At 70.0% G+C, this 56,286-nt stretch carries 57 protein-coding genes and 1 pseudogene (1 of these 58 only partly in view); 26 read left to right on the forward strand and 32 right to left on the reverse strand.

Features of this window, described 5'->3' with window-relative positions:
* Positions 1-397 precede the first annotated feature (397 nt).
* The 3 genes from ACFWV3_RS41975 to ACFWV3_RS41985 form a co-directional block, all read right to left on the reverse strand.
* Positions 398-1,525 carry a sensor histidine kinase gene (locus tag ACFWV3_RS41975; RefSeq protein WP_382419541.1) on the reverse strand — a complete coding sequence of 376 codons (1,128 nt, stop codon included), beginning with the start codon at positions 1,523-1,525 and terminating at the stop codon, positions 398-400.
* Position 1,526: 1 nt separating this feature from the next.
* A complete protein-coding gene (locus ACFWV3_RS41980) occupies positions 1,527-2,210 on the reverse strand; it encodes a response regulator transcription factor (RefSeq protein WP_330854039.1) in 684 nt (227 codons plus the stop codon).
* 64 nt (positions 2,211-2,274) lie between these two features.
* Entirely contained in the window at positions 2,275-2,724 is a 450-nt protein-coding gene (locus ACFWV3_RS41985; RefSeq protein ID WP_382419542.1) for a MarR family winged helix-turn-helix transcriptional regulator, read from the reverse strand.
* 81 nt (positions 2,725-2,805) lie between these two features.
* On the opposite strand from ACFWV3_RS41985, the gene ACFWV3_RS41990 reads away from it, so the two are divergent.
* On the forward strand, positions 2,806-3,207 hold the full coding sequence (locus ACFWV3_RS41990) for a nuclear transport factor 2 family protein (RefSeq protein WP_382419543.1): 402 nt from the start codon (positions 2,806-2,808) through the stop codon (positions 3,205-3,207).
* Here ACFWV3_RS41990 and ACFWV3_RS41995 read toward each other — a convergent pair whose 3' ends face one another.
* The 4 genes from ACFWV3_RS41995 to ACFWV3_RS42010 form a co-directional block, all read right to left on the reverse strand.
* Complete coding sequence (locus ACFWV3_RS41995) at positions 3,208-3,849, reverse strand: slipin family protein (RefSeq protein WP_382419544.1); 642 nt, start codon at positions 3,847-3,849, stop codon at positions 3,208-3,210.
* 228 nt (positions 3,850-4,077) lie between these two features.
* Positions 4,078-5,982, reverse strand: coding sequence for a 1-deoxy-D-xylulose-5-phosphate synthase (dxs, locus tag ACFWV3_RS42000; protein WP_382419545.1), 1,905 nt, complete (start codon positions 5,980-5,982; stop codon positions 4,078-4,080).
* A 62-nt stretch (positions 5,983-6,044) separates the two neighbouring features.
* Complete coding sequence (locus ACFWV3_RS42005; protein WP_382419546.1) at positions 6,045-7,250, reverse strand: class I SAM-dependent RNA methyltransferase; 1,206 nt, start codon at positions 7,248-7,250, stop codon at positions 6,045-6,047.
* Positions 7,247-9,232, reverse strand: coding sequence for an APC family permease (locus ACFWV3_RS42010; RefSeq protein WP_382419547.1), 1,986 nt, complete (start codon positions 9,230-9,232; stop codon positions 7,247-7,249). Before ACFWV3_RS42010 ends, ACFWV3_RS42005 begins: the two co-directional genes overlap by 4 nt.
* A gap of 82 nt (positions 9,233-9,314) precedes the next feature.
* Here ACFWV3_RS42010 and ACFWV3_RS42015 point away from each other — a divergent pair, with 82 nt between their 5' ends.
* The 3 genes from ACFWV3_RS42015 to ACFWV3_RS42025 are packed head-to-tail and all read left to right on the forward strand — an operon-like array spanning position 9,315 to position 13,103.
* Positions 9,315-9,977 (forward strand): potassium channel family protein, encoded by a 663-nt coding sequence (locus tag ACFWV3_RS42015; protein WP_382419548.1) that lies wholly within the window; start codon positions 9,315-9,317, stop codon positions 9,975-9,977.
* Positions 9,977-10,633, forward strand: coding sequence for a potassium channel family protein (locus tag ACFWV3_RS42020; RefSeq protein WP_382419549.1), 657 nt, complete (start codon positions 9,977-9,979; stop codon positions 10,631-10,633). Before ACFWV3_RS42015 ends, ACFWV3_RS42020 begins: the two co-directional genes overlap by 1 nt.
* A gap of 55 nt (positions 10,634-10,688) precedes the next feature.
* Positions 10,689-13,103, forward strand: a complete 2,415-nt coding sequence (locus ACFWV3_RS42025; RefSeq protein ID WP_382419550.1) for a LuxR C-terminal-related transcriptional regulator — start codon at positions 10,689-10,691, stop codon at positions 13,101-13,103.
* Between the two features lie 69 nt (positions 13,104-13,172).
* On the opposite strand, the gene ACFWV3_RS42030 is transcribed toward ACFWV3_RS42025, so the two are convergent.
* Both ACFWV3_RS42030 and ACFWV3_RS42035 read right to left on the reverse strand, forming a co-directional pair.
* Entirely contained in the window at positions 13,173-13,958 is a 786-nt protein-coding gene (locus tag ACFWV3_RS42030) for a DUF3159 domain-containing protein (RefSeq protein ID WP_382419551.1), read from the reverse strand.
* Positions 13,955-14,320, reverse strand: coding sequence for an OB-fold nucleic acid binding domain-containing protein (locus tag ACFWV3_RS42035; protein WP_090056807.1), 366 nt, complete (start codon positions 14,318-14,320; stop codon positions 13,955-13,957). Before ACFWV3_RS42035 ends, ACFWV3_RS42030 begins: the two co-directional genes overlap by 4 nt.
* Positions 14,321-14,404: 84 nt before the next feature.
* Here ACFWV3_RS42035 and ACFWV3_RS42040 point away from each other — a divergent pair, with 84 nt between their 5' ends.
* Complete coding sequence (locus tag ACFWV3_RS42040; RefSeq protein ID WP_382419552.1) at positions 14,405-15,064, forward strand: alpha/beta fold hydrolase; 660 nt, start codon at positions 14,405-14,407, stop codon at positions 15,062-15,064.
* Here ACFWV3_RS42040 and ACFWV3_RS42045 read toward each other — a convergent pair.
* Together ACFWV3_RS42045 and dut are read right to left on the reverse strand one after the other, a co-directional pair.
* Complete coding sequence (locus ACFWV3_RS42045) at positions 15,061-15,675, reverse strand: DUF3710 domain-containing protein (protein WP_382419553.1); 615 nt, start codon at positions 15,673-15,675, stop codon at positions 15,061-15,063. The genes ACFWV3_RS42040 and ACFWV3_RS42045 overlap by 4 nt on opposite strands.
* 3 nt (positions 15,676-15,678) lie before the next feature.
* A complete protein-coding gene (gene dut / locus ACFWV3_RS42050) occupies positions 15,679-16,152 on the reverse strand; it encodes a dUTP diphosphatase (RefSeq protein WP_382419554.1) in 474 nt (157 codons plus the stop codon).
* A gap of 24 nt (positions 16,153-16,176) precedes the next feature.
* On the opposite strand from dut, the gene ACFWV3_RS42055 reads away from it, so the two are divergent.
* Positions 16,177-16,668: a DUF3093 domain-containing protein gene (locus tag ACFWV3_RS42055; RefSeq protein WP_382419555.1), complete on the forward strand. Its 492-nt coding sequence runs from the start codon at positions 16,177-16,179 to the stop codon at positions 16,666-16,668.
* A gap of 63 nt (positions 16,669-16,731) precedes the next feature.
* On the opposite strand, the gene ACFWV3_RS42060 is transcribed toward ACFWV3_RS42055, so the two are convergent.
* The gene (locus ACFWV3_RS42060; RefSeq protein ID WP_086667480.1) at positions 16,732-17,031 is read right to left on the reverse strand and encodes a DUF4193 domain-containing protein; all 300 of its coding nucleotides are present in this window, start codon (positions 17,029-17,031) and stop codon (positions 16,732-16,734) included.
* Positions 17,032-17,452: 421 nt separating this feature from the next.
* Between ACFWV3_RS42060 and cei the strand changes: the two genes are divergently transcribed.
* Positions 17,453-18,169 (forward strand): envelope integrity protein Cei, encoded by a 717-nt coding sequence (cei, locus tag ACFWV3_RS42065; protein WP_382419556.1) that lies wholly within the window; start codon positions 17,453-17,455, stop codon positions 18,167-18,169.
* 431 nt (positions 18,170-18,600) lie between these two features.
* Here the strand turns inward: cei and ACFWV3_RS42070 are convergent, their stop codons facing one another.
* Complete coding sequence (locus ACFWV3_RS42070; RefSeq protein ID WP_382419557.1) at positions 18,601-19,395, reverse strand: inositol monophosphatase family protein; 795 nt, start codon at positions 19,393-19,395, stop codon at positions 18,601-18,603.
* A gap of 116 nt (positions 19,396-19,511) precedes the next feature.
* Here ACFWV3_RS42070 and ppgK point away from each other — a divergent pair, with 116 nt between their 5' ends.
* From ppgK to ACFWV3_RS42090, 4 genes are all read left to right on the forward strand, one after another.
* Complete coding sequence (gene ppgK, locus ACFWV3_RS42075; protein ID WP_382419558.1) at positions 19,512-20,273, forward strand: polyphosphate--glucose phosphotransferase; 762 nt, start codon at positions 19,512-19,514, stop codon at positions 20,271-20,273.
* 239 nt (positions 20,274-20,512) lie between these two features.
* Entirely contained in the window at positions 20,513-21,844 is a 1,332-nt protein-coding gene (locus tag ACFWV3_RS42080) for an RNA polymerase sigma factor (protein ID WP_382419559.1), read from the forward strand.
* A gap of 80 nt (positions 21,845-21,924) precedes the next feature.
* Positions 21,925-22,494, forward strand: coding sequence for a nucleotidyltransferase family protein (locus tag ACFWV3_RS42085; RefSeq protein ID WP_382419560.1), 570 nt, complete (start codon positions 21,925-21,927; stop codon positions 22,492-22,494).
* 379 nt (positions 22,495-22,873) lie between these two features.
* The gene (locus ACFWV3_RS42090) at positions 22,874-23,053 is read left to right on the forward strand and encodes a hypothetical protein (protein ID WP_231642793.1); all 180 of its coding nucleotides are present in this window, start codon (positions 22,874-22,876) and stop codon (positions 23,051-23,053) included.
* A gap of 72 nt (positions 23,054-23,125) precedes the next feature.
* Here ACFWV3_RS42090 and ACFWV3_RS42095 read toward each other — a convergent pair whose 3' ends face one another.
* From ACFWV3_RS42095 to ACFWV3_RS42120, 6 genes are all read right to left on the reverse strand, one after another.
* Entirely contained in the window at positions 23,126-24,280 is a 1,155-nt protein-coding gene (locus ACFWV3_RS42095) for an ROK family protein (protein WP_382419561.1), read from the reverse strand.
* A gap of 4 nt (positions 24,281-24,284) precedes the next feature.
* The gene (locus ACFWV3_RS42100) at positions 24,285-25,715 is read right to left on the reverse strand and encodes a sugar ABC transporter permease (RefSeq protein WP_382419562.1); all 1,431 of its coding nucleotides are present in this window, start codon (positions 25,713-25,715) and stop codon (positions 24,285-24,287) included.
* Between the two features lie 20 nt (positions 25,716-25,735).
* Positions 25,736-26,509 carry an ATP-binding cassette domain-containing protein gene (locus ACFWV3_RS42105; protein ID WP_382419563.1) on the reverse strand — a complete coding sequence of 258 codons (774 nt, stop codon included), beginning with the start codon at positions 26,507-26,509 and terminating at the stop codon, positions 25,736-25,738.
* 73 nt (positions 26,510-26,582) lie between these two features.
* Positions 26,583-27,707: a sugar ABC transporter substrate-binding protein gene (locus ACFWV3_RS42110; protein WP_382419564.1), complete on the reverse strand. Its 1,125-nt coding sequence runs from the start codon at positions 27,705-27,707 to the stop codon at positions 26,583-26,585.
* 329 nt (positions 27,708-28,036) lie between these two features.
* Complete coding sequence (locus tag ACFWV3_RS42115) at positions 28,037-28,210, reverse strand: hypothetical protein (protein ID WP_382419565.1); 174 nt, start codon at positions 28,208-28,210, stop codon at positions 28,037-28,039.
* 108 nt (positions 28,211-28,318) lie between these two features.
* On the reverse strand, positions 28,319-30,004 hold the full coding sequence (locus ACFWV3_RS42120) for a DEAD/DEAH box helicase (RefSeq protein ID WP_382419566.1): 1,686 nt from the start codon (positions 30,002-30,004) through the stop codon (positions 28,319-28,321).
* 156 nt (positions 30,005-30,160) lie between these two features.
* On the opposite strand from ACFWV3_RS42120, the gene ACFWV3_RS42125 reads away from it, so the two are divergent.
* Positions 30,161-31,249, forward strand: coding sequence for a YihY/virulence factor BrkB family protein (locus tag ACFWV3_RS42125; RefSeq protein WP_382419567.1), 1,089 nt, complete (start codon positions 30,161-30,163; stop codon positions 31,247-31,249).
* 64 nt (positions 31,250-31,313) lie between these two features.
* On the opposite strand, the gene ACFWV3_RS42130 is transcribed toward ACFWV3_RS42125, so the two are convergent.
* Positions 31,314-31,565, reverse strand: a complete 252-nt coding sequence (locus tag ACFWV3_RS42130; RefSeq protein WP_330854064.1) for a DUF3039 domain-containing protein — start codon at positions 31,563-31,565, stop codon at positions 31,314-31,316.
* Between the two features lie 31 nt (positions 31,566-31,596).
* Here ACFWV3_RS42130 and ACFWV3_RS42135 point away from each other — a divergent pair, with 31 nt between their 5' ends.
* Positions 31,597-32,487, forward strand: a complete 891-nt coding sequence (locus tag ACFWV3_RS42135) for a pseudouridine-5'-phosphate glycosidase (RefSeq protein WP_382419568.1) — start codon at positions 31,597-31,599, stop codon at positions 32,485-32,487.
* A complete protein-coding gene (locus ACFWV3_RS42140; protein WP_382419569.1) occupies positions 32,484-33,362 on the forward strand; it encodes a carbohydrate kinase family protein in 879 nt (292 codons plus the stop codon). The genes ACFWV3_RS42135 and ACFWV3_RS42140 overlap by 4 nt, the downstream gene beginning before the upstream one ends.
* 11 nt (positions 33,363-33,373) lie before the next feature.
* Here the strand turns inward: ACFWV3_RS42140 and ACFWV3_RS42145 are convergent, their stop codons facing one another.
* A complete protein-coding gene (locus ACFWV3_RS42145) occupies positions 33,374-33,709 on the reverse strand; it encodes a DUF3099 domain-containing protein (RefSeq protein WP_382419570.1) in 336 nt (111 codons plus the stop codon).
* A 54-nt stretch (positions 33,710-33,763) separates the two neighbouring features.
* On the opposite strand from ACFWV3_RS42145, the gene ACFWV3_RS42150 reads away from it, so the two are divergent.
* From ACFWV3_RS42150 to ACFWV3_RS42175, 6 genes are all read left to right on the forward strand, one after another.
* On the forward strand, positions 33,764-35,248 hold the full coding sequence (locus ACFWV3_RS42150) for a PucR family transcriptional regulator (protein WP_382419571.1): 1,485 nt from the start codon (positions 33,764-33,766) through the stop codon (positions 35,246-35,248).
* Positions 35,249-35,273: 25 nt separating this feature from the next.
* Positions 35,274-36,746: a methyltransferase gene (locus ACFWV3_RS42155; RefSeq protein WP_382419572.1), complete on the forward strand. Its 1,473-nt coding sequence runs from the start codon at positions 35,274-35,276 to the stop codon at positions 36,744-36,746.
* Complete coding sequence (dtd, locus tag ACFWV3_RS42160; protein WP_382419573.1) at positions 36,743-37,168, forward strand: D-aminoacyl-tRNA deacylase; 426 nt, start codon at positions 36,743-36,745, stop codon at positions 37,166-37,168. The genes ACFWV3_RS42155 and dtd overlap by 4 nt, the downstream gene beginning before the upstream one ends.
* 234 nt (positions 37,169-37,402) lie before the next feature.
* Positions 37,403-38,395 carry a sigma-70 family RNA polymerase sigma factor gene (locus ACFWV3_RS42165; protein WP_382419574.1) on the forward strand — a complete coding sequence of 331 codons (993 nt, stop codon included), beginning with the start codon at positions 37,403-37,405 and terminating at the stop codon, positions 38,393-38,395.
* 283 nt (positions 38,396-38,678) lie between these two features.
* Complete coding sequence (locus ACFWV3_RS42170) at positions 38,679-40,334, forward strand: fumarate hydratase (RefSeq protein ID WP_382419575.1); 1,656 nt, start codon at positions 38,679-38,681, stop codon at positions 40,332-40,334.
* 68 nt (positions 40,335-40,402) lie between these two features.
* The gene (locus tag ACFWV3_RS42175) at positions 40,403-40,756 is read left to right on the forward strand and encodes a glyoxalase (RefSeq protein ID WP_382419576.1); all 354 of its coding nucleotides are present in this window, start codon (positions 40,403-40,405) and stop codon (positions 40,754-40,756) included.
* A 28-nt stretch (positions 40,757-40,784) separates the two neighbouring features.
* On the opposite strand, the gene ACFWV3_RS42180 is transcribed toward ACFWV3_RS42175, so the two are convergent.
* The 9 genes from ACFWV3_RS42180 to ACFWV3_RS42220 all read right to left on the reverse strand — a co-directional run bounded on the left by ACFWV3_RS42180 (position 40,785) and on the right by ACFWV3_RS42220 (position 49,279).
* Positions 40,785-41,582: an alpha/beta fold hydrolase gene (locus ACFWV3_RS42180; RefSeq protein ID WP_382419577.1), complete on the reverse strand. Its 798-nt coding sequence runs from the start codon at positions 41,580-41,582 to the stop codon at positions 40,785-40,787.
* A 34-nt stretch (positions 41,583-41,616) separates the two neighbouring features.
* The gene (locus ACFWV3_RS42185; RefSeq protein ID WP_382419578.1) at positions 41,617-42,147 is read right to left on the reverse strand and encodes a hypothetical protein; all 531 of its coding nucleotides are present in this window, start codon (positions 42,145-42,147) and stop codon (positions 41,617-41,619) included.
* A 101-nt stretch (positions 42,148-42,248) separates the two neighbouring features.
* Positions 42,249-42,617, reverse strand: coding sequence for a hypothetical protein (locus ACFWV3_RS42190; protein ID WP_382419579.1), 369 nt, complete (start codon positions 42,615-42,617; stop codon positions 42,249-42,251).
* A gap of 194 nt (positions 42,618-42,811) precedes the next feature.
* Positions 42,812-43,939, reverse strand: a complete 1,128-nt coding sequence (locus ACFWV3_RS42195) for a hypothetical protein (protein WP_382419580.1) — start codon at positions 43,937-43,939, stop codon at positions 42,812-42,814.
* Positions 43,936-45,195 (reverse strand): glucarate dehydratase family protein, encoded by a 1,260-nt coding sequence (locus tag ACFWV3_RS42200; RefSeq protein WP_382419581.1) that lies wholly within the window; start codon positions 45,193-45,195, stop codon positions 43,936-43,938. Before ACFWV3_RS42200 ends, ACFWV3_RS42195 begins: the two co-directional genes overlap by 4 nt.
* Positions 45,196-45,209: 14 nt before the next feature.
* On the reverse strand, positions 45,210-46,112 hold the full coding sequence (locus ACFWV3_RS42205) for a 5-dehydro-4-deoxyglucarate dehydratase (protein WP_382419582.1): 903 nt from the start codon (positions 46,110-46,112) through the stop codon (positions 45,210-45,212).
* 10 nt (positions 46,113-46,122) lie between these two features.
* On the reverse strand, positions 46,123-47,001 hold the full coding sequence (locus ACFWV3_RS42210) for a carbohydrate ABC transporter permease (RefSeq protein WP_382419583.1): 879 nt from the start codon (positions 46,999-47,001) through the stop codon (positions 46,123-46,125).
* Positions 46,998-47,969 (reverse strand): carbohydrate ABC transporter permease, encoded by a 972-nt coding sequence (locus ACFWV3_RS42215; protein ID WP_382419584.1) that lies wholly within the window; start codon positions 47,967-47,969, stop codon positions 46,998-47,000. Before ACFWV3_RS42215 ends, ACFWV3_RS42210 begins: the two co-directional genes overlap by 4 nt.
* Entirely contained in the window at positions 47,966-49,279 is a 1,314-nt protein-coding gene (locus ACFWV3_RS42220) for an extracellular solute-binding protein (protein ID WP_382419585.1), read from the reverse strand. Before ACFWV3_RS42220 ends, ACFWV3_RS42215 begins: the two co-directional genes overlap by 4 nt.
* A gap of 124 nt (positions 49,280-49,403) precedes the next feature.
* On the opposite strand from ACFWV3_RS42220, the gene ACFWV3_RS42225 reads away from it, so the two are divergent.
* The 4 genes from ACFWV3_RS42225 to ACFWV3_RS42240 all read left to right on the forward strand — a co-directional run bounded on the left by ACFWV3_RS42225 (position 49,404) and on the right by ACFWV3_RS42240 (position 53,033).
* Positions 49,404-50,192, forward strand: coding sequence for an IclR family transcriptional regulator (locus tag ACFWV3_RS42225; protein WP_382419586.1), 789 nt, complete (start codon positions 49,404-49,406; stop codon positions 50,190-50,192).
* Positions 50,193-50,231: 39 nt separating this feature from the next.
* Positions 50,232-51,056: an NAD-dependent epimerase/dehydratase family protein gene (locus tag ACFWV3_RS42230; RefSeq protein ID WP_382419587.1), complete on the forward strand. Its 825-nt coding sequence runs from the start codon at positions 50,232-50,234 to the stop codon at positions 51,054-51,056.
* On the forward strand, positions 51,053-52,558 hold the full coding sequence (locus ACFWV3_RS42235; RefSeq protein WP_382419588.1) for an aldehyde dehydrogenase (NADP(+)): 1,506 nt from the start codon (positions 51,053-51,055) through the stop codon (positions 52,556-52,558). Before ACFWV3_RS42230 ends, ACFWV3_RS42235 begins: the two co-directional genes overlap by 4 nt.
* Positions 52,559-52,667: 109 nt before the next feature.
* Positions 52,668-53,033, forward strand: a complete 366-nt coding sequence (locus tag ACFWV3_RS42240) for a heavy metal-responsive transcriptional regulator (RefSeq protein ID WP_382419589.1) — start codon at positions 52,668-52,670, stop codon at positions 53,031-53,033.
* Between the two features lie 37 nt (positions 53,034-53,070).
* On the opposite strand, the gene cpt is transcribed toward ACFWV3_RS42240, so the two are convergent.
* Entirely contained in the window at positions 53,071-53,634 is a 564-nt protein-coding gene (gene cpt, locus ACFWV3_RS42245; protein ID WP_382419590.1) for a chloramphenicol phosphotransferase CPT, read from the reverse strand.
* 18 nt (positions 53,635-53,652) lie between these two features.
* Positions 53,653-54,972 carry an NAD(P)-binding domain-containing protein gene (locus ACFWV3_RS42250; RefSeq protein WP_382419592.1) on the reverse strand — a complete coding sequence of 440 codons (1,320 nt, stop codon included), beginning with the start codon at positions 54,970-54,972 and terminating at the stop codon, positions 53,653-53,655.
* Positions 54,973-55,075: 103 nt separating this feature from the next.
* Here ACFWV3_RS42250 and ACFWV3_RS42255 point away from each other — a divergent pair, with 103 nt between their 5' ends.
* The gene (locus ACFWV3_RS42255; RefSeq protein ID WP_382419593.1) at positions 55,076-55,753 is read left to right on the forward strand and encodes a hypothetical protein; all 678 of its coding nucleotides are present in this window, start codon (positions 55,076-55,078) and stop codon (positions 55,751-55,753) included.
* A gap of 10 nt (positions 55,754-55,763) precedes the next feature.
* Positions 55,764-56,286, forward strand: a pseudogene (locus ACFWV3_RS42260) (RtcB family protein) (its annotated part continues 287 nt past the right edge of the window); the annotation flags it as partial.

Consider the following 56,286-nt stretch of genomic DNA (forward strand, 5'->3'; position numbering starts at 1 on the left):
CTCCAATAAGGATTGTGTTTGATCGGCCAGACGGAATCTGTCTGGCAATCTGGTAAAACTACTCAAAGGAATACTCCTGACGAGGAGTATTCATACTACTGGCTGTGTTTCGGCACGCTGTTGAGTTCTCAAAGAACACGCGCTCACCGCAGCTCATCTCCGAGGAGAGTCACTTCCGGGGCTGTGTCAGGCTTAGAAGTCTTTCGCCGCGCTCCGTTCCGGTGTTTTCCGGCCCGTTCCGCGCTGGCAGAGAGAAATTTACACGGCGGCCCACTGAGATCCAAATCGGGGGTCACCTGACATGTAAGCGCAGGTCAGACGCCATACGGATGGCTCAAACCCGCCAAGATCGACGCATAGTGTGACCGGGGCCACGCCAAAGATCTTGTATCCGGGGTCAGCGAGGGGCCACCGGCAGGTGCACGGTGACCGACAAACCACCGGTCGGCACGGCCACTGCCTGCGCAAACCCGCCGTGCGCGGCCACCGCGGCACGCACGATCGACAAGCCCAGACCCGTGCCGGACTGCGAGGTGCGGTCCTTGACCCCGCGGCGGAACGGCTCGAACAGCTCCTCGACGCGGTCCGGCGGGATCAGCTGACCGGACGACGACACCCGCAGCACCGACCACTGCGAGCCGGTCTCCACCGCGGTCTCGATCCACCCGCCGACGTGGTTGTGGCGCACGGCGTTCTCGAGCAGGTTGCCCGCGATGCGCTCCAGCAGGGCCGGATCTCCGATGGCGAGCGCCGGCACGCACCGGAACACCGTGCGCAGGTTGCGCGCCTCGGCTTCCGCGCGCACGGCCTTCCACGCGGACTCGACAACCGTGGACAGGTCGACCGGCTCACGCACCGCGAGACCCACACCGTCCGTGCGCGCGAGCAGCAGCAGTGCCGACACCAACTGCTCGGCACGCTCCCCCGCCGTGCGAACGACACCGGCCATGCGCCTCAACTCTTCGACGTCGGCGTCAGGATCGGAGAGAGTCACGTCCAGCTCTGTGCGCACGACCGAGAGAGGGGTGCGCAGTTCGTGCGACGCGTTCGCCACGAACCGGCGTTGCGAGTCGAACGCGGCTTCCAGACGGTCGAGCATCGCGTCGAAGGTGTCCGCGAGCTCCGCGACCTCGTCCCGCGGTCCTTCCAGGCGCAACCTCGACCCGAGCGACTCCGCGGACAACTGACGCGCGGCACCCGTGACATCGTGCAGCGGTTTCAACACACGGCCGGTGAACGTCCACGCCAGTACGGCCGCAGCCACCACCATGCACGCGAACGCGATGAGACCTGCGCGTAGCAAGTCCTGGCGTGCGGCCACGGTCAACGTGTCGGTCAGCGTCTTCACGGTGACGGTCACGCCGTCCACCGTGACCTGGGTGTCCGAGGGGAACGACGGCGAGGAGTCGAACACCCTCCCGACCAGCGTCCACCCGAGGAGCAGCAGAACAGCGCTCACCACCGCGACCAGCGCGGTGGTGAGCAGGGTGATCCGGAGACGCAGTCCTGGCCCGCGCCGGCGCATGTCAGTCCTCAGCAGATCCGTTCGAAGCACTCGGCACCCGGTAACCGGAGCCCACGACGGTGTCGATGATGCCCGGTTCCCCGAGCTTCTTGCGCAACGTCATGACCGTGACGCGCACGGTCGTGGTGAACGGGTCGGCGTTCTCGTCCCACACGCGCTCGAGCAGCTCCTCGCTGCTGACGACCGATCCCTTGGCCGCGAGCAGCACCTCGAGGACGCCGAACTCCTTGCGCGTCAGCTCGATCGGCTGCCCGCCGCGCGACACGGTGCGCCGCGCCGGGTCCAGCTCGACGTCCTGGGCGGACAGCACGGGCGGGGTCGCGGGGGTCGCGCGCCGGGCCAGCGCCCGCACGCGCGCGACCAGCTCGGGGAACGCGAACGGCTTCGCGAGGTAGTCGTCGGCGCCGAGCGACAGGCCGGACACGCGGTCCTCGATGGACCCGCTGGCCGTCAGCATCATGACCCTGGTGAGTGCGCCGGAGCTGAGGATCTCCTTGCACAGCTCGTCGCCGGACATGCCTGGAAGGTCGCGGTCGAGCACGACCACGTCGTACCGCGTGACGGTCGACTTCTCGTGCCCGGTCTCGCCGTCGTAGGCGACGTCCACGGCCATGCCCTCACGCCTCAGGCCGCGAGCGATCGCGTCGGCCAGAGGTGCCTCGTCCTCGACAACCAGAATCCGCACGCCACCAAGGTGCCACATCGACCTGAGATGACGCTTAACGGCACCTTCACGCGGCCTGTCGGTCCTACGCGCGCTGGTGGTGGGTGAGCAGCACGCCCAACAGGCGGGTGAGGGTCCGCCGGTCCTGCTCGTCCAGCGGTCCGAGCAGGTGGTCCTGGGCCTGGTCGAGCGCCCGGTCGAGGCGGCGCAGCTGCGTCCTGCCCTGCTCGGTGAGCGTCACGGTGTTGCGCCGGCGGTCGCGCGGGTCCTGCGCCCGGTCGACGAAGCCCTCCCGCTCCAGCTCCGACACCGCCGCCACGACGTCGCTGCGGTCCATGTTGCAGCGGCGGCCGATCTCGGCCTGGCTCATCAGGCCGAACTCGTCCAACGCCGCCAGCACCCGGTAGTGGTACCCGCGCGCCCCCGCCTCGGCGAACCCCTCGGACGCCAGCCGGTGCGCGTGCACCGCGAGCTGGGTCAGCAGCCAGCTCGGCTTGCCCGCCAGGCGTTCCGGGGTCTCTTCCACGTGAGCCATCCTAATTCGTTGGCGCAACCAACAACGCTGTGTATGGTTGGTGGCGCCAACGTTGGCGCCACCAACCATTAGGAGCTCGTCATGACGGCGACCGACCGCCTCGAGATCAACGTCCTGTTCAGCAAGCTCGCGCGCCTGCTCGACGAGAAGCGCTGGGACGACGCGCACACCGTCTTCGACCGCGACATCTCGATCTCGTCGCCCCGCAACGGCGAGATCGACGGCCTGGACGAGTTCGTCACGGCGATGCGCAGCGCCGACGACCCGCAGGTGCGCACCCAGCACCTGACCGCGGGGCTGCTGGTCGAGCTCGACGGCGACAAGGCCGCCGCGTCCGCGAACTCGGTGACCTACTTCTTCCGCGACGGCGAGGCGCCCTTCCGCACCGCCGGGCTGAAGCTCGACTGCGTCGCGGTCAGGACGCCCGCCGGCTGGCGGCTGCGCGAGTCGCGGACCACCCTGCTCTGGCTGCGCGAGGACTGATCAGGACCTGCGGGCGGGCCGGTCCACGACGACGGTCGAGGCGGCCTGCAGTGCGCGCAGCTCCAGCAACGCCGGGTGCTCCTCCGCCAGCCGTGCCGCGTTGAGCAACGACCGCAGCGCGGCCGTCTCACCGCGCGCCCGCTCCAGCGCCGCACGTCCCTCGGACGCCGCCACCAGCTCGGCCAGGGCCGCGCGGCGCAGCTCACCGGGCATGACGACGTCGCGAACGGCGACCTCGGACACCGTGATGCCGAGCTCGGCGGCACGAACCGCTACACCGGCCAGCACCTCGGCGGCGATCGCGTCACGCTCGGGGTCGACGGCGGAGTGCGCGCGCGTCAGCACCGCACCGCGCAACGCCAGCTGCACGGCCGTGTAGAGCTCAGCCTCAGGACCAGCCGACGCCACCACGAACGTCGTCGGCGAGGACACGGCCCAACGCACGACCACGGTCACACGGACCAGCACGCCGTCGGACGTGGGCACGTCCTGCGCGGCGGGAGTCAACGTGCGCGGACGGATGTCGACGCGGTGCAGCGCGACATGACGCGGGAACTTGTGCCGGCCGGGCTCCACCTCGCCCACCAGCACTCCGCGGTCGAACCGGACTCCCCGTTCCCACGGGAACAACGTGTGCTTCATCGTCTCCACCTCCGTCCAGGCAGACCACGACCCCGGCCGGCGGGGCTCGGAGCGGGAGTCCGGAAAGGACTCGCAGAGCTCCTCGCCCCCGTGTGCGACCGGGGTCGTGGCGTTCAGGAATCGAACCTGGTGCCTTTACAGCGCCAACGCGCCTGCCCGGACAGCGGAACCCTGGCGAGGAAGTCCTGCCGGGCCACCTGAGCGGGCGCGAGGGGGAGGTTAACCGAACTACTTCTCCGCCGGCGCGTCGATTTCCACGGGCAGGCACTCCAGCCGGGCGGCCCACTCCGTCACCCGGCGGGCCACGTCCTGCGCGGTGATGCCGCACAACGCCAGCACCTCGCCGCGCGAACCGTGGTCGTGGAACTGCTGCGGCAACGCGATGTCGCGCAACGGCACGTCGATCTCCGCGTCACGGAGCGCGGCCGCCAGCGACGAGCCGAAGCCGCCGTGCCGTCCACCGTCCTCGACGGTCACGACGAGCTTGTGCGACGCGGCCATCTCCACGAGGTCCGTGGACATCGGGTAGATCCACCGCGGGTCGACGACCGTCACGCCGATGCCCTGGTCCTCCAGCCGTTGCGCGGCTTCGAGACCGAGCTCGCCCAGCGCGCCGACCGTCACCAGCAGCACGTCGTTGCCCGACCGGCGGAGCACGTCGACGGTTCCCACGCGTTCCAACGCCGGCAGGTCGCCGCCGACGGACGCCTTGGGGTAGCGGATCACCGACGGCGCGTCGGAGATCGCCACCGCCTCGCGCAGCTCTTCGGCCAACGTGCCGGCGTCACGCGGCGCCGCCACGTGGACACCGGGGACGACACCGAGGATCGACATGTCCCACATGCCGTGGTGCGACGCGCCGTCCGGGCCGGTGACGCCCGCGCGGTCGAGCACGACCGTGACGCCCTGCTTGTGCAGCGCCACGTCCATCAGCAGCTGGTCGAACGCCCGGTTCAGGAACGTCGCGTAGACGGCCACGACCGGGTGCAGGCCGCCGATCGCGAGCCCGGCGGCGGAGGTGAGCGCGTGCTGCTCGGCGATGCCGACGTCGAAGAAGCGCTCCGGGAACGCCTTGGCGAACGCGTCCAGGCCGGTCGGGCCCTGCATCGCCGCGGTGATCGCCACGACGTCGGAGCGTTCGCGGCCGATCTCCACCAGCGAGTCGGAGAACACGTGCGTCCAGGTGCGGCTGGACGGCTTGAGGTCCTCGCCGGTGATCGGGTCGATGACGCCGGTGGCGTGCATCTGGTCGGCCTCGTGGTTCTCGGCCGGCGCGAAGCCCATGCCCTTGCGGGTCACGGCGTGCACGATCACCGGGCCGCCGAACGACTTCGCGCGCTGCAGAGCGGACTCGAGCGCCGCCATGTCGTGGCCGTCGACCGGGCCGATGTACTTGAGGCCGAGGTCCTCGAACATCGCCTGCGGAGCCAGCGCGTCCTTGATGCCGCGCTTGGCTGCGTGCAGGGCGGCGTAGAGCGGCTTGCCGAAGATCGGCGTCTGCTGCAGCGCGCTCTTGCCCTTCTCCAGCAGCTGCTCGTAGCCGGGGCGCAGGCGCAGCGACGACAGGTGGTCCGCGAGACCACCGATCGTCGGCGAGTACGAGCGGCCGTTGTCGTTGACCACGATCACGACCGGGCGGTTCTTGTCCGCCGCGATGTTGTTCAACGCCTCCCAGCACATGCCGCCGGTCAGCGCTCCGTCGCCGACGACCGCGACCACGTGCCCGTGGGCGCCGTTGATCTGCTTCGCCTTCGCCAGTCCGTCGGCGTAGGACAGCGCCGTCGAGGCGTGCGAGCTCTCCTGCACGTCGTGCTCGGACTCCGACCGCGACGGGTAGCCCGACATGCCGCCCTGCTGGCGCAGCCGGTCGAAGCCGTCACGTCGGCCCGTGACGATCTTGTGCACGTACGACTGGTGACCGGTGTCGAAGACGATCGGGTCCTGCGGCGAGTCGAACACGCGGTGCAGCGCCACGGTCAGCTCGACGACACCCAGGTTCGGGCCCAGGTGCCCGCCCGTCTTGGACACCTTGTCGACCAGGAAACGCCGGATCTCCCCGCACAGCTGCGACAGCTGCGCCTCGTCCATCCGTTTCAGATCAGCTGGTCCGTGCACGGACTCCAGCAGGGTCACCACGCCCACCTCACTCCTGAAGACTTCGGCTCAGTCTACGGAGACTCGACTGAGACGCATGGTCACGGCGTCTCAGGTACGAGCAGCGCGACGCACTCCACGTGATGGGTCATCGGGAAGGCGTCGAAGGCGCGCAGGTTCTTCAGCCGGTACCCCTGAGCAGTGAATTCCGCCAGGTCACGAGCCAGCGCCGCGGGGTCGCAGGCGACGTAGACGACCCGCTGGGGGCGGCGCCGTGCGACTTCAGCCACAACGACCTTGCCCGCCCCCTTGCGAGGGGGGTCGAGCACGACGACGTGCGGGTCCTCCACGGGCAGGCGGCGGGTGACGGCGCGCTCCACCTTGTCCGCCACGAACTCGACCTGGGGCATGCGGCGGAGGTTGCGCCTGCCGTCTTCCACGGCACCCGGAAACGACTCGACGACCAGCACGGACCCGGTCTCGCCGACCTGCCGGCCGAGCACGGACGCGAAGAGCCCCGCGCCGCCGTAGAGGTCCCACGCGCGCTGCCCCTGCCTGGCCGCGGCCCACTCCCCCACGACGGTCGCGAACGTGTCCGCGGCCGCCGGGTGGACCTGCCAGAACCCGTCGGCGGAAACTCGCCACTTTCGTTGGGCGGCGGTCTCGACGGCCGTACCGGTCCCGGCGCGTCGCACGGTGTGTCGGCCGCGCACCTCACCCAGATGACGGTTGCCGTCACCGTCCTGGACGATCGTGAGCTCCTGCGCCCGCCACTTCCTGTCGGCCACGGACTCGACCATGCCGGGCCGGGAGATCACGCAGTGGTCGACCGGGATCACATCGTGGGAACGGGTGCCGCGGAAACCGGGCCTCCCGTCGCGGTCGACGGCCATCCGGATCCGCGTCCGCCACTCCAGCGGGCCGCCCGGCAGCGCCTCCACGACGACGTCGCGGTCGATCTTGGCCAGGCGCGTCAGCTGCTCGCGGACGACCTGCGCCTTGAGCTCGCGCTGCGCGTCCCACGACACGTGCTGGAAGTCGCAGCCACCGCACATCCCCGGTCCGCTGAACGGGCACGGCGGCGCCACGCGGTCCGGTGACGGCGTGAGGACCTCCACGGCGTCCGCACGGCAGAACGACCCGCCGTTGTCCTCGTACACCGACACCACGACGCGCTCGCCGGGCAACGCGTGACGCACGAACAGAACGCGCCCCTCGTGCCGTGCGACGAAGTGACCGCCGTGGGCGACTGGCCCTACCTCGACCTCGAACTCACGTCCGGTCCAGTCTTCCTTGGTCGTGCTCATCGGTCGTCAAGTCCCCTTCGGACAGCGCCGGGCGCGATGACGTCCTTGTCCTTGACCTTCACCGACGACTCGAGCTGCCACGGCACACTGGTCACCATCACACCCGGCTGGAACAGCAGCCTTCCCTTGAGCCGCAACGCGCTCTGGTTGTGCAGCAGCTGCTCCCACCAGTGGCCGACGACGTACTCGGGGATGAACACCGTAACAACGTCGCGCGGGTTGTCCGACTTGACGCGCTTCACGTAGTCGAGAACGGGCCGGGTGATCTCGCGGTAGGGCGACTCGATCACCTTCAGCGGGATCTTGAAGTTCTCCTTCTCCCACTCCGCGACGAGCTTGCGGGTGTCGCCGTCGTCGACGTTGACCGTGACGGCCTCCAGCACGTCCGGGCGCACGGCCTTCGCGTAGGACAGCGCCCGCAGCGTCGGCATGTGCAGTTTGGACACCAGCACCATCGCGTGGTTGCGCGCGGGCATCGTGCGCACCTTCTCCTGCTTGCGCAGCTCCTCGGCGACGGTGTCGTAGTGCTTGCGGATGGCGGTCATCAACGCGTAGATAGCGGCCATCGCGGCGATGGCGATCCACGCGCCCTTGGTGAACTTGGTGATCAGCACGATGATCAGCACGGTCGCCGTCAGCGCGAGACCGAACGTGTTGATGGCCTGCGAGCGGCGCATCCGGGTGCGCACCGCGGCGTCGGTCTCGGTCTTGAGCAACCGCTGCCAGTGCTTGATCATGCCGAGCTGGCTCAGCGTGAACGACACGAACACGCCCACGATGTAGAGCTGGATCAGCCGGGTGACCTCGGCGTCGAACGCGATCACCAGCACGACCGCGAACCCGGCGAGGAACAGGATGCCGTTGGAGAACGCCAGCCGGTCGCCGCGGGTGTGCAGCTGGCGCGGCAGGTAGCGGTCCTGGGCGAGGATCGAGCCGAGCACCGGGAAGCCGTTGAACGCGGTGTTCGCGGCGAGCACCAGGATGAGCGCGGTCACGCCGGCGATGAAGTAGAAGCCGGGTGGGAAGCTGTCGAAGACGGCGTGGGCGATCTGCGCGACCATCGTCTTCTGCTCGTAGCCCGCCGGGGCGTTGCTGATCTGCTCCTGGGGGAACTCGGCCATCCGCACGTCGGTCAGCTGGGCGAGGACGATCAGGCCCATCAGCATGACCACCGAGATGCCGCCCATCAGCAGCAGCGTGGTCGCGGCGTTGCGGGACTTGGGCTTGCGGAACGCGGGCACGCCGTTGCTGATCGCCTCGACGCCGGTGAGCGCGGCGCAGCCGGACGAGAACGCCCGGAGCACGAGGAAGACGAACGCGAGTCCCATCAGGTGGTCGGACTCGGCGTGGATCTCGAGGCCGGAGCTCTCGGCCCGCATCTCGTCGCCCAGCACGAACCCGCGGAACAGCCCGTACCCGATCAGGCAGAAGACGCCGATCATGAACGCGTAGACGGGCACGGCGAACGCGCTGCCGGACTCGCGGATCCCGCGGAGGTTGACCGCAGTCAGCAGCACGATGGCGGTGACCGCGAACTCCGCCTTGTGCGTGGCGACGAACGGGATCGCCGAGCCGATGTTCGCCATCGCCGCCGAGATCGACACCGCGACCGTGAGGATGTAGTCGACGAGCAGGGCGCTCGCCACCGTGAGCCCCGCCCGGCGCCCCAGGTTCACCGTGGCGACCTCGTAGTCACCGCCACCGGACGGGTAGGCGTGCACGTTCTGGCGGTAGCTGGCGACCACGGTGAGCATGACCACGACGACGGCGACGCCCACCCACGGCGCCATCGCGTAGGCGCTCAGACCCGCGACCGACAACATCAGGAAGATCTCCTCCGGCGCGTACGCGACCGACGACATGGCGTCGGAGGCGAAGACCGGCAAGGCGATGCGTTTGGGCAGCAGGGTGTGAGCGAGGCGATCGCTGCGGAACGGCCGTCCGACCAGGAGGCGTTTGGCAGCGGTGGCGAGCTTGGACACGGCCAGAGCGTAAGGGGTCCACTCACCGGGACGGGCTAATGCTCGGTAGGTTCTGCGCAGAGTTCGCCTGAGGAGGCATGTCGTGCACGTGGTGATCATGGGGTGTGGCCGGGTGGGAGCCTCCCTGGCCAGGGCCTTGGAGCGGCTCGACCACCAGGTCGCCGTGATCGACAAGGATTCGCAGTCGTTCCGCAGGCTGGGCAGCGACTTCCACGGCCAGCAGGTCGTGGGCAACGGTTTCGACCGCAATGTCCTGATCGAGGCGGGAGTCGAGCGCGCGGGCGCGTTCGCCGCGGTCTCCAGCGGCGACAACTCGAACATCATCTCGGCGCGGGTCGCCCGCGAGACGTTCGGTGTCGAACACGTCGTCGCCCGCATCTACGACCACAAGCGCGCCGCCGTGTACGAGCGGCTGGGCATCCCGACGGTGGCGACCGTGCCGTGGTCGACCGACCGGTTCCTGCGGATGCTGCTGCCCGAGGGCGCGGCGACCGCGTGGCGCGACCCGTCCGGGACCGTGGCCGTGTTGCCGATCGAGGTCGCCGAGTCGTGGGTCGGGCGGCCGATCCGCGAGCTCGAGGAGGCGATCGGCGCGCGCGTGGCGTTCGTGATGCGCTTCGGCACGGGCGTGCTGCCGCAGCCCTCGACGGTCGTGCAGGCCGACGACACCATCTACGTGGCGGCGCTGTCCGGCACGATCACCGACGTCGCGGCCGCGGCGCAGCAGGCACCGGAGGAGAGCTGATGCGGGTCGCGATCGCTGGCGCGGGAGCGGTGGGGCGGTCCATCGCGCAGGAGCTCGTGTCCGACGGGCACCAGGTGATGCTGATCGAGCGGGACCGGGCGCACTTCGACCCGAACTCCGTCGAGCAGGCCGAGTGGGTGCAGGCCGACGCGTGCGAGTTGTCCTCTTTGGAGGACGCGGGCATGCAGCTGTGCGACGTGGTGATCGCCGCGACCGGTGACGACAAGGTCAACCTCGTGGTGTCCCTCCTGGCCAAGACCGAGTTCGCGGTCCGCCGTGTCGTCGCGCGCGTGAACGACCCCACGAACGAATGGCTGTTCACCGAGTCGTGGGGTGTCGACGTCGCCGTGTCGACGCCGCGGTTGCTCGCCGCGATGGTCGAGGAGTCCGTGACGATCGGTGACGTCGTGCGCCTGCTGACGTTGCGGCAGGGCCAGGCGAACCTCGTGGAGATCACGCTCGACGAGTCGACGCCGTTCGCCGGCCGGGCCGTGTCGGAGCTGACGCTGCCCCGCGACGCCGCACTGGTGACGATCCTGCGCGGCGGGCGGGTCATCGTGCCACAGCCGGACGACACGCTGGAGGCGGAGGACGAGCTGCTGTTCGTCACGACGGCGGCCGTCGAGCAGGACATCAAGACGGCGCTGGGGTACTAGCTCTCTGCGGCCAGGTGGCCCGTATCTGCGGAACGGGTGCGGGCACCTACCAAGCGTGAGCGATCAGTTGCCCCTGGTCGGGCGCGAGGGTGAGCTGCGGGCCGCGTTGCGCGCGTTGACCGCGGACGGCGCGGTGTTGTTGTCCGGTCCCGCCGGTGTCGGCAAGACGCGGCTGGCGGTGGAAGTGCTTGGTGCCGTGCCGCATGCGGTGGTGCGGTGTCACGCCACGGTTGCCACGTCACGGATTCCGTTCGGTGCGATCGCTTCTCTCGTGCCGTCGTTGTCCGTGCGCGCTGCCGCCGACCATCTCTCTCGCGGCGGGCGGCGGGTGTTGTTCGTCGATGACGCGCATCTGCTCGATGACGCGTCTTTGTTGGTACTGCGGCACATCCTGCGCCACCGGCTGATGCGCGTCATCTGCACGGCGCGGTCCGGGTGGGGGCTGGAGGGCTTGCCCGTCGTCCTCGTCGATCCGCTCGACCGGGAGAGCGCGGACGCGGTGCTGGCGATCGCGCTCGGCGGGGTCGTGGACGTCGGGACCCAGGACCTGGTGTGGTCCCGCGCTCGGGGAAACCTCTTGCACATCAGGGAGATCGCCGCGTTCGGGGTGTGCTCGGGGGCGCTGGCCGAGGTCGTGGGCGGGTGGGCTTGGCGCGGGCCGTCGCCCGGCAGGCTCGCCGAGCTCGTGGACCTCGCGCTCGGACGGCTCACGGAACCGCAGCGGCGGGCGTTGGAGTTGTTGGCGTACGGCGAACCGCTTGAGCCGTCGGCGTTGCCCGTTCCCGCGGAGTTGGTGCGTATGGGGCTCGTGCGCGTTAGTGACGACGGACGCGCGTGTGTCGCCCATCCGATCTATAGCGCGCGTTTGCGTGCGATGTGTCCGTCTTCGAGAGCGAACGCGCATCGGAAGACTCTTGCCGACCGGCTCGAAGGATGCGGCGACGCTCTTCGTGTTGCCGCATGGCGGTTGGACAGCGGCACGTCCGGGTCCGCGGACGTGTTCGTGTCGGCTGCCGAGCGGGCGTTGTCGTTGCAGGACTGGGAACTCGCCGAACGCCTGTCGCGTGCGGCGATCGACCTGGGGGCCGCGTCGCGCGTCGGGCTCGTGCTCGGTCTGGTGCTCCTGCACCAACGGCGGTGTGCCCAGGCAGACGAGGCGTTCGCGTTGGCGGGCGGGGTCGACGCGGTCTGCATGCGCGCGTTCACCCTGTTCTTCGGTCTGGGTGACGAGGCAGGGGCAATCGCGGTGCTCGATTCGCTCACCTCGCTGTCGCCCGAGTCGGAGCGCAGGGTGCTGTTCTTCGCGCTGACGTTCGCGCTGGAGTCCGCACCGCCCGGTGTCGCGCGGCTCGGCGGGGCGTTGCTGGTCGCGGAGGGCGGTTGGGCTGCGGGAGAGTCGGTGCTCGCGTTCGCCGACCAGCTCACCGGCCGCTACGCCGACGCCATCGGCAGGATCGACGCCACGGCAGGGCAGTTCCCGGGCATCGCTCACGCCGACGTGCACGGCGAGTGCCTCCTGCGCTCCGGCGACCTCGCGGGTGCTCAGCAGCGCGCCGCGCAGGCGTTGGCCGAGGCGGACCGCCGCCCGGTGACGCAAGTGCTGCCGCGCGTGTTGCTCAGCCAGTGCGCACGGTTGCGGGGCAAGGCGGCGACGGCCGTGCGTGCTGCGGCGGAAGGCATTCCCGAGCCCGGCGTCACGCTGATGTCGTGGGACGTGCTGCTGCTCGCGGAGTTCGCGGCCGGCACCGCTCTACTGGGTCAGTCCGACCGCGCCGAACGAGCGTTGGCGCGCGCTCAAGCCGCACTGCATCCCTCGTGGCGTGTCACGCACCTGGCCGTAGGAGCCGCACGCACGTGGGTGCTGGCAGCCGCGGGACGCGTAAACGAGGCAATGCAGACCGCTCTGGACAACGCGGACGCCGCGCGCACGCATGGCGCCTCCTCCTACGAGATCGCATCGCTGTATGACGCCGCACGGTTCGGCGCGGACACCTCGCCCCGTCTGCTGGCACTGGCGAAGTCACGCAAGGACCCCCTCACGACCGCGTACGCCTCGCACGCTCAGGCGCGCGCGTTGCGTGACCCAGCGGGTTTGGAGGAGGTGGCGACCGCCTTCATGACGTGCGGCGCCATGCTTTATGCCGCCGAGGCGCTCGCGGAGGCGGGCAGGCTGTCGCGGTTGCACGACAATCCACGCGACGCCGACCGGCTGGACCACCAAGCGTCGGCGCTGACGGAGACGTTCGACGGCGCCACCACACCGGGCCTGGCGATGACGAGCACGCTCACGGCACTGACCCGGCGGCAGCTGGAGATCGCCCGGCTGGCCGTGACAGGACTGACGAACGACGAGATCGCCGCACACCTGACCATCGCCAAGCGCACCGTGGACAACCACCTGCAGACGACCTACGCGGCAGTCGGCGTGACGGGGCGGGACGGCCTGCGCGCACTATTCGGCCAGGGCTGAACCGCAGGGACATGACACGGCCGACGTCCCCAGCGGAGACGTCGGCCGGCGAAACCGTGCGGACCGGGATCAGTCGCGCGACCTGTCGCGCGCCTTCTGCTTGGCGTCGTCGTCCACGGCGCGCTGGAGCTCGTCCATGTCCGGCGTGAGCAGGTCGTCGGCGGTGCGGTCGAGCACGTCCTGCACCTCGGCCTCCGCGGCTGCCTGGGCCTTCGCCGCTTCCTCCGCCTCCTCGGCCGCCTTCAGGCGCTTGTCGGCCCTGCGGACCGCCCAGACCGTGGCGAGCAGCGCGATGGCCATCAGCGGGTAGCCCATGCCGAGGCGGGCGACCGCGAGCCAGCCGACCTGGTCCTCGTCGTAGAGCCAGCGCTGCACCACGAAGCGGGCGAAGAAGACCAGTGCCCACACGAAGGTCGCAATGTCGTAGTCGCGGACGGTGGCCTTGTCGTCGCGCCAGGAGCGGTCCCTGCCGTTGAGGAACGTCCAGATCACGCCCGCGAGCGGCCAGCGCACGATGATCGACAGCAGGAACGCGCTGCCGTAGACGACGCTCTGCCAGATGCCGAAGAGGAAGAAGCCCTTGGCCTCGCCCGTCTTGTAGGCGATGAACGCCGCGATGCCGACGCCGAACACGGCGGAGATCGCGGGCTGGATCGTTCCCTTGCGCACGGCCAGGATCGCGCCGATGACGACGGCGGCCGCGAGGGAGCTGATGATCGCCGCCATGAGGTTCTTGGTGGCGAAGTTGACGATCACGAAGACGAGGACGGGCAGCGACGAGTAGAGCATTCCGCTCACGCCGCCCATCTGCTCGAGGACGGTGGGCTGCTTTTCTTCGGTCTCAGCTGAGGTCATGAAGCGTTCTGCAACTCGTAATAGGGGTTGTAGAGCACCTTGCGCCCGTCGCGCACGGCGATGCGGCCCCGGGCCTTGATCGTGCGACCAGGCTCGATACCCGCGATGCGACGGCGGCCGAGCCAGACGAGGGTGACGCCCTCGGTGCCGTCGTAGAGCTCCGCTTCCAGGGTGGCGGCCGCGTCACGGGGACAGAGCTCCACGCTGCGGAGCCGGCCGAGGACGGTGACCTCCTCGCCGGACCGGCAGTCGCACGCCTTCACCGCGCCGACGGCCTCCGCTTTTCGCGACAGGTCGTCCGCGTCGAGCTCGGCCACGTCGCTGGTCAAGCGACGCACCAAGCGGTGCCAATAGCCGCCCATCCCCGACTCCTGCGGTGCTCTGGTGGCCCAGTGGTGTGGACCGTCTGACAGTGAGGGTACGCAGGACGCCGGACAATCTCGGGTGTGCCTGCCGAGACCGTCGTCCTGCTGCCCGGAACCGCCTCCGACGAGGTGTTTGTCCGAACCGTGTTCGCCGAGCCGTTGTCGCAGGTAGGCGCGGTTCTCGTCGCTCCGCGGGTCCGCACCCTGTGTGAACGGTTGACGGCCCTCGACAACGCCTGGGCAGGCCACCCGATCGTGGTGGGAGGCGTCTCACTCGGGGCACACGTCGCCGCGCTCTGGGCGGCCGGGAACCCCGGCAAATGCGCAGGTCTGGTGCTCGCGCTGCCCGCGTGGACCGGTCCCGCGAACGGTGCGCCCGCCGCCCTCGCGGCGAAGGCCAGCGCACGGGTCGTCGCGGACCACGGCGTGGAGACCGCGCTCGCCGGCACCACCGGCTGGCTGCGCGACGAGCTGACGAGGGCGTGGCACGGCTACGGCGAGGAGCTGGTGCCGCACTTCGAGGAGGCGTCCGAGTCGGCCGCGCCCACGCTCGACGAGCTGAGGTCGTTGGACGTGCCGGCCGGGATCGTCGGGTGCACCGACGACCCGGTGCACCCGATCGGCATCGCGCGGCAGTGGGCGGACGCCCTCCCCCGCGCCGTGCTCACGACGACGACGCTGGACGCCTACCCGCGCGCTCTGGGCGGCGCGGTGCAGGCGTGGCAACGAGCGAAGAGCTAGCCCTGCTGCTGGATGTGCCGGGCGATCGCCTCCGGCAGCTCGACCGGCAGCGGGGTGCGGGGCGGCATCGGCTGCTCGCCGCGCACGACGACGGTGCCGCGCAGCATCTCGCGCAACGCCTCGGAGTTCTGCGCGAAGTGCTCCTCGGGACCGGCGGCGACCCCGCGCAGCATCCAGCGCGGTCCGTCGACGCCGACGAAGAGGATCTGCACGCCCTGGTTGCGAGCGGTGATCTCCTCGCCCCACTCGCCGTTCTCCCGGTTGATGCGCGCGCCGTCCTCCTTCAGGCCCTGGATCAGCTCGGCACCGACCTCCTTCCAGAGGCCGCCGGACTTCGGCGCGGCGAACGCGCTGATCGTCAGCTGACCCACGGACGTGAGGACGTGCACCGCGCGCACGGAACCGTTCTGCTGGTCCATCTCGACCTGCAGCTGGGCCTCGTCCGGCATCGGCAGCTGCACCGATCCCAGGTCGAGCCGCTGCACGTCGTCACGGGGCGCCACGGTCGAGTCCCACGGGCCCTCGACGTCGTCGAAGTCCTCGTCGTACTCCGGTCCCGTCTCGACAGCACCCGAGGAGTGACGACCGCGCTTGCGGCGCCTTCCGAACATGCCCTACCCCTCTGCATTCGTACGGGCGAGCACGTCGTGCCCGCCGGTCGAGCCATAGCCTCCCGCACCGCGCTCCGTTTCTGGCAGCTCGGTGACCTCCCGGAACACCGCGTGCTCGACGCGTTGCACGACGAGCTGGGCGATCCGGTCGCCGCGCACCAGCGCGATCGGCTCACGGAGATCATGGTTCACGAGGCAAACGCGGATCTCACCGCGGTAGCCGGAGTCGATCGTGCCGGGCGTGTTGACCACGCTCAGCCCGACCCGCGCGGCCAGCCCCGAGCGCGGGTGCACGAACCCCGCGAACCCCTCGGGCAGCGCGATCGCGACACCGGTGCCGACCACGGCCCGCTCGCCTGGTGGAATGACCACGTCCGACGTGGTGACCAGATCGGCGCCCGCGTCGCCGTGACGGGCGTAGGCGGGCACGGGAACCCCCGGATCGAGCCGGGTCAGCAACACCTCGACGCTGGACACGGCGGCCGAGATTACCCTGACGACGTGAGTGAGACTGCCGTGACCGCCACTACGACCTACCGCGAGCGCCTGTACGTGACGTGGTGGTTCTGGCCGCTTCCGCTGCTCGCGGCCGCGTTGCTGGCCGCCGAGATCCACATGGGCTTCCCCGGGGTGCGGTCGTGGCTGCCGTACGTGGTCCTGCTGCCGTTGACGGCCCTGCTGATCGTGCGGCTCGGATCGACGAAGGTCGAGGTGGCCGGCGGCGAGCTGCGGGCGGGCGAGGCGCACATCCCGCTGGAGCTGCTCGGCGACGCCGAGCTCGTGGCCCCGGAGGCGAAGCGCAGGACGATGGGTCCCGAGCTCGACCCGGCGGCGTTCGTCGTGCACCGCGGCTGGGTCAAGCCGCTCGTGCGGGTGCGGGTCGACGACCCGGAGGACCCGACCCCCTACTGGGTGATCAGCACCCGGCACCCCGACGAGCTCCTCGCCGCGATCAGGGGCACCGCGGTCGGGGGCACCACGGCCGAGGGCTGAGAGAAAACACAACTGGGCGCCACCCGTGAGGGTGAGCGCCCAGCAGTTTCTCGGTCCGGCCGGTCAGGCGCAGTCGCGGCAGATGTACACGCCGCCGTTGTCCTCGGCGAGCCTGCTGCGGTGGTGCACCAGGAAGCACTTCGAGCACGTGAACTCGTCGGCCTGCTTGGGCAGCACCTTGAAGGTGAGCTCCTCGCCGGACAGATCGGCGCCGGGCAGCTCGAAGTTCTCCGCGCTAGCGTCCTCGTCGACGTCGACGACGCCGGACTGCGTCTCGTTCCGCCGGGCCTTCAACTCCTCGAGGGAGTCCTCAGCGAGTTCGTCCGCCTCGCTGCGACGCGGCGCGTCGTAGTCGGTCGCCATCTTCTTCACCCCTGCGGTCTACGGAGACTGTTCGTGTCGCTGGTTAACGCTCCAGCGCCCTCTTTTGTGCCCCACGTCAAGGTGACGTAGGTCTCTCGCACTCCGAGCCAAGCCAACCCCCTCGACGTGACCGTCGGCTTGATCGACATGTGTGCGGAGCGCGCAGAGGGTAGCTCATTGTCCGAGTGCCCCGGCATCGGGTTACCCCTTACCGACCGGACGGGTGACACAACCTTTCTACGCTGGACCGATACCCTGTGCGGGAGCACGTTCGCCCCGGCGTGCAACGCGGCGCCGGGCCGGTACCGTCCTGACTGTGAGCAATCAGGCCGGTGCAGCGGGTCACGCACGTCGGTGCGCGCAACAGCCGGGCAGGGCCTAGGCTGATCACAGGGGACGGATCACGGGGAGGACTTCGGACGTGGGATCCGCATCGGGGAGCTTGACGCCTTACAAGAGGCGTCGGCCCGTGCCCGCGCTCGTCCTGTTCGCGGTGCTGTTGGTCAGCTCCGTGTTCGTCTGGGTGAAGGTGCTCGGCAGCGCGGGCGACGTGGACGCGGCCATCAGGTGCAACGCGCCGGGCGGCGTGACGGCGTCGTCCACCGCGGCAGCCGACCCGGCCGCCCCGTCGACGGCGCCGCCCCCTCCGCTGGGCACGGTGCTGGAGCACGACGCGCTCGACCGCACCACGCCGGTGCCGGTCGGCGAGGTCAACTTCAAGGTCGTCAACGCCTCGACGCAGCGCAACCACGCCAAGACCGTGGCCACGCAGCTCACCGAGCTGGGCCTGAAGCAGGCGGCCGACCCCGGCAACGACCCGATCTACCCGGCGGGTGACATGGGCTGCCGCGGCCAGCTCCGCTTCGGCGCCCCCGGCGCGCAGGCCGCGCGGACGCTGTCGCTGCTGGAGCCGTGCCTGGAGCTCGTGCGCGACGACCGCCAGGACGCCACCGTCGACGTCGCGGTCGGCAAGAAGTTCGACGAGGTCAAGCCGAACGGCAACGCCCGCAAGGTGCTCGACCAGCTCACCGAGTGGGCGGCGCAGCAGCCCGAGCAGCAGGGCGGCCAGGTCGCGGCGCCCACCCCGCCGACGCTGAACCCGGACAACCTGGCCGGCGCGCGCGAAGTGACCTGCTGACCCCGCTTGTGCTTCGGCCCCCCGCTTCGGCGGGGGGCCTTTTTGTGGATGGACGACGTCGTCAACGTCGACGTGGCGTCAACGTCGATGTGGTCAATGTGGCGTCAACGTCGACTGCAGCGGTCAACGTTGATCCTGCTCGTCAATGTTGATTGCCCCAGTCAACGTTGATTCGACGTTGACGAGGTTGACGCGGGGTCGACGATGCCGGTCAACGTTGACGCGACCAGTCGACATCGACGCGACGTTGACGCATCGACTCGACCATGACGGTGTTGACGACAAGGTTGACGACGTTGACTTGAGCTTGACGACGTTGACGCGAGGGTTGACGAGGTTGAGCCCAGGTTGACGTGTTGATCCGGGGCTGACGTGTTGATCCGAGGTTGACTGTGTTGATCCGAGGTTGACGGCGTTGAGTCCGGGTTGACTCAGACCTTGCCGAAGCCGCACTCCACCAGTGCGCCGTACATGGCGTCGGCGATCCCAGGCGTCGCGGCGAACGTCGCGTCCTCCCCCAGCTCCGGCGACGATCCCGGCAACCGCACGACGGCACCGGCCTCGGCGGCGATCAACCCGCCGGCCGCCCAGTCCCACCGGCCCAGTGCGTGCTCGGCGTAGGCGTCGAGCCGCCCCGCCGCCACCGAGCAGAGGTCCAGCGAGGCCGCGCCGGCCCGGCGCAGGTCGCGGACGCGCGTGGCCATGCCCGCCCATGTGTCGGCCTGGCGCTGGCGCCGTTCCGGGCGGTACGCGAACCCGTACCCGAGCAGGGACAGCGACAGGTCGGTGGTGGCGGAGACGTGCAAGGGCTGGCCGTCGAGGAAGGCGCCGTGCCCGCGGGCGGCCGTCCACACCCGGCCCGTCGCCGGTTCCACCACGGCGCCCGCCACGGACTCGCCGTCGAGCTGCGCCGCGATCGACACCGAGTACCAGGGGATGCCGTAGAGGTAGTTGACGGTGCCGTCGATCGGGTCCACGACCCAGGTCAGGCCCTCGACGACGGTGCCGCCCTCCTCCTCGCCGAGCACCGGTTCGCCGGGACGCAACTCGGACAGACGCGTCCGGACGAGTTGTTCTGAGGCGCGGTCGGCCTCGGTGACGACGTCGGTGGAGGTGCTCTTTGTGTCGAACGAGATGACGGCGGAAGCGCGCATGCGCTGAACAAGCGCTCCCGCTTCACGTCCGATGGCTGTGGCGATGTCGACGAGCGGCCGGGGATCGAACACGACCGGTTCCCTCCTGCGTCACTAGCACGGGACTATCGGACGACGTCAGGCTAATGTCTGCGCACCACGTGTACTGAATCGAAGCCAGCAGGATCGAGTAGGAAGGACCACGGGGAATGGGCATCACCCGCGGGTTCGGTGTGGACATCGGCGGCTCCGGCGTGAAGGGCGGCCTGGTCGACCTCGAGGCAGGAGCACTGGACGGCGAGCGCATGCGGATCCCCACGCCTCAGCCCTCGACGCCGGAGGCGGTCGCGGAGGTGGTCGCCGAGATCGTCGAGAAGTTCCAGTGGGACGGTCCTGTCGGCGTCACGCTCCCGTGCGTGGTCAAGCACGGTGTCGCCCTCAGCGCCGCGAACGTGGACAAGGGCTGGATCAACTGCGACGCGCAGACGCTGTTCGCCGAGCGCTTGAAGCGCAAGCCGGAGGACATCGTCGTGATGAACGACGCCGACGCGGCCGGCATCGCGGAGATGTCGTTCGGCGCCGGTGTCGGCAGGAACGGGTCCGTGGTGCTGCTGACGTTCGGCACGGGCATCGGCAGCGCGGTGTTCCTGGACGGCAAGCTCGTCCCGAACACCGAGTTCGGCCACCTCCAGGTCGACGGCCACGACGCCGAGAAGCGCGCGGCGGCGTCGGTGAAGGAGGAGAAGGACCTCTCCTGGGAGGAGTGGACCCCTCGTGTCACGCGGTACATCAACGTGCTCGAGGACCTCATCTGGCCGGACCTGATCATCGCCGGTGGCGGCGTGAGCAAGAAGGCGCACAAGTGGTTGCCGTTGCTCAACGTCCGCACGGAGGTCGTCGCCGCCGCGCTGAAGAACGACGCGGGCATCGTCGGTGCCGCCTGGGCCGCCGCGCACGGCGTCCGGCCCTGAAGATGGTCACCGCGACCATTCGACACCGAAACGTGTCCGACCCGCCTTACTCGATCTAGCTGCGAGAACGCAGGTGAGAGCGCCTCGAATGACCTCGGGGCGCAACACCGCGTCACCGACGTCGTTACAATGGAACGCACACCCGCCAAGCAAGATCGGCGGGGAGATCCCCTGAACTCTGGCGACCGAGGTTTCGCGCCCTCTGGTCCGCCTTGAACGACCGTCGCGAAAGGGCGTACGTGGCAGCCGCAGAAACCGCAACCCGACGCTCCAGCTCCGCCGCGAGCGCCGCCAAGACGACCAAGGCGACCGCGGCCGGTGAGGCCGAGGAGAAGCCGAAGCGCAAGACGACCGCTGCGGCAGCGAAGAAGCCCGCAGCCAAGGCCGCCGGCGCCAAGACCCCGCGCAAGCCGGCCGGCAAGGCCGACCCCGCCGCGAAGGGCGCGACCAAGAAGGCCGACGGCGACGAGCCGGAGGACATGGAAGGCGCTCCCGGCGCCGAGGACTTGGTCGAGGACGTCGAGATCGTCGACGAGCCGGTCGTGGACGAGCCGGAGGAGGCGGAGGACCCCAAGAACGAGGGCGACTTCGTCTGGGACGAGGAGGAGTCCGAGGCCCTACGCCAGGCGCGCAAGGACGCGGAGCTCACCGCCTCGGCCGACTCCGTCCGCGCCTACCTCAAGCAGATCGGCAAGGTCGCCCTCCTCAACGCAGAGGAGGAGGTCGAGCTCGCCAAGCGCATCGAGGCCGGTCTGTACGCGGCCGAGCGCGTGCGCCGCTCCGAGGAGGAGCAGGAGAAGCTCACCCCGCAGCTGCGCCGCGACCTGCGCTGGATCGTCCGCGACGGCGAGCGCGCCAAGAACCACCTGCTCGAGGCGAACCTCCGCCTCGTCGTGTCGCTGGCCAAGCGCTACACCGGCCGCGGCATGGCGTTCCTGGACCTGATCCAGGAGGGCAACCTGGGTCTGATCCGCGCGGTCGAGAAGTTCGACTACACCAAGGGCTACAAGTTCTCCACGTACGCCACCTGGTGGATCCGGCAGGCGATCACCCGCGCGATGGCCGACCAGGCCCGCACCATCCGCATCCCGGTGCACATGGTCGAGGTCATCAACAAGCTGGGCCGCATCCAGCGCGAGCTGCTCCAGGACCTGGGCCGCGAGCCCACCCCGGAGGAGCTCGCCAAGGAAATGGACATCACGCCCGAGAAGGTGCTGGAGATCCAGCAGTACGCGCGTGAGCCCATCTCGCTGGACCAGACGATCGGCGACGAGGGCGACAGCCAGCTCGGCGACTTCATCGAGGACTCCGAAGCCGTCGTCGCGGTCGACGCCGTGTCGTTCACGTTGCTGCAGGACCAGCTCCAGTCGGTGCTCGCGACGCTGTCCGAGCGCGAGGCGGGTGTCGTCCGGCTGCGCTTCGGCCTCACCGACGGCCAGCCGCGCACGCTGGACGAGATCGGCCAGGTCTACGGCGTCACGCGGGAGCGGATCCGCCAGATCGAGTCGAAGACCATGTCGAAGCTCCGCCACCCGTCGCGCTCGCAGGTCCTGCGCGACTACCTCGACTAGGTCATACCCGGACATACGCACGGAGGCCCGCACCGGTTCGGTGCGGGCCTTCCGCGTGCCGGGGCCACGGGAGCCCGGGGATGGACGAAGACGCGCTGTGCGAGGCGCTCAGGCGCAACGACGTGCTGGTGGAGGTGCTGCGCCGGGCCGCGGTGCTCGACCTGCCCGGCTGGTACCTGACCGCCGGGTGCGTGGTCCAGACCGTGTGGAACGTGGTGACGGGCAGGCCGCCAGGCGAGGGCATCGAGGACTACGACCTGTTCTACTTCGACGGCTCCGATCTCGGCTGGGACGCCGAGGACGCGGTGATCCGGACCGGGGCGCGGGTGTTCGGGGACCTGCCGGCGGTCGTCGAGATCCGCAACGAGGCGCGCGTGCACCTCTGGTACGAGGACCGCTTCGGTGTCCCCTGCCCGCCGTACACCTCCACGGAGGCGGCCATCGACTCGTTCGCGGCCACCACCTGCTGCGTGGGGGTCCGACTCACAGGCGACCGGTGGCACGTCTACGCGCCGCACGGCCTCGACGACGTGTTCGGTCTCGTCGTCCGGCCCAACCCGGTGCTCGCTCCGCGTGCCGTTTACGAGACGAAGACGCGGCGCTGGCGGGAGCAGTGGCCCGCGCTGACGGTGCTGCCGTGGTCCACATGATCACGCTCTCGCGTCCGAATCGTGGGACGTTCGTGACCTGTTCGCTGCGGGCGGACAAGGGCAACCGATATCACACTCCCGGCCGCACGCAACCGACCGAACGGCCCGAACGTGCTGCTCCACCAGCGGGTTTCCGGTCGCTCAGCGTACGTGTCAAGACGGTGAACCGGTGGAGAACGCAGGTGTGAGCCTGCTGCAGGCGGGTAAATCGCAGAGTGACGCGAGTCGCCACGCACACGGGAACACTGACTATCGCCAGAACGTCTGTCAGAGTGGAGCCAGCGAGCACCGCGCACCAACCCAGGGGCGCTGTGGTCGCAGCTTGGTAAGAGGGCACCGAAACACTTGGTTCCGGTGCTGGGACGGAGGGAGATTCATCATGACTGCAGCACTCACCCGCCCCGAGTTGACCGCTGCCGACCGCTGCGACCGCTGCGGGGCTGCTGCCCAGGTTCGCGCCTTGCTCCCGTCCGGGGGCGAGCTGCTGTTCTGCGGGCACCACGCTCGCGCGCACAGTGAGAAGTTGCGCGAACTCGCTGCTGAGATTCAGCAGGGCTGACTTCCACCCCACCTAGCCGCTCGGGGCGGGGATCCGCGAGGATCTCCGCCCCCTTCGCTTCTCCAGGGGTTGCTAGAGGGCGTCCAGGACCGGTTCGAACGCCAGCTCCGCGGCGCCGACCAGCTTCGCGTCCCTGCCCAGCGGCGAGATGACGACCTGGGTCCCGCCGACCGCGCGGGAGACGAGGCTGCGCTGCTGCACGGCCGCGCTCACCGAGTCGACCACGGACGCGGGCAGCGCCGTGTAGAGGTCGCCGAGCACGACCATCTCGGGTCCCAGGACGTTGACGATGTTCGCAAGGCCCAGGGCGAGCCAGCCGGCGAACTCGTCGAGCACCGACGGGTCGTCCAGTGCCCGTAACGCCGCCACGACCGCACCGCGCGGAGCGTCGTCGGGCAGGCCCAGCGCCCGGCACAGCGCCGGTTCGCCGACCTCGGTCTCCCAGCAGCCGTCACAGCCGCAGTAGCAGCGGTGACCGCGCGGGTTGACCACCATGTGCCCCAGTTCGCCGACGTAGCCGCCGGACCCGCGCAACGGCTGGCCCGACAGGATCACGCCGCCGCCGACGCCGACGTCCGCGGAGAGGTAGACCATGTCCGAGGACTGCTGCGCCGCACCGCGCACGTGCTCGGCCAGTGCGCCGAGCTCCGCGTCGTTGCCGACCTGGACCGGCAGCTTCAGCACCGTCTCCAGGCGTTTGCCGAGCGCCACACCGGTCCAGTGCAGGTTCGGCGCCTCGTGGACGTGTCCGTCGGCGCGTCGCACGACGCCGGGCACCGAGACCCCCACCCCCACCGCGGTGGCGTCGAGGTCGTCGGCCATGAGGCGCGCCGACTCGACGATGTGCGTGATGACCTCCCCCGGATCACGCGTCCGGTGCAGGTTCCAGCTGTCCCGTCCGAGGATCTCCCCGCCGAGGCCGACGAACCCCATGGCCACGTGCTCCACCCGCACGTCGATCGCGATGACGACGGCGGCGTGCGGCTGGGGCAGGACCAGCAGGGACGGGCGGCCCGCTCCGCTGCGCAGAGCGGGCACGCGTTCGGCGACCACGCCGGCCTCGGCGAGGCCGTCCACCAGGGCCTTGATGGTGCTGCGGTTGAGCCCGAGCTCAGCCGCGAGCGACGCCCTGGTGGACGGTCCGTCGATGTGCAGGCGGCGCAGCAACGCCGTCCTGTTGTGCCTGCGGATCTCGTCGGGACGGGTGCCGGAGGTCGGTCCGGTCACCTCGTCAGCGTGCCGCGGTCGCAGCCCGGCGGCGGGACAGCGCGTCGACGCTCGCGGCGAGCAGCAGGACCAGGCCGGTCACGATGAACACGACGGCGGCGGGCTGCTTGAGCAGGCCCATGCCGTTCTGGATGATCGCGAGCACCGCGCCACCGATCACCGCGTCGCGCAGGCGGCCCTTGCCACCGAACAGCGACGTGCCACCGATGACGGCCGCACCGACCGACAGCAGCAGCGTGTTGCCGCCACCGGCGTTCGGGTCGACCGAGCCGACCTTGGACGAGTACACGATGGCGCCGATCGCGGCCGCCGAGGAGGCGATCACGAAGACGGACATCCGGATGCGCTCGACGTTGATACCGGCGCGGCGGGCGGCTTCCTTGTTGCCACCGACGGCGTAGACGTGGCGTCCGTAGCTGGTGCGGTCGAGCACGAACGTGCCGATCACGAGCAGCACCAGGACCAGCGGCACCACGTACGGCACGCCCTCGATCACCACGAGGTTGCTCGGCGCCCGGTTGAGCGAGAGCGCGTAGGTGATGACCGCGGCCAGCACCGCGAGGGCACCGATCTTGCCCAGCACCAGCGACGTCGGCTGGGCCACGAGACCCTTGCGCAGCCGCGAGAAGTGCCGGGTGAGCACGACCGCCGCGTAGCCGCCGACGGCGATGACGAACAGCGCCCACGAGCCCACGAAGTTCAGGTTGCCGTTGGCGACGTTGAAGATCGTGTCGTCACGCAGGCCGAGCGTGCCGCCGTCGCCGATGAACTGCAGCACGACGCCGCCCCAGACGAGGAACAGCGCCAGGGTCACGACGAACGACGGGATGCCGACCCGCGCGACCAGGAAGCCCGTGATGGAGCCGATGGCCGCGCCGACGCAGACCGCGAGCAGCATCTCCAGCCAGGCGTTGGCGGGGATGCCGACCGCGGCGATCACCAGCGCGATGGCCGAGAGCGCCGCTCCCGCCCAGATCTTCATGATCACGGCGAGCACGATCGCGAGCACCAGCAGGCCGCAGAACACGTAGAACACCGTGTCGCCCATGCCGCCGAGCAGGTTGCCGTTGTTGATCAGGTGCAGCGCCATCACCGCGGCGGTCACACCGGACGCGGTACCGGCCGACAGGTCGATCTCGCCGAGCAGCAGCACGAACACCAGGCCCATCGCGATGATGGTGATGCTGGCGCCCTGCTGGAGCAGGTTCGCGAGGTTGCCGAGGGTGAAGAACGTGTCGGACAGCGCGCTGAACACGATGAGCAGCACGACGAGCCCGAGCAGCGCGGGCAGCGAGCCGAGCTCACCGCCGCGGACCCTGGCCCAGTAGTCGCGGACGGCCTCGCCGGTGGACTGCGACGTCGTGTCGATGCCGAAGTCGGAGATGGCGCCCTGCGGAGGGGTGTCCTGCGCGGGCGTCTCGGTGGTGTTGGTCATGCTCGCCTCTTCGGAACTCATCAGATCGTCGCCGCCTCGGGGCGGGCGATGCCCAGGTCGCCGGAACGACCGGCGGTGATCAGCTCGACCACCTGGCCGTGCGTGACGTCCTTCGACCCCACGACAGCGGCCATGCGCCCGAGGTAGAGGCACGCGATCTTGTCGGCGACCTCGAAGACGTCGTTCATGTTGTGGCTGATCAGGACGACGCCCAGGCCCTGCTCGGCGAGCCGGCGGACCAGGTCGAGCACCTGGCGGGTCTGCGCCACGCCGAGGGCCGCGGTGGGCTCGTCGAGCAGCACGACCTTGCTGTTCCACAGCACGGCCTTGGCGATCGCGACGGTCTGGCGCTGGCCGCCGGACAGCGACGAGACCTGCGTGCGCACCGACTTGACCGTGCGCACGGACAGCGACGCCAGCGTCTTGCGCGCCGCCTGCTCCATGTCGGTCTCGTCGAGCAGGCCGCTCTTGGTGCGCTCCCTGCCGAGGAACATGTTCTGGACGATGTCGAGGTTGTCGGCCAGCGCGAGGTCCTGGTAGACGACCTCGATCCCGAGCTCGGCAGCGTCGCGCGGGCCCTTGATGTGCACCGGCTCGCCGTTGAAAAGGACCTCACCGGAGTCGGTGGGGTGGATGCCCGCGATGCACTTGACCAGCGTCGACTTGCCCGCGCCGTTGTCGCCGACGAGGGCGGTGACCTCGCCTGGGTTCACGACGAGGTCGATGTCGTGCAGGACGTGCACGGGACCGAAGCTCTTGTTGATGCCGCGCAGCTCGAGAATCGGCTCGCTCACTGGTTTTCCTCCGTGGTTACCACGCGTCTGGGCGGGGTGCGCAGGTCCGCACCCCGCCCAGACGCACGCGGTCCTACTTGATGCCGAGCTCGGTGCAGGCGGCCTGGGTGGCGGCCACGCAGATCTCCGACGCCTTGACGAAGCCGGCGTCGACCACGGACTTGACCTTGTCCTTGGTGATCAGCTGGGCGGTGAGCAGCACGGACTTGACGTCGCGGTTGCCCTTCGTGTCCTTCGTCGTGCCCGACGCGAGCGCGTCGGCGGCGGCGGTGTCGCCCTTGGCGAGGGCGGCGGCCAGCTTCGCGGCGGCCTCGGCCTCGTCCTTGATCGGCTTGAAGACGGTCATGTACTGCTCACCACGCAGCACGGCCTGCAGGCCGTCCGGGGTGGCGTCCTGACCGGTGACCGGAACCTTGCCGTTCAGGCCGACCTTCTTCAGGATCGTGATCACAGCGCCGGCGAGGCCGTCGTTCGCGGCGACGACGCCGTCCACCTTGCCGCCGTTGGAGGTCAGGATCTGCTCGAAGACCTGGCCACCCTTCTGGTTGTCCCAGTTGTCGATCGGCTGGGACTGGACCAGCTTGAGCTTGCCCGAGTCGTAGAGCGGCTTGAGGACCTTCTGCTGGCCCTCGTGGAACAGGGTCGCGTTGTTGTCCGTGGGCGAGCCCTCGATCTCGATGACGTTCGCGCCCTGCGGCGAGGCCTTCATCGCGTCCGCGAGACCCTGGCCCTGCAGCTCGCCGACCTTCACGTTGTCGAACGACACGTAGTACGACGAGGAGCCGTTGAGGTTCAGGCGGTCGTAGTCGATGACCTGGATGCCCTGGGCCTGCGCCTTCTTGGCGACGGAGGCGCCGACCTCGCTGTTGGGGGTCGCGATGATCAGGACCTTGACGCCGGCGTTGATCATGCCGTCGGCCAGGGTGCTGAACTTCTGCACGTCACCCTGCGCGTTCTGGATGTCGGGGTCGAGCCCCTCCTTCTTCAGAGCCGCGTCGAGGAGCGGCTTGTCGAAGCCCTCCCAACGAGCGGAGGAGGCGGTCTCAGGAAGGATCACGCCGACCTTCGTGCCCCCGCTGCTGCCAGAGTTCGAGTTCGAGGTTCCACCGTTGCCGGAGGACGTGTTGGCACCACATGCCGTAACCGCCAGGGCGAGGCCCGCGGTGACGGCGATGGAAGCGAGGCTCTTGCTGCGCATCCGCCATCCCTTTCACTGCGCTGTGTCACAGAGAATGTTGTGGCGCACAACGTATGCCGGACATATGCGTGACCGGAACCACACTGGATCGATTAAGTCGCAACGATGCGGTAACCCTGGCGAAATTTAGTCACCGAGAGTTGTGAGAGCGTTACCTCGGCGCTACTGCATCCAGTCGCGATATATTGGATATCGCTTGCGGAGTGCACCTGCCCGTCGTCTCCCGGTCATCTCCAGAGTGGACGGAGGACGGTCGGCAGGGAAGCCGCCGAGAGGCTGGCGCTCGGGCTTGAAGCGGAGGCGGAGCGGTACGACCGCACACGGCCGCCCTATTCCGGCATCGGGATCCTGGCGCGGCCGGTGCACGCTGCCGGGCTCGTGGTGCTGGGTGTCGAGCGCATGGCGGAGTCCGCCCGCGCGGGCGGCGTGGAGATCGCGACGTCGAGGCCCGGGACCCGGCCGGCCGGCAGTTCGACGCCGTCGTCGCCGGTCAGTCGTGGCACCGGGTCGAGACCGACGCCGTCGACGGCCGGTTCGAGACCCAGTACGACACGGACACCGTCGCCGTTACCCGAAACTGATATATCGGATATCGGCTGCCCGGCACCTCGCTACCAGGACCGCAGGGTCGCGATCCGTTCCTCGAGCTGCTCGATGGTGGCCATCGCGGTCGGCGGGCCACCGCAGTACTCGCGCAGCTGGTTGTGGATCTTGCCGTGCGGCTTCTTCGTGCGGTGGTGGTGCATCGCGACGAGGGTGTTGAGCTCCTTGCGCAGCGACGTGAGGCGTTCCTGCACGCCGACCGGCCTGGCCTCGCGCACCGCCGCCTCCGGCTTGGGGCGCTTGGCCGCCATCGCCATCTGCTCCTCCTGCCGCTGCAGCAGCAGGGTGCGCACCTGGTCCGGCTCCAGCAGCCCCGGCAGGCCGAGGTACTCCTGCTCCTCCTCGGAGCCCGCGTGGGTCGGTGCGCCGAACGACGACCCGTCGAAGATCACCTGGTCGAGCTCGGCCGTGGTGCCCAGGGCGGTGAAGGCGCGCTCGTCCTCGCCGGGCTCGTCCTTGGCCTGGTTGGCCGCGGCCATGAGCTCGTCGTCCCAGCCGTCCTTCTCGCGGTGCGGCTTGCCCAGGACGTGGTCGCGCTCGGCCTCCAGCTCGGACGCGAGCTGCAGCAGCACCGGCACCGACGGCAGGAACACCGTGGCGGTCTCGCCGGGCTTCCGGTTGCGCACGAAGCGGCCGACGGCCTGCGCGAAGAACAACGGCGTCGACGACGACGTGGCGTACACGCCGACCGCGAGCCGCGGCACGTCGACGCCCTCGGACACCATCCGGACCGCGATCATCCAGCGCTCGTTCGTCGCGGAGAACTCCGCGATCTTGCCGGACGCCTTCGGGTCGTCGGAGAGGACGAGCGTGGGGATCTGGCCCGTGACGCGCTGCAGCACCTGCGCGTAGGCCTTCGCCACGGTCTGGTCGGTGGCGATCACCAGGCCGCCGGCGTCGGGCAGGCCGTTCTCCCGCTTCTGCGTGAGCCGCTGGTCGGCGGCGCGCAGCACGGACGCCATCCAGTCGCCGGCCGGGTCCAGCGCCGTGCGCCACGCCCGTGCGGTCTGCTCCTGGGTCAGCGGCTCCCCCAGGCGCGCGGTGTACTCCTCGCCCGCGCTGGTCCGCCACGACGCCTCACCGGAGTACGCGAGGAACAGCACGGGCCGGACGACGCCGTCGCGCAGCGCGTCGGAGTAGCCGTAGGTGTGGTCGGCCTTCGACGTCTTGAACCCGCCGTTGCTCTCCTCGTACTGCACGAACGGGATCGGCGAGTCGTCGGAGCGGAACGGCGTGCCGGTGAGGCACAGGCGGCGGGTGGCGGGCGTGAACGCCTCGCGGATCGCGTCACCCCACGACTTCGCGTCACCTCCGTGGTGCACCTCGTCGAGCAGCACGAGCGTCTTGCGGTTCTCGGTGCGCACCCGGTGCAGCGTCGGATGGGCGGCGACCTGCGCGTACGTCACGGCCACGCCGTGGTAGTCGCGGGAGGTCATCGCGTTGGTGTTGCGGAAGTTCGAGTCGATGTGGATGCCCTGCTCGGCGGCGGCCTTGGCCCACTGGTGCTTGAGGTGCTCGGTGGGCGTGACGATCGTGACGGCCTCGATCGTCCGGTCGGCCAGCAGCTCGGCGGCGACGCGGAGCCCGAACGTCGTCTTGCCCGCGCCGGGCGTGGCGACGGCGAGGAAGTCCTGGGGCTTCGCGGCGAGGTACTTGGTCAGCGCCCTGCGCTGCCATGCCCGCAGCGGTCGCATTGCTGCTGTCGCTGTCACAGACGTGTTTCTCCTCATGTGCGCTGGTCAGGCATGGTGAGGCCCTCAGGCGGACGACGGCCGAGGGCATCGCGAGCCTACCCGTTCCGAGCGTCGATGCCGCGAAACGTGGCCCCATGCACCATGCTTGTCACTGCGATGGGTTCGCCTACCGACAACGACGCACGCAGGTCCGGCCGCAAGGGGCCGCTGCGTCTACTAGCGCGCACTCTGTCGAAGGCGTGGCAGGGGAACATCTTCTCAGAAGCCGCCGAGGCGGCGTTCTGGCAGACGCTGTCGTTCCCGCCGCTGCTGCTCGGGGTGCTGGGCTCGATGGGCTGGATCGGCACGTGGTTCGGTCCCGAGATCGTCCAGTCGGTGCAGGAGAAGATCATCGGGTTCACCCGCACGATCTTCAGCGCGGACGTCGTGAACGGGGTGATCCAGCCGACGGTCGTGGAGATCCTGTCGACCGGCAAGGGCGAGATCGTCTCCATCGGCTTCCTGATCTCGCTGTGGGCGGGGTCGTCGGCCATGTCGTCGTTCGTCGACGCGATCACGGTCGCGCACGGCCAGTACGGCGTGCGCAACGAGCTGTGGCAGCGCATCTTCGCTCTGCTGCTGTACATGGTGTCGCTGGTGGCGCTGGTGATCGGCCTGCCGGTGCTCGCGCTCGGACCGGACGTCCTGCCACAGTTCTTCCCCACGTCGTGGCAGCCCTACATCACCACGTGGGTCGGCCGCTTCTACTACCCCGGCGTCGCACTGCTGCTCGTGCTGTCGCTGTCCGCGCTCTACAAGGTGGCACTGCCGCGGCGGCTGCCGTACCACCGGGTGCTGCCGGGCGCGATCCTCGCGATGGCCGTGTTCATCCTGTCGTCCATCGGGCTGCGCCTGTACATCCAGTGGATCACCACCACCGGCTACACCTACGGCGCGCTGGCGACGCCGATCGCGTTCCTGCTGTTCGTGTTCTTCATCGGGCTGGCGATCACGATCGGCGCGTACTTCAACAGCGCGATCCAGGACATGTGGCCCGCCCGGATGACCCGGCGGCAGCGCAGGCGCTGGCGGCGGCTGGAGATGGAACGCGCCGCGTCGCGCATCCGCGAGGAGAGCACGCAGCCGCGGCGGGAGACGAACAACACGGGCTACACGGCGCAGTCGCCCGCCGACACGCAGCTCACGAGCCCGCTCCAGATCCAGAAGCCCCGGCAGTCACCCGAAGAGGAAAAGCAGCGCGGATGACAGCGGCCGCGAACCGTGCCCCTCGGAGAGAGGCACTGGACGCGGCCGCGTGGAGTTCTGCGGTCTACTCGCCGCCGCCGCCCTTGGGCAGGCCCTCGTAGATCTTCTTGCAGTCGGGGCACACCGGGGAACCGGGCTTCGGCGACCGCGTGACCGGGAAGACCTCGCCGCACAGGGCGACCACGTGCGTGCCCATCACGGCGCTCTCGGCGATCTTCGCCTTGCGCACGTAGTGGAACATCTTCGGGGTGTCGTCCCCGGTGTGGTCGGTGCCTTCCGGCCGTACGTCGACCTCGGGGAGAGTCTGGGTGCTCACGCGCCCAGGGTACCTGGGATGATGTCCCCTCGTGACCACGCTGCACATCGCCGAGGAAGTTGCCGACGCACTGGCCGGGAACCGGCCCGTCGTCGCTCTTGAGAGCACCATCCTGTCCCACGGCCTGCCCGCGCCGCGCAACCTCGCGGTCGCCGCACGCCTGGAGAAGGTGGTGCGGGAGGCGGGTGCCGTTCCCGCGACGATCGCCGTGCTCGACGGCGTGCCCCGCATCGGTCTGACGGCCGCCGAGCTCGACCGCGTGTGCACCGCCGGCGACCTGGTCAAGCTGTCCCTGCGCGACCTCGGCCCCTCCTACGCCCTGGGCCGCAGCGGCGCGACGACCGTGGCGTCGACCACGGCACTGGCCCACCAGGCGGGTGTCCGCGTCTTCGCGACCGGCGGTCTCGGCGGCGTGCACCGCGGCGCGCGGGAGACGTGGGACGTGTCGGCCGACCTCGACGTGGTCGCCACCACGCCGGTGCTGATCGTCTGCTCGGGCGTGAAGTCGATCCTGGACATGGGCGCGACGCTCGAGGTGCTGGAGACCAGGTCCGTGCCGGTCGTCGGCTACCAGACCTCGCGCTTCCCCGCGTTCTACCGCCGCGAGTCGGACTTCGAGGTGCCGTGGCGCGTCGAGAACCCGGCCGAGGCCGCCGCCGTGTTCGCCGCGGGTGGCCGCGGCATGCTGCTGGCGAACCCGATCCCGGCCGCGTTCGAGATGGACTCCGCCCTGCACGACCGGCTGCTCGCCGAGGGCCTGCGCAAGCTGGTCGACCAGGACGTGCGCGGCAAGGACGTCACGCCCGTGCTGCTGGAGCACTTCCACACCGCCAGCGACGGCGTCAGCCTCGACGCCAACGAGGAGCTGGTCGTCAACAACGCCTCGGTCGCCGCCGCCGTCGCCGTCGAGCTGTTCCGATGAGGCCCGTGGTCGTGGTCGGTGACGCGGGCCTCGACGTCGTGGCCCGCCACTCCGGCCCCATCGCCCACGGCGGCGACGTGCGCGCGAAGGTGACCATCGAGCCGGGTGGTGCCGGAGCGAACACGGCCGTGTGGCTGGCGGCGTGCGGCGCCTCACCGGTGCTGGTGGCGCGCGTGGGTGCCGACTCGGCCGGCCGGCAGGTCCACGCCGAGCTGACCTCGGCGGGCGTCCAGTGCGCCTTCGCCGTGGATCCCGACCTCGCGACCTGCTGCGTCGTCGTCCTCGTCGACGACGAGGGCCAGCGCTCGATGCTGCCCGACCGCGGCGCGAACGCCCGCTTCTCCCCCGCCGACCTCGACCCCGGGCTGCTCGCCGGGTCCGGCGGCCACCTGCACCTGTCCGGGTACGTGCTGCTCGACGCGACGTCGCGCCCCGCCGGTCTGGCCGTGCTCGCGGCGGCGCGCGAGGCGGGCTGGACGACGTCGGTGGACCCGCAGGCCGCCGTGCTGATCCACTCCGCCGAGGCGTTCCTCGACGACGTGCGCGGCGTCGACTTCCTGCTGCCGAACGCCGACGAGCTGCACGCTCTGACCGGCTCCGCCGAACCGGCGGCCGCCAAGGCGCTGCTCTCGCACGTCGGTGCGGTCGTGGTGACGTCCGGACCGGACGGCGCGACGTGGGTGGACGCGGACGAGCTGGTTTCGGTCCCCGCTGAAGCCACTGAGTGCGTCGACTCGACGGGAGCCGGCGACGCGTTCGACGCCGGGTTCCTGGCGGCCTGGCTCGCGGGTGCGTCGAAGCTCGACGCACTGCTCGGCGGCGTGCGGGCGGGCTCCCGCGCCGTCGGCGTCGTGGGCGCCCAGCCGCCGCGCTAGGGGTGTGGCGGTCAGCCGTCGATGACGGTGGTGCTCTTGCGCTCGATCGCGCGGCGCTCGACCTGGTAGCGGTTGGCCTTCTCGGTCTTGCGCGGCGGCCGGTCGTTGGCGATCAGCACGGCCATCCACGGCAGCGGCACCGACAGCACGATGAAGAACACCGCCAGCCACCAGATGTGCGAGAACAGGGCCGCGAGGATGAGGCACGGGAAGCGCAGGCTCATCATGATCGCGTACTTCTTGCGCCGGGCGGCGTGCTGCTCTTCGTAGGACGGGGCCGCCTCGGTGATCAACACCGGGGTGTCGTTCCGGTCGGGACTGCTCACGACACCACCTCCACGGCTCATCGTCCCACGTCCGAGTGACGGCCGGATGACCCGGTCGGCGGTTAACATCCGCGGGTGGTCGCCCTTGATCGCCTCGTGGACGTGCTCGGCAGTCTGGGCACGCATCTGGCGTGCGCGCCGGGCGGCCGCGACGTCGAGCTCCGCGGGGTGGCGCTGCACGACCCGGCGGAGAACACGCCGGCCGCGGCGGGGGACGTCCTGCTCGGCCTGGGCACCGCGTCGGTGGCGGCAGCCGTGCGGCTGGTGGCCTCCACCGCGGCCTCGGCCGTCGTGCTGCACGGGCGGCCGCCGTTGGACGAACGCGTCGTCGCCGCGGCACGCAAGTCGGGGGCGGCCGTGCTGCTGGTCGACCCGTCGGTGCCGTGGAGCCAGCTCGCGAACGTGACGCAGACGCTCGTCAACGGCGGGACGCGCACCGGGGACCTGTTCGGGCTGGCCGACGTGATCGCCGGTGTGGTGGGCGGGCCGGTGACGATCGAGGACCAGCAGTCCCGCGTGCTCGCCTACTCGTACCGGCAGGAGGACGTCGACCCCGTCCGCGTCCAGACCATCCTCGGCCGCAGGGTGCCCGAGGAGGCACGGCGGGCGCTCGACGAGTTCGGGGTGTTCACGCACCTGGCGTCGTCGGACGAGCCGATCTTCGTGCCCAAGCTGACGCCGCAGCTCGGCAACCGGCTCGTCGCGGCGGTGCGGGCGGGCCGTGAGCTGCTCGGGTCGGTGTGGGTCGAGGTCACCGGGCCGGTCGACGCCGCCCGGTCCGCCGCGTTGGTCGACGGCGCGCGCACGGCGGCGTTGCACCTGCTGCGGTCGCGGGCCTCGACGGATCTCGAACGCCAGGCCGAGGCGGACCTCGTGATCAGGCTGCTCGAACACCCGGAGTCCGCCGACGTCGCACGTCTCGGGCTGCCGTCGGCCGACCTGCGGGTGATCGCGGTCCAGGCCCACGCGGGCGAGGGCGAGCACGGCGCGGCGGTGCTCGCGTTCCAGCGGGCGACGGCGGGCTTCGGCTGGTCGCGGCCCGGCCGGAGCGCGCTGTTCGGCAACGTCCTCTACACCGTCATCCCCGCCGCCGACGACGCCGTCGCGTGGGTGCGGTCCCTGGCCCGCGAGCTGCCGTCCGAGGCGACGGTGCTGGCGGGGATCGGCGGGCCGGCCGAGGCGACGCAGCTGCCGACGTCACGGCAGGAGGCCGACGAGTGCCTCGCGCTATCGACCGGTGCGCCGGTCGTGTACGACGACGCCTGGGCGCAGGTCCTGCTGCACCGCCTCGCCGCCGTCGCGGAGTCCGGACGACTGCCGACGCGCGGACCGATATCCAATATATTGCGTTACGACGCCGAGTACGGGACGCAGTACGCGACGACGTTGCGGGCGTGGCTCGCGGCGCAGGGCGACGTCCGCGCCGCGGCTCGGGTGCTCAACGTGCACCCGAACACGTTGCGGTACCGGATGCAGAAGATGGCCGAGGTGACCCCGCTCCCCCTCGACGACCCGGACCAGCGGCTCGCGATGGCGATCGCCCTGCGGATCACGCGCTGACCGCGGCGGCGTGGAAACCGGCGGCGTGAAAACATCTGTCCCCGTGCACCCCGATCTTTCTGCCGACCTGTGCGCGCGTCTGCGCGAGGCCTTCCTGACCGCCGGCTACACCGCGGACGGCGTCGTCGACGCCCTCGGCCCGCAGGCTCACGCCGCCCTCGGCCGCGGTGAGCCCGAGCCCGCCCGCCGCGCCAGCAGGGACGCCGGGACGCTCGGCACGCTGATCCGCCTCTTCCTGCTCGGTGACCACGAACCCGAGCAGGACGTCCGCAAGGCGCTCGCCGGTGTCGACGTCGACGACGCAGTCCGGAACGAGGTGTTGACCAAGGACTTCAGGGCCGGGCTCGACGTGCGGCCGTACGAGGACAACTGGTGGGTCGTCGCCGACCTCGACTCCGACCTGCGCGGCGGCGCCGTCCCCGAGGACCACGTGCTCGGCGTCGGCCACGCGTCCATCAGCCTGGCCCGCGCGACCAAGCGCACCCCGGTCGGCACGCTGCTCGACCTCGGCACCGGCTGCGGTGTCCAGGCGCTGCACGCCAGCAAGCACGCCGAACGCATCACGGCGACCGATCTGTCCGAGCGCGCGCTACGGCTCGCACAGGGCACGTTCCGGCTCAACAACCTCGACGTCGAGACGTTGCAGGGCGAGTGGTTCGGCCCGGTCCGCAACCGGCGGTTCGACCACGTCGTGTGCAACCCGCCGTTCGTCGTGGGCCCGCCGCGCGTCGACTACGTCTACCGCGACTCCGGACTGGGCGGCGACGACGCGTCGGCGCTGGTCATCCGCCAGCTGCCGGCGTTCCTCAACGAGGGCGGCGTCGGCCAGCTGCTGGCGTCGTGGGTGCACCGCAAGGGCGAGGACTGGGAGGAGCGCGTCTCCAGCTGGCTGCCGCGCGGCGGGATCGACGCGTGGTTCGTGCAGCGCGACATCGCCGAGCCCGCCCTGTACGTCGGCACGTGGCTCAAGGACGCGGGTGTCGACCCCCGCAGCCCCGAGGGCCGGCAGAAGGCCGCGGCGTGGCTCGACTGGTTCGAGGAGAACGACGTCCAGGGCGTCGGTTTCGGTTACGTGACGCTGCGGCGCACCGACGAGATGCACTCCCAGGTCGTGTGCGAAGACCTGCGCCACGCCTACGACGACCCGCTGGGTCCGGAGGCGGCGCGCTGGCTCGACAACGTCGCGTGGCTGCGGGCGAACCCCGACCTGCTGGGGCAGCGGTTCCGCGTCGCGGACACCGTGCTGCTCGAGGAGGTGTCCGAGCCGGGCGACGAGGGCTGGCGCAAGGTCGTCGCGCGCCTGCACCGCACGGACGGGCCCGGCTGGCAGCACGAGGTCGACGAGGCCACCGCGAAGCTCGTCGCCGGGTGCACGGGTGCGTTGCCCCTCGAAGACCTGCTGTCACTGCTCGAGTTCGCATACGGAGAAATCGATGCAGAAGCGGCCTTGCCGATCGTTCGTGATCTCATCCGGCACGGAATGTTGATTCCCGCGTGAAAGCAGTTGTGGCGCGCGTCACAGAGGCGAGTGTCGAAGTTGCCGGGGAGATCATCGGCGCGATCGACGAGCCCGGATTGCTGGTGCTGCTCGGCGTCCACCACGACGACACGGACGCCCACGCCGCCAAAATGGCGCAGAAGCTGCACGGTCTGCGCATCCTCGACGACGAGCAGTCGTGCGAGTCGACCGGTGCTCCGTTGCTGGTCGTCAGCCAGTTCACCCTCTACGGGGACACCCGCAAGGGCCGCCGTCCGTCCTGGACGGCGGCCGCCCGGCCCGAGCACGCGGAGCCGTTGGTGAACGCCGTGGTGGCCGAACTACGCCAAAAGGGCGCTCGCGTCGAAACGGGACGATTCAGGGCCGATATGAAGGTGCGGAGCGTGAACGACGGTCCGTTCACGGTGCTCGTGGAGGTCTGAGGGAAAGGGTTCTCAGCCAATCCTCAGATTAGTCGCGCAACCGCTGTGACAGCGGTGACGTCTTCAGGTCGTGGAAGTCGGGAACGAATTCGGAATCGCGTTCGTTACCCAGGTATCAGCCAGCTAGCGGCAGGGTCCACAGCCCGCCGCGACACCGGCATCCAGGGCGCAGCGCCGCGCCGCCTTGACCGCAAGCGCGACTCGTCGCCGCCCGCAGCAGGGGGAGGGAGATCCATGACCGTCACGAGGATCTCCGACCGTGAAGTCGGAGAGAACACCACCGTCACCGCCGCCGAGCACGAGCTCGACGCCCAGGGGCCGGCAGCCGATCTCGTTCGAGTCTACCTGAACGGCATCGGCAAGACCGCGCTGCTCACCGCCGAGGAGGAGGTGGAGCTCGCCAAGCGCATCGAGGCCGGTGTGTTCGCGCAGCACGTCATGGAGACGGCCAAGCGCCTCACCCCCACCCGTCGCGAGGAGCTGGGGGAGCTCGTCCGCGACGGCCGCCGCGCCAAGGACCACCTGCTCAAGGCGAACCTGCGGCTCGTCGTGTCGCTGGCCAAGCGCTACACCGGCCGGGGCATGCCGCTGCTGGACCTGATCCAGGAGGGGAACCTGGGCCTGATCCGCGCGGTGGAGAAGTTCGACTACACCAAGGGCTTCAAGTTCTCGACCTACGCGACGTGGTGGATCCGCCAGGCGATCACCCGCGGCATGGCCGACCAGGGCCGCACCATCCGCCTCCCCGTGCACCTCGTCGAGCAGGTGAACAAGCTCGCGCGGATCAAGCGCGACCTGCACCAGGCGCTCGGCCGCGAGGCCGCGAACGAGGAGCTCGCGAAGGAGTCGGGGCTCTCCGTCGACAAGGTCGCCGACCTGCTCGACCACGCGCGTGACCCGGTATCGCTCGACATGCCGGTCGGGTCGGAGGAGGACGCGCCCCTCGGTGACTTCATCGAGGACTCGGACGCGACCGACGCCGAGAGCGCCGTCATCTCCGGCCTGCTGCAGGACGACCTGCGCCGCGTGCTCGCGACGCTGGAACCGCGCGAGCAGGCGGTGATCCGGCTGCGCTACGGCTTGGAGGACGGCCAGCCGCGCACGCTGGACCAGATCGGCAAGCGGTTCGGCCTCTCGCGCGAGCGGGTGCGCCAGATCGAGCGCGAGGTCATGTCCAAGCTCCGCCAGGGCGAACGCGCCGCGAAGCTGCGGGCTTACGCCTCCTAGTAGCCGAGGTGTCACGGTCGGGTGTCACTCGACCGGCAGTATTGACTTGTGACTCAACTCACGGCACGGTCGGGCGTTACCAGAGCCACGCGACGCCCCTCGTGAGTCGGGTTTCGCACGCGAAGGAAGGTCGGGGCAGCCGGGGGCTGCCCCGGCCTTCCGCGTTCCGGGGTCCGTGTGCACGCGCCGTTGCGAAGAACACGCTGCGCGGGCGTCGGTACGTCCCATTGGTGGCGGTACGGTTTTCTGATCCGAACTGCACACCGTTGGAGTTGTGTACGACGTGCCCACCACATTCGAGTACACCGACGTCCTGCCGCTCGCGAAGGACACCGAGACCGAGTACCGCCTCGTCACCTCCGACGGGGTGAAGCTGGTCGAGGCCGGTGACCGCAGGTTCCTCGAGATCGCCCCCGAGACGCTGACGCTGCTCGCGAAGGAAGCGATCCGCGACATCCAGCACCTGCTGCGCCCCTCGCACCTCGCCCAGCTGCGCCGGATCATCGACGACCCCGAGGCGTCGGGCAACGACCGCTTCGTCGCGATGGACCTGCTGCGCAACGCCGCCATCTCCTCCGGCGGAGTGCTGCCGATGTGCCAGGACACCGGCACGGCGATCATCATGGGCAAGCGCTCCGAGACCGTCCTGACCGGCGGCGACGACGAGCAGGCCCTGGCCCGCGGCGTCTTCGAGGCCTACCAGGAGCTCAACCTGCGCTACTCGCAGATGGCTCCCCTGACGTTCTGGGACGAGAAGAACACCGGCACCAACCTGCCCGCGCAGATCGAGGTGTTCCACAAGCCCGGCCAGGAGCCCGTCTACGAGTTCCTGTTCATGGCCAAGGGCGGCGGCAGCGCGAACAAGACGTTCCTCTACCAGGAGACCAAGGCGGTCCTGAACCCGAAGCGCCTCGCGTCGTTCCTCGACGAGAAGCTGCGCTCGCTCGGCACGGCCGCGTGCCCGCCGTACCACCTGGCGGTCGTCGTCGGCGGTCTGTCCGCCGAGCAGAACCTCAAGGTCGCGAAGCTCGCCTCGGCCCGCTACCTGGACAACCTGCCGACCGAGGGCTCGCCCTCTGGCCACGCGTTCCGCGACAAGGACCTGGAGCAGCAGGTCCTGGAGCTGACCCGCAACTTCGGCATCGGCGCGCAGTTCGGCGGCAAGTACTTCTGCCACGACGTGCGCGTCATCCGACTCCCCCGCCACGGCGCGTCCCTCCCGGTCGGCGTCGCGGTGTCGTGCTCGGCCGACCGCCAGGCGAAGGCCCGGATCACGGCCGAGGGCGTGTTCCTGGAGCAGCTGGAGCGCGACCCGGCGCAGTTCCTGCCCGAGATCGAGGGCGAGGACCTGTCCGACGAGGTCGTCCGCATCGACCTCACGCGTCCGATGGCGGAGATCCGCGAGGTCCTCACGCAGCTGCCGGTCAAGACGCGCGTCTCGCTCACCGGTCCGCTGGTCGTGGCCCGCGACATCGCGCACGCCAAGATCAAGGAACGCCTCGACGCCGGCGAGGAGATGCCGCAGTACCTGAAGGACCACCCGGTCTACTACGCCGGACCGGCCAAGACGCCCGAGGGGTACGCCTCGGGGTCGTTCGGCCCGACGACGGCCGGCCGGATGGACTCCTACGTCGAGCAGTTCCAGGCCGCGGGCGGCTCGCTGGTGATGCTCGCCAAGGGCAACCGCTCCAAGCAGGTCACCAACGCCTGCTCGACGCACGGCGGCTTCTACCTGGGTTCCATCGGTGGCCCGGCCGCGCGCCTGGCGCAGGACTGCATCCGCAAGGTCGAGGTGCTCGAGTACCCCGAGCTGGGCATGGAGGCGGTCTGGAAGATCGAGGTCGAGGACTTCCCCGCCTTCGTCGTGGTCGACGACAAGGGCAACGACTTCTTCGCCGAGACGTCCACGCCGACGTTGCAGATCAGCTTCCGCCGCTAGAACGCCTTCGCGACCCCCGGTCGAAACAGTACGGTTGTCCTGTATTCGTTTCGACCGGGGGTGTCGCGATGATCCACCACGTGCAGGTGGCCTGCCCGGCCGGCTCGGAAGACCGGCAGCGCGCCTTCTACACCGGCGTCCTGGGCTGGGCCGAGCTCGCCAAACCGCCGCTGCTCGCCACACGCGGCGGCTGCTGGTTCGAGGTGCCCGGCGGTGGTGAGGTGCACGTCGGCGTCGAGGACGACTTCCGTCCCGCATTCAAGGCGCACCCGGCGTTCGTCGTCGACGTCGACCGCGTCGCCGAGGCCGTCGCGGCGGCGGGGCACGCCGTCGTCTGGGCTGATCCGGCCGAAATCTCCGGCCGGCGTCGCTTCCACACGTTCGACGGCGTCGGCAACCGCGTCGAGTTCCTCGCCGACTGATATCCGATATATCAGTTTGCCGCGGCGGTCAGTGCGTCAGAAGCCAGTCGAGGGCGTCGTCGGCGTGGTCGAGAACTGATATGTGGCCGTCGCCCGGTGTCACGCGCAGTTCCGCGCCGGGAATCCGGGACGCCAGCCACCGGCTGTGCGCAGGCGGGTTGATGCCGTCGCGGTCGCCGTGCAGCAGCAGTGCCGGCACGGTGATGGACGCCGGGTCGAAGCCCCACGGCGTGACGTAGGCGAGGTCGTCGTCGACCAACGGGGCCGGGCCGTCCGGCAGCGCGGGTCCGACGACCTTGCCGAACCACGACCACGGGCCGTTCAGCGTGGCGAGATCGGACTCGGTGAACTGCATGTCGTACTCGACGCCGGACGTCTCGTACCGTTCCTTCTCCGCACGTCCCGCCGCAGCCGCCCGCAGCGACGCCTCGGCCGACGGGACCATGCCCGCGAACCAGTCGAGGTCGTCGGCGTCGAACGGTGCCAGCGGCGCGACGGCGACGACGCCGGTCACGCGGTCCGGGAGTAGAGCGGCGCACGCGAGGGCGTGCGGTGCGCCGCCGGAGTGCCCGAAGACCGCGAACCGCGGGAGGTCGAGCGCGTCGGCGATATGCGATATATCAGCTGCGGCGGACCCGACGGACCGGTCGGGCACGGCGGTCGATCCGCCGTAGCCCGGTCGGTCGTACGACACCCAGCGCACACCGGGGCGGAACAGCGGTTCCGGCGGGAGGCCGAGGTTGGGCGTGCCGTGGTGCCAGAACACCGGCGCGCCGTCGCCCTCGTCGTGGACGCGCAGGACGCGTTCTCCGAGCCGAAGATCCATATATCAGCGTCTCCGAGCCGTCTCTGGGCCGTCTCTAGGCCGTCTCTTCGCGGGACTCCAGCACGAGGCGCCGGTCACCGAGCGGCGCGGCGAGCCGGACCGTCAGCGGCACCTGGCGGACCTCCTGGGTGCACATCGTCCCCGGCGGCTGCTTGGTGATGGTGACCAGCGTGATCTGGACGACCTCGGCGGACTGGGCCGTGACCTCGGCACGCGCCTCCTTGCAGCCACCGCCGACGCCGAAGACCTCGACGTCGCGGCCGTCGTTGAAGACGTAGGCCTCGTCGCGGAAGGTGTCTGACAACGATGTCGTGTCGACCTTCTCCTTCGCCACGGGCGTGACGTTCGGGGGGATGACGGGCTTCTCCTCCGAGATGGAGACGGGAGGCTGGGCCGGGGCGTTGGTGGGGTTCGTGCCGGACGAGCCCGTGGAGCCGGGCGCGGACGTGCCCGTGGTGGGCGCGGCGCCGGATGAGCTGGACCCGGACGAGCCGGCGCCGGGTGTGCCGGACGAGCAGCCGGCGAGCACGACGGCGAGAGCAACGGCAGCGACGGCGTTTCTCATGCGGACCATCCTTGCAAACCGGGCGCGGAAGTCCCGTGAAGTGGCGGGGAGGTGTCCGGCCGGCGGGGCAGGTGCCGGCCGGGCACCGGGGGGAGGGAGGTCTACTTCTGCTCCTGCCGCGACGTCAGCACGACCGTGCGCTCACCGAGGGGCTCGGACAGCTGCACCGTCAGCGGGGGGAAGCGGATGTCCATCGTGCACATCTGCTTGGTCAGCGGCGTGGTCTCGACCATCTCGATCTTCACCGCCGTCGCGGTCTGCTCCAGCACGGACGCGCTCGCCTTGCCGCAGCCGCCCTCCTGGGCGACGACCCCGACGGTCTTGCCGTCACCCTGCGTCCACACGGTGCGCGGCTGGTCGGGCGCCAGGGCGTTGGCGTCGATCTTCGTCACGGGCTTGCCGTCCGGCGGCACCTCTCCGGGCGCGATGCCAGGAGGAGGTGCTTCGGAGGACGAGGTGGCGGTCGGCAACGTCGGACCGCCACCAGCCCCGGGGCTCGCGTTCTGCGCACTGCCACAGGCCGAGAGGACGAGCAGCAGGGCGCCAGTGCCAACTACGGTTCCTATGTGCCTCATGCACCAAGGACGGAACCGCGGTCACAACGGGTTGCAGCGACTTCCCTTCACAGTTACCGCGACCCCGGTCACGGCGAGCACGACCCCGCTCACTTCGACACGGCGGCCACGGCCTCGCGCAGCGCCTCCAGCCGAGCGGCAGACGCCAGACCCCCGTGGTAGAGGTGGAACTCCTCCACCCCGGCGTCCAGGTAGGTCAGCCACTCCTTCGCCAGTGCGGCACCATCTGCGGGCTTCGGCGGCAACCCCAGCACGTACGCGGCGATCCGCGAGTCTGGGGCGACCGCGCGCAACGCCTCGATGCCGGGCACCGCGACCTCGGGGCCGGGCCAGCACATCGTCGTCAGGACGTCGACGTCCGCGGCCACGCCACCGGCCACCGTCGCGAACGGACCGGTGCCCCACGGGTCGGCCGTCACGTGCATCCCCACCCGGACGGACGGCGCCGCGGCACGGATCTCACCGACGACCTTCTGGCGCAACGACCTCACGACACCGGTGCGCACGGCCTGAACGTCGTCCGCGAGCGCACCCAGCGCTTCCTCGACGCTGGATGCGCCGCGGTCGACCCCGGCCCGGACCGCGGAGCGCAGAGCGTCCGGGTCGGCGTACAAAGCGGTGCACGTGGTGCAGAAGCAGAGCGACAAGAGCTTCTGCTGCACCGCGTCCCAGTCGGTGCCATCGGTCTTCTCGTGGTGCCCGCCGTGGAAGAACCCCAAGGGACCACAGGCTTCGAGGACGATCCCGTCCGGCGAGCCGAGCTCCAGCACCTCGGACACCAGCGCCGACGCGTACTCGACGACGTCCGGCTGGGACGTGCACAACGCGTACGGGTAGCGGTCGCCGAACGCGTTCACCACGGTGACGTCCGGGTGCAGGTCGCCCAGGCGCGAGTTGTGCGTCAGCACGGTCCACGCGTACACCGGCAACCCGGCGGCGCGCACCGCCGCAGCCGCCTCCCCGAACGAGTCCGCACTGTCCATCCAGGACGGTTCCGCGGGCACCAACCGGCCGAACTTCGAGGCGCGGACGGGCAGGTAGAACGCCGCGTGCCGCGCGTCGACCATCCGGTGCTCCGGGTGCAACGGTGTCGCGGCCCGCACGGTGTGGTACGACGCGGCCAGGGCGATCGCGTCGACACCGAGGTCCCGGTAGCGCGCCACGGCGTCCGGGTCACCGATCAGGTCCCACGGGTAGGCGTGGACAACCGACTTCACCACCGAGGCCGCTTCCTCTCGTAGCTCGGGTCGTGCTTCTGCATGTAGCCGGTGTCGTCACGGGACGTGAGCCCGCAGCGGACGTAGTTCTCCGCCAGTCGCGCCAAAGCGTCACGGTCCAGCGTCACCCCGAGTCCGGGCGTCACCGGCACGGGCACCGCACCGTCCACGAAGGACAGCACGCCCGGTTCCACGACCTCGTCGGCCGCGTTCCACGGGTAGTGCGTGTCGCAGGCGTAGTTCAGGTTCGGCGTGGCGGCGGCCAGGTGGGTCATGGCGGCGAGCGAGATGCCGAGGTGCGAGTTCGAGTGCATCGAGAGACCGATGCCGAACGTCTGGCAGATCATGCCCAGCTGCCGCGACCGCTGCAGCCCGCCCCAGTAGTGGTGGTCGGACAGCAGGACCTGCACGGCGTTCAGCTCGACCGACGGCCGCAGGTGCTCGAAGGCGACCACGCACATGTTGGTGGCCAACGGCATCGGGGCCTGCCGGGCCACCTCCGCCATCCCGGGGATCTCCGGCGTCGGGTCCTCCAGGTACTCCAGCACGCCGTCGAGCTCGGCGGCGACCTTCGCCGACGTCGCGACGGACCAGGCCGCGTTCGGGTCGAGCCGCAGCGGGTGGTCCGGGAACGCCTCGCGCAACGCCCGGATCGCCTCGATCTCCTGCTCCGGCGGGAAGACACCGCCCTTGAGCTTGATCGACCCGAACCCGTACGCGTCGATCATCGTGCGCGCCTGGGCCACGATCCCGGCGGGGTCGAGCGCCTCACCCCACTCGTCGGGCTCGGCGCCGGGGTGCCCGGCCCACTTGTAGAACAGGTACGCGGAGTACGGCACGGCGGACCGCACGGCGCCGCCCAGCAGGTCGTGCACCGGACGTCCCAGCGCCTTGCCCTGGATGTCCAAGCACGCGACCTCGAACGGCGAGTACACCCGGTCGACGGTGCTCTCGGCCGTGATGTTGCCGGTCAGTCCGTGCTTGTCCGGACCGACCTCGCCACCGAGCACCGCGGCGACGCGCGCGTGCATCTCGTTGAGCGCGAAGACGTCCAGCCCGACCAGTGAGTCCACAACGGACCGCGAGCGCTCCAGGTGCGCGAGGTCGCCGTAGGTCTCCCCCAGCCCGGAGATGCCCTCGTCGGTGTGCACCTCGACGATCGTGCGCAGCGCCCACGGCTCGTGCACGCCGGCCGCGTTCAGCAGCGGCGGGTCGCGGAAGGCGACGGGGGTCAGAACGATCTCGGTGATCTTCACAGCGCCCTCGTTCCTCAGGCCAGCAGTGCCTTGCCGGTGGCGATGATCTTGTCGAGAGCGGCGAGGTGCTCGTCCGACGGGTCGACCAGCGGTGCGCGGACGCCACCGACGTCGAGGCCGTTCGCCCGCACCGCGGCCTTCACCAGCGCGACGGCGTAGCCGGGGACCTTGTCCCGCAGCTCGACCAGCGGCTTGTAGAACTCGTGCAGGAAGCGGTTCGTCAGCGCGGTGTCGCCCGCCTGCACGGCGTTGTAGAAGCCGATCGAGATCTCCGGCGCGAAGCAGAACACCGCCGACGAGTACAGCTCGACCCCGATGCCCCGGTAGGCGAGCTGGGTCATCTCCGCCGTCGGCAGGCCGTTGAAGAACTGGAACGGCTTGTCAACGTTGGCACGGACCGACAGCACGATCCGCTGCATCTGGTCCAGGTCGCCGAGACCGTCCTTGAAGCCCACGACGTTGGGCAGCTGGGCGACCTCGACCGCGGCCTCCGGGGTGAACCGCGCGTTGGTGCGCTGGTAGACGATCACCGGCAGCTCGGTGACGGCGACGGTCTCCGCCACGTACCGCACGAGGCCGGCGGCGGGGTTCGTCACCAGGTACGGCGGCAGCAGCAGGATGCCGTTGGCACCCGCGCGTCCGGCCGCCTGGATGAACTGCTTGGTCGCCACGACCGAGCCGCCCGCGCCGGCGAACACCGGCACCTTGCCCGCGGTCGCCTCGACCGCCACGGCCACCGCGCGCTCGAACTCCTCCAGCCCCAGGGCGTGGAACTCGCCGGTGCCGCAGGCGACGAACACCGCGCCCGGCCCGGCGGAGACACCGTGCTTGACGTGCTCGGCCAGCACGTCGTACGCGATGTTCCCCTCGGTGTCGAAGGGGGTCACCGGGAAGAACAGCACACCATCGAGTTGCATACCTACACACTCATCCCTTGATCGCTCCGGTGGTGATCCCACGCAGGAAGGACTTCTGCAGCGACAGGTACACGACGAGACTCGGCACCAGCGCCAGCAACGCACCGGCCAGCACGATGCCCGTCCCGACCGTGTCGTCGGATCTGAGCGCGAGGAGTGCGACCGTGAGCGTGTAATCGGAGGGGTCGGCGGCCACGATCAGGGGAAGCAGGTACTGCTCCCAGATCATGTTGAAGCCGAACACGGCGATCACGCCGAGCGCGGGCCTGCACAGCGGGAGGATGATCTGCGCGAACAGGCGCAGCTCTCCCGCACCGTCCACCTTGGCCGCCTCCTCGAGCTCGGCGGGGATCTCCCTCATGAACTCCGTCATGACGAAGATGGAGAAACCCCACGCCCCCAACGGGAGGATGACACCGAGCAGGGTGCCCTTCAGACTCACGTGCACCAGCGGCAGGTCCCCGATCACCAGCGAGAGCGGGATCGCGATGACCTCCTCCGGCAGCATCATCGTGGCGAGGATGACCAGCAGCGCGATGGCCTGGCCGCGGAACTTCTTGCGCGCCAGCGCGTACGCGGCGAACACGCTCACCGCGAGCTGCAACAGCAGGGCACCACCGGCGATGACCAGCGAGTTCACCAGGTAGTGCCAGATCTTGTTCTCCGTCGCGACCCGGAAGTTGACCAGCGACGGGCTCTCCGGAACGACCGACAGCTTCGTCGGGTCCGGGTTGTGGTCGAACGCGCCGGAGAAGATGACCAGCAGAGGGCCGCAGAAGAGGAGTACGGCGAGGGCGCTGAACAGGACGCGGACGGCTCTGCCGACCCACGCGTCCGGACGGGTGGACCAGCCGACGGCGCTGTCGAAGCGGCTCGAGTTGACGCTCATCGCCCCTCCCTGCTCCGGCGGTACCACTGCACGCTGACCGTGAGAACGAGCGTAACCAGGAACAACAACACCGACCCCGCGGACGCGAGCCCGGCTTCGGACTGTTCGAACGCCGTCGTGAACACGCGGGTCATCCAGACGTCGGTCGACCCGGCGGGACCACCGCCCGTCAGGACGTAGACCTCGGTGAACACCCGCAGGCCGCGGATCGCGGCCAGGGTCAGCAGGATGGTGACGACCGGGCGCAACGCGGGCAGCGTCACGTTCCGGATCCGCTGCCAGGTCGACGCCCCGTCGATCGCGGCCGCCTCGTACTGCTGCCGGTCGATGCCGGCGAGCCCGGCGAGGATCAGCACCATGTCGTACGGCGCGTGCTTCCAGATGCCGACGAACATGACCGAGACCAGCGAGGTGTCGGGATCGTGGATGTACTCCCACGGCCCGAGCCCGACCCACGAGACGACCTCGTTGAGGAAGCCCTCGGGTGCCGGGTAGAAGAACAGCCGCCAGATCTCGCCGATAACCGCGGTGGCCGCCACGACGGGCAGGAACACCGCGGACCGGACGAACCACAGCGACTTGGTGTGGCCTTCCAGCAGCAGCGCGAGCAGGAAGCCGATGAGCATCGCGCCGACCGTCTGACCGCCGGCCAGCACGAGGGTGTGCCAGCCGGCGGTCAGGAACTTCTCGTCCCGCAGGATCGTCGCGTAGTTCTCGAACCCGACGAACACGTCGCCGAGGAACGGCCGGACCTCGTAGAGCGAGAGCCGGATCCCCTCCGCCATCGGGATGAACTTGAAGACCAGGAAGATCAGCGCGGCGGGGAGCAGGAAGAGCCAAGGGATGAAGCTGGCTCCCGTGAGGCGACGCCGGCGGCGCCGCCTCACGGGGTGGGTGTCGACGGCACCGCCGCCACTAGCCGTCGAGCCCACGTCTCGGGTTTCGCCGAGCGACCGCACTGCGGTCACTGCGACGCCTTCTGGTTCTCGAGCTCCTTCTTCAGCGCGTCCGCCAGGGACTTGAGCTCGGCGGACGAGCTCGCCGGGCACTTCGCGAAGATGGAGTTCAGGGTCTCCGAGGTCTTCTGCCGGAACGGGGCGAAGTTCGGAACGCTGGGAAACGGCCGCGCCTCGCTCTTGTACACGCCCGCGACGGTCGCCCAGCGCGGGTCGTTGTAGGTGGCGTTGACGTCGACGTTCTTGTTGACGGGCAGGCGGACCACGGGCTGCGGGTCGCCCTTCATGCCTGCCTGCTGCGCCTCGGGCGTGATCAGGTACTCGGCGAGCTTCTTCTGGTCCACGGTCCTCGCGGAGCCGGCCATCAGGTAGATGTCCTCGCCCTCGCCGAGCACGGTGGCGCCGGCTGGGCCGCGCGGGGAGGCGATGACCTCGTACTTGTCCTTGCCGAGGGACTTGTCGAAGCGGCCGATCATGTACGGCCCGGTGAGGTAGATGCCGCTCTTGCCGGACTCGAACAACGGGTGCGCGTCGTTCGTGCCGAGCGTCAGTGAGCCGGGCTGCATGACCTTGTCCTCGCAGAACAGCTTGCGCAGCCGTTCGACGGCCTTGGTCGACTCGGGCGAGTCGATGCCGACGGAGAACTTGCCGCCGCCCTCCTCCTCGAGGATGTCGCCGCCGCCCTGCCAGAGGTAGCTCGACGCCCACCAGGCGAGGTAACCGCGGTCGGTGGTGCCGGGCACGAGCATGCCGTAGGTGTCGTTCTGCCCGTTGCCGTCGGGGTCGTCGCGGGTGAACGCCCTCGCGAGGTCGTCGAGCTCGTCCCACGTGGTGGGGACCGGCTTGCCGAGCTTCTCGCGCCAGTCCTTGCGGATCAGCGTGACCATGGCCTGGGTGGAGTACGGGATGGCGTAGAACTTGCCGTCCGCGCCCTTCCCGTTGTTCCACGCGCGGTCGACGATGTCGGTGCCGCCCGCGATGTCCTCGCGGTCGATCTCGGTCGTCCAGCCCTGCTTGACGAAGTTGCCGAGCGAGCCCGTGTCGGTGACGACGACGTCGGGGAGGTCCTTCGACGCGGCGCGCTGCTGCACCTGCTTGTCGAAGTCGTTGAAGATCGGCTTGTAGTCGACCTGCACACCGGTCTTCTCGGTGAAGGACTTGAAGATCTTCTCGTAGACCTTCGCGGTCGCCTCCGTCGAGCGGGTCCACACCTCGAGGGGCTTGTCCGGGTCCTTCGACGACGCCGTGCCACCACTGCCACACCCCGCGAGCAGGGCGGCCGCGCTCAGCACGGCGAGGGTTGTGGATGTTCTACGGCGCATCGTCGCAGCCCTTCACGTTCAGATATATGAACCGGGGTCGTACTTGTGAACCTGAAGCAGGACTGTAAGAATCAGCGGAGCAACGTGTCAAGGGAAAGTTGCTTCACTGTTTCGAGGAGGTCAGGTGGCGTCGCCGATCGACAAGGGCACAGCTCGTCCCGGCGCGGTGAAGTCCGCCGACCGCACGGTGGAGCTGCTCGAGGTGCTGTCAGCGTCCGATCGCAGGCTGACGCTCACGGAGCTGCACCGCGAGCTCAGCTACCCCAAGTCCAGCCTGTACATGCTGCTCCAGACGCTGGTGGCGCGCGGCTGGGTCGAGGTCGACTCCGACCGGGGCACGTACGGCATCGGCGTGCGCGCACTGCTCGTCGGTACGTCCTATTTGGACCACGACCCGGTGGTGCGCGCGGCGATCCGCGTGATGGAGCAGGTGCGCCAGGAGATCAACGAGACCGTGCACCTCGCCCGCCTGGACGGCGCGGACGTCGTCTACCTGGCGAGCCGCGAGTCCGAGCACCACCTGCGCGTGGTGTCCCGCGTCGGCCGCCGGCTGCCCGCGCACTCGACGTCGCTGGGCAAGGCCGTGCTCTCGACGCGCACGCCGGAGGAGGTCGACCAGATCCTCCCGGACGTGCTGGCGCCGCTGACCCCCAACACGGTGATCGACCGGACGGCGTTGCACGAGCAGCTCGCCGGGTTCCGCAACGCCGGCTACGCCCACGAGCGCGAGGAGAACACGCCGGGCCTCGGGTGCTTCGCGGTCGCGTTGCCCTACCGCAACCCCGTGCTCGACGCGATGAGCTGCTCGGTTCCCCTGGGCCGGCTCGACCCGGACCACGAGCGCCAGGTCGTCGCCGCCCTGCTCGACGCCGCCAGGACGATCACCGAGCTCCTCCGCCAGTTCGGCCGCTGACCATCTGAACACCCGAACACGTACGGAGGGGTCCAACCCGTGACCGCACGCATCCTGATCACCGGCGCCGGTGGTGTGGTGGGAACGCTCATGCGCTCCCGCCTCGCCGCGGAAGGCCGCGTCCTGCGGCTGCTGGACATCGCGGAGCTGCCCGCGGCCGCCGACGGCGAGACCGTGGAGATCGTCCAGGCGTCGGTGACCGACATGGACGCGATGGAAGCCGCCTCGAAGGACGTCGACGCCGTCATCCACCTCGGCGGCCACAGCCTCGAGGAGCCGTGGGACAAGATCCTGCGCGTCAACATCGACGGCACGCACACGGTGCTGGAGGCCGCACGGCGTTCCGGCGTCCGGCGCGTCGTCCTGGCCAGCTCGAACCACGCCGTGGGGTACGTGGAACGCGCCGACGGCGTGGCCGGGGACTACCTCTTCCCCCGCCCGGACACCTACTACGGTGTGTCCAAGGTGGCGATGGAGGCACTGGGCTCGCTCTACGCCGACCGGTACGGCATGGACGTGATCGCGGTCCGGATCGGTTCGTGCTTCGAGAAGCCGCGGGACGTGCGGATGCTGTCGACGTGGCTGTCGCCGGACGACGGTGCGCGGCTGTTCGAGGCGTGCCTGTCCGTCGCGTCGCCCGGCTTCCGGATCGCCTGGGGCGTCTCGAAGAACACGCGCGGCTGGTTCTCCCACGACGAGGCCCGCGCGCTGGGCTTCGAGCCGCAGGACGACTCCGAGGTGCACGCGGCGGAGATCCTGGCGCAGCACGGCGAGCTCGACCCTTCGTCGTACGCTGCGAAGTACGTGGGCGGGGCCTGGTGCGGTCCCGATTACGACACGGCAGTCAAGGAGGCAGGGCGTTGAGCCACGGCGTGCAGGGGTACAACCCGCGAACCGGTGAGCCGTTCGGGGAACCGGTCGGGAAGACCGCGGACAGCGAGGTGGACCGGATCGCCTCGGCGGCGGCCGTCGCCTTCCCGGCCTGGTCGGCCGTCACGGCCGCGGACCGCGCGGTGGTGCTGGAGAAGGTCGCCGACGCGCTCGACGCCGAGTCGCCGCTGCTGGTCTCGACGGCCGACAGCGAGACGGCTCTCGGCGAGCCGCGGCTGACGACGGAGCTCAAGCGCACGACGAACCAGCTGCGGCTGTTCGCGGAGGTGCTGCGCGAGGGCAGCTACGTCGAGGCCACCCTGGACTCGGCGAACCCGGACATCATCCCGCCGCGGCCGGTGCTGCGGCGCGTTCTCCGTCCACTGGGGACGGTCGCGGTGTTCTCCGCGTCGAACTTCCCGTTCGCGTTCTCGGTGGCGGGTGGCGACACGGCGTCCGCGCTGGCGTCCGGCTGTTCCGTTGTGGTGAAGGCACATTCGGCGCACCCGTCGACGTCGCGCGAGACCGCGCGGGTGGTCGTGGACGCGTTGCGCGAGGCCGGTGCGCCCGAGGGCGTGTTCGGCATCGTGTACGGCACCGAGGCCGGTGTCGCGCTGGTGAAGCATCCCGCCGTGCGCGCGGTCGGCTTCACCGGGTCGACCGGTGGCGGGCGTGCGTTGTTCGACATCGCGCAGGGCCGGCCGGACCCGATCCCGTTCTACGGCGAGCTGGGCAGCGTGAACCCGACGGTGATCCTGCCGGGCGCGGCCGCCGGTGAGGACATCGCGAGCGGGTTCGCCGCCTCGCTGACGATGGGCGTCGGGCAGTTCTGCACGAACCCCGGCCTGGTGTTCGCGCCGTCGTCGCTGGTGCCCGCGCTGGGCGAGGCCGTCGCGGCCACGTCCGGTGGCGCGATGCTGAACGAGCGGATGTGCGACTCCTACACGGCGTCGACGGACGCGCTGGCGGCGTCGGACCTGGTGTCGGTCGTGTCCACCGGCACGCGCCCGGACGAGGCGTGGGCGGTGTCGCCGCGGCTGTTCAGCGTTCCGGTGGCGGTGTTCGAGGAGAACCTCGAGAAGCTGACCGAGGAGCACTTCGGCCCGGCGGCCCTGGTCGTGACGTACTCGTCGCCGGCGGAGCTGCACTCGGTGCTGGCGAAGCTGCCCGGCACGTTGACGGGCACGGTGCACGCGGCCGAGTCGGACCACGCGGAGGCCGGCGAGATCGCGGAGGTCCTGCGGCGCGTGGCGGGCCGGTTGATCTTCAACGCCTGGCCGACCGGTGTCGCGGTGGCGTGGGGCCAGCACCACGGCGGTCCGTGGCCGGCGACGACGAACCCGCTGCACACGTCGGTCGGTGCCACGTCGATCCGGCGCTGGATCGCGCCGGTGACGTACCAGTCGTGGCCGGACGCGTTGCTGCCCGTGGAGCTCCAGGACGCGAACCCGCTGGGCATCCCGCGCCGCGTGGACGGCGTCCTCGGCGTGCACTGAACGGTGCTGTGAGGAGCGGGGCCACCGGCGTAACGTCGGTGGCCCCGTTTTTCGTTGGGAGGACGCGCGCTTGACCTTGGAGTGCGGTCACAGGTTTAGCGTGGGGCGCATGAGAGTCGCCGAGCTCGCCCGGGAGGCCGGGGTGCCGCCCGACACCGTCCGGTACTACGAACGCGCGGGGTTGCTGGCACCGCCGCCGCGCACGTCGTCGGGGTATCGGCAGTACCCGTCGTCGGCCGCGGACCGGATCCGGTTCATCCGCGACTGCCAGGGCCTGGGGCTGACGTTGCGGGAGATCTCGTCGTTGCTCGCCATCCGCGACACCGGCGAGTGCCCGTGCGAACCGGCCGACGAGCTGCTGCGGCGGCACATGGCCGAGATCGACGCGGAGATGGCCCGGCTCGCGCGGCTCCGCACGGACCTGGCGGACATGGTCGGATCCTGTTCGCCGTGGTGCCCACCCGAGGGGAGGTGATCGGAATGGACGAGTGCTGCACCTGCTGCGACTGCTGCTAGTCCTCCGAGGGTCCGGCGAGGCGCCCGCCGACCTTCTCCGCGATGACCTTCGCGCACTCGACCGCCTCGGCGGCCGCGCTGTCGACCTCGATGTCGTAGCTCATCCCGCGGTGCACCAGCTCGGCCTGCACCTCGGCCATCCCGACGACCCGGTCCCCGCGCGCGAGCTCACGCCCGGCGGCGACGGCCGCGTCGCAGCGCACGCCGACCCACAGCACGACGAGCCCGTCGAGCGCCTTCTCCCACCGCTGCCGCGACTCGACGCCGCCGAGGAACACGTCGTCGACGATCACCCGCGCGCCGGCGCGGACCATGGTGGCGACGCCCGCCATCCACGCGTCCTCCAGCAGCCGGAACTCGGCGCCGACGGTGACCTCGCCGCCGCTGTCGTACCCGATGCCCGCGGACCCGAGCTGCAACCGTGCGGGCATCACGTCGATCAGCGTGTCGACGCCGATCGCGAGCCACGCCTGCGGCAGCACCGCCTGCAGGCATCGCGCGATCCCGGACTTGCCGGAGCTGGACCCGCCGTTGAGGACGATCACCTGTGCGGTCGACACGCCTCGACCGTACCGGCGTCAGACCCGCGCCGCGCCCGCCCGCCGTTCCGCCTGCAGCTCCCGCTGGTAGCCCAGGAAGTCGACCTCCAGCGTGTGCCGCTTCGACTTCACGTACCGGCCGCGCAGCTCCTCGCGGTAGGTGGTGATCTCGGCCTTCATCTCCGGCACCGGGGGCAGCGCCGCGCGGCCGGACTCCAGGTCGGCGATCCACTCGGCCTGGGCCTCGGCCAGCGGCATGATCGCCCCGAGCGGCTGGATCAGCCCGAGGAAGTAGAGCCCGGGGTGCTCGGGGTCGACGACCCGCCGGTAGAGCGACACCTCGTTGTCCTCCGACGTCACGGCCGCGAACTCGGCGGCGTCCAGGAACGGGAAGTCGACCTTGTACCCGGTGCAGTAGACGATCACGTCGACGTCCTCGCGACTGCCGTCCTCGAACACGACACCGGACCCGTCGAGCCGCGCGACGTTCGGCTTCACCGTGATGTCGCCGTGGCCGAGCCGGGTCAGCAGGTCGTCGGAGACGGTCGGGTGAGCGGCGAGGATGCCGTGCGACGGCTCGGGCAGCCCGTAGTCGGAGAGCTTGCCCCGCGCGAGCCGCAGCATCGCCCGCAACGACAGCGCCTGCAGCCACGCCGGCGCGAACCGGGCGAGCGGCGACGTCGTCAGGTGGTCGGTCGGCATCCCGAACAGGTATTTGGGCATGATGTGCGCGCCGCGGCGCATCGCGAGGAACGTCCGCGTGGACACCCGCGACGTCTCGACGGCGATGTCGCACGCCGAGTTGCCGATGCCGAGGACCAGGACCTTCTTGTCCGCGAACCGTTCGGGCGTCTTGTAGAAGTGCGCGTGCGTCTCCTCGCCGTCGAACGTGCCGGGGAACGCGGGTTCCGGCAGCCGCGGCGACCAGTGGTGGCCGTTCGCGACGATCACCGAGCGGTAGCCGGCCGTGGTCTCCTCGCCGGTGTCGCGGTCGCGCGTCGTGACCGAGTAGCCACCCGGTGCGACGGAGACCGAGACGACCTCGGTCCGGAAGCGGATGCGGTCGCGGAACCCGTGGTGCTTCACGAAGTCGTCGAAGTACTCGGCGATCTGGAAGTGCGACGGGTAGGCCGGCAGGTGCGCCGGCATCGGGTACGACTTGAACTCCATCATCTGCCGCGAGGTGTTGATGTGCAGCGAGCGGTAGGAGGACGACATGCCGTTGTCGTTGAGGTAGCGCCAGTTGCCGCCGATCTCGGACCCGGTCTCGAAGCAGTCGTAGTCGATGCCTCGGGCGCCGAGCACCTGACATGCGGCGATGCCGGACGAACCCGCCCCGATGACGCACACGCGATCCATGACGCCGAAGTATTTTCACGTTCGATGCGCCTGTCAATCACCCCCGGTACCGAGGGGTGGAACGGGGTGTCCTCCGGTGTGCCCGGCCCCTACGTTGTCCCGCATGCGAAAGCTTCTCGTGGCAGTCACGTCCGTACTGGCGTTCGCGGTCTCCACAGGCACGGCGGCGGGTGCGCCGCTGCCGTTGCCGGAGATCTTCGCGACGAACAACACCGCGATCATCACCGACCCCGCCGACCCCCGGTTGCGGGACCGGCTGGTGCATTTCGACCACGAGGTGCGCGGGATCGTGCACGCGAACGGGGGCGTCACCACGCGGTCCACGGTGCTCGACGGGGTGTTCTGGTCGAGCGACCAGCAGGCGACGACGTTCGAGCGGTCCCGGAAGTTCGACGTGACGCTGGATGAGAAGAGCCTGCGCCACACCGCCGAGACGATCGGCAAGCGGTTCTCGCAGGAGTCGGTGCTGACGTTCCGCTTCCTGCCCGCGAGCTCGCCGGAGGTCGACGCCGTCCAGGTCGAGGTCGACGGCATCACCGCGCAGCAGCTCCGCCAGGGCCTGCTGGACGACGCCGTCGCGCGCGAGAAGCTCGGCGGCGGCAGCGTCACGTTGCAGGGCAAGGCGATTCTCATCGCGGATGTGAACGACCTGCCGACCGTGCGCGCGTTTGTCACGAACATCGGCGGCGACCTCCGCAAGGCCAAGGTGCGCAAGGGAACCTGGGAGTTCGTCTCCGGTGCCGGCGAAACTCCTTTGTCGCACCAGCGAAACGCCGCCTAACCTCGGACGCATGGCAGCAACCCTGGTCCGCGGGCAGAACGTGGACATCCGCATGTGGACTCGACCGGACGAGGTCGAGGAGCTCGCCATGCGACAGCTCCAGAACATCTCCTCGCTGCCGTGGGCTTTCAAGCACGTCGCGGTCATGCCCGACGTGCACTACGGGAAGGGCGCCACGGTCGGTTCGGTGATCGCGTTGCGCGACGCCGTCTCGCCCGCGGCGGTCGGCGTGGACATCGGCTGCGGCATGACCGCCGTGCGCACCTCGCTCACGGCGAGCGACCTGCCGGACACGTTGCGCGGTCTGCGGTCCCGGATGGAGGCCGTGGTGCCCGTCGGGTTCGGGCAGCACAGGGCGACGGCGTTCACCGACCGGGACGCGTCCGACTGGGCGCCGTTCTGGAAGCGGTTCGACGACCTGACGCCGGCCGTGAAGGCGCGCGCCGACAAGGCGTTGCACCAGATGGGCACGCTCGGGGGCGGCAACCACTTCCTGGAGGTCTGCCTCGACGGGGACCAGCGGGTGTGGGTGA

The sequence above is a fragment of the Lentzea sp. NPDC059081 genome (assembly GCF_042738015.1).
Taxonomy (GTDB): domain Bacteria; phylum Actinomycetota; class Actinomycetes; order Mycobacteriales; family Pseudonocardiaceae; genus Lentzea.

Coding starts and splice junctions, on each gene's coding strand:
- ACFWV3_RS41975 (WP_382419541.1), bottom strand. CDS start 1,525: ATGCGCCGGCGCGGGCCAGGACTGCGTCTCCGGATCACCCTGCTCACC.
- ACFWV3_RS41985 (WP_382419542.1), bottom strand. CDS start 2,724: ATGGCTCACGTGGAAGAGACCCCGGAACGCCTGGCGGGCAAGCCGAGC.
- ACFWV3_RS41990 (WP_382419543.1), top strand. CDS start 2,806: ATGACGGCGACCGACCGCCTCGAGATCAACGTCCTGTTCAGCAAGCTC.
- ACFWV3_RS41995 (WP_382419544.1), bottom strand. CDS start 3,849: ATGAAGCACACGTTGTTCCCGTGGGAACGGGGAGTCCGGTTCGACCGC.
- ACFWV3_RS42005 (WP_382419546.1), bottom strand. CDS start 7,250: ATGAGCACGACCAAGGAAGACTGGACCGGACGTGAGTTCGAGGTCGAG.
- ACFWV3_RS42020 (WP_382419549.1), top strand. CDS start 9,977: ATGCGGGTCGCGATCGCTGGCGCGGGAGCGGTGGGGCGGTCCATCGCG.
- ACFWV3_RS42030 (WP_382419551.1), bottom strand. CDS start 13,958: ATGACCTCAGCTGAGACCGAAGAAAAGCAGCCCACCGTCCTCGAGCAG.
- ACFWV3_RS42035 (WP_090056807.1), bottom strand. CDS start 14,320: ATGGGCGGCTATTGGCACCGCTTGGTGCGTCGCTTGACCAGCGACGTG.
- ACFWV3_RS42045 (WP_382419553.1), bottom strand. CDS start 15,675: ATGTTCGGAAGGCGCCGCAAGCGCGGTCGTCACTCCTCGGGTGCTGTC.
- ACFWV3_RS42060 (WP_086667480.1), bottom strand. CDS start 17,031: ATGGCGACCGACTACGACGCGCCGCGTCGCAGCGAGGCGGACGAACTC.
- ppgK (WP_382419558.1), top strand. CDS start 19,512: ATGGGCATCACCCGCGGGTTCGGTGTGGACATCGGCGGCTCCGGCGTG.
- ACFWV3_RS42085 (WP_382419560.1), top strand. CDS start 21,925: ATGGACGAAGACGCGCTGTGCGAGGCGCTCAGGCGCAACGACGTGCTG.
- ACFWV3_RS42090 (WP_231642793.1), top strand. CDS start 22,874: ATGACTGCAGCACTCACCCGCCCCGAGTTGACCGCTGCCGACCGCTGC.
- ACFWV3_RS42100 (WP_382419562.1), bottom strand. CDS start 25,715: ATGACCAACACCACCGAGACGCCCGCGCAGGACACCCCTCCGCAGGGC.
- ACFWV3_RS42110 (WP_382419564.1), bottom strand. CDS start 27,707: ATGCGCAGCAAGAGCCTCGCTTCCATCGCCGTCACCGCGGGCCTCGCC.
- ACFWV3_RS42120 (WP_382419566.1), bottom strand. CDS start 30,004: ATGCGACCGCTGCGGGCATGGCAGCGCAGGGCGCTGACCAAGTACCTC.
- ACFWV3_RS42125 (WP_382419567.1), top strand. CDS start 30,161: ATGGGTTCGCCTACCGACAACGACGCACGCAGGTCCGGCCGCAAGGGG.
- ACFWV3_RS42140 (WP_382419569.1), top strand. CDS start 32,484: ATGAGGCCCGTGGTCGTGGTCGGTGACGCGGGCCTCGACGTCGTGGCC.
- ACFWV3_RS42145 (WP_382419570.1), bottom strand. CDS start 33,709: ATGAGCCGTGGAGGTGGTGTCGTGAGCAGTCCCGACCGGAACGACACC.
- ACFWV3_RS42165 (WP_382419574.1), top strand. CDS start 37,403: ATGACCGTCACGAGGATCTCCGACCGTGAAGTCGGAGAGAACACCACC.
- ACFWV3_RS42175 (WP_382419576.1), top strand. CDS start 40,403: ATGATCCACCACGTGCAGGTGGCCTGCCCGGCCGGCTCGGAAGACCGG.
- ACFWV3_RS42180 (WP_382419577.1), bottom strand. CDS start 41,582: ATGGATCTTCGGCTCGGAGAACGCGTCCTGCGCGTCCACGACGAGGGC.
- ACFWV3_RS42185 (WP_382419578.1), bottom strand. CDS start 42,147: ATGAGAAACGCCGTCGCTGCCGTTGCTCTCGCCGTCGTGCTCGCCGGC.
- ACFWV3_RS42205 (WP_382419582.1), bottom strand. CDS start 46,112: ATGCAACTCGATGGTGTGCTGTTCTTCCCGGTGACCCCCTTCGACACC.
- ACFWV3_RS42210 (WP_382419583.1), bottom strand. CDS start 47,001: ATGAGCGTCAACTCGAGCCGCTTCGACAGCGCCGTCGGCTGGTCCACC.
- ACFWV3_RS42220 (WP_382419585.1), bottom strand. CDS start 49,279: ATGCGCCGTAGAACATCCACAACCCTCGCCGTGCTGAGCGCGGCCGCC.
- ACFWV3_RS42240 (WP_382419589.1), top strand. CDS start 52,668: ATGAGAGTCGCCGAGCTCGCCCGGGAGGCCGGGGTGCCGCCCGACACC.
- ACFWV3_RS42250 (WP_382419592.1), bottom strand. CDS start 54,972: ATGGATCGCGTGTGCGTCATCGGGGCGGGTTCGTCCGGCATCGCCGCA.
- ACFWV3_RS42255 (WP_382419593.1), top strand. CDS start 55,076: ATGCGAAAGCTTCTCGTGGCAGTCACGTCCGTACTGGCGTTCGCGGTC.